The sequence below is a fragment of the Rhodopseudomonas sp. BR0M22 genome (assembly GCF_010907035.1).
Lineage (GTDB): Bacteria > Pseudomonadota > Alphaproteobacteria > Rhizobiales > Xanthobacteraceae > Rhodopseudomonas.
Window position 1 is genome coordinate 1 of the sequence record NZ_QUMK01000021.1, and the last position, 57671, is coordinate 57671.

General features: G+C 64.9%; 47 protein-coding genes and 3 tRNA genes (1 of these 50 running past the window's edge). 8 read left to right on the plus strand and 42 right to left on the minus strand.

Annotated features, from left to right (window positions below):
• Together DY468_RS08935 and dnaE are read right to left on the minus strand one after the other, a co-directional pair.
• A partial coding sequence (locus tag DY468_RS08935; protein WP_164604388.1) for a caspase family protein occupies positions 1-1901 on the minus strand: 1901 nt, incomplete at its 3' end.
• A 172-nt stretch (positions 1902-2073) separates the two neighbouring features.
• The gene (gene dnaE, locus DY468_RS08940) at positions 2074-5529 is read right to left on the minus strand and encodes a DNA polymerase III subunit alpha (RefSeq protein ID WP_164604390.1); all 3456 of its coding nucleotides are present in this window, start codon (positions 5527-5529) and stop codon (positions 2074-2076) included.
• 502 nt (positions 5530-6031) lie between these two features.
• Between dnaE and DY468_RS08945 the strand changes: the two genes are divergently transcribed.
• Together DY468_RS08945 and DY468_RS08950 are read left to right on the plus strand one after the other, a co-directional pair.
• On the plus strand, positions 6032-6274 hold the full coding sequence (locus DY468_RS08945; protein WP_164604392.1) for a DUF3551 domain-containing protein: 243 nt from the start codon (positions 6032-6034) through the stop codon (positions 6272-6274).
• Positions 6275-6400: 126 nt separating this feature from the next.
• Positions 6401-6661 carry a DUF3551 domain-containing protein gene (locus DY468_RS08950; RefSeq protein ID WP_164604394.1) on the plus strand — a complete coding sequence of 87 codons (261 nt, stop codon included), beginning with the start codon at positions 6401-6403 and terminating at the stop codon, positions 6659-6661.
• 173 nt (positions 6662-6834) lie between these two features.
• Here the strand turns inward: DY468_RS08950 and DY468_RS08955 are convergent, their stop codons facing one another.
• The 27 genes from DY468_RS08955 to DY468_RS09085 form a co-directional block, all read right to left on the minus strand.
• Positions 6835-7533: an ABC transporter ATP-binding protein gene (locus DY468_RS08955; RefSeq protein ID WP_164604396.1), complete on the minus strand. Its 699-nt coding sequence runs from the start codon at positions 7531-7533 to the stop codon at positions 6835-6837.
• Between the two features lie 11 nt (positions 7534-7544).
• Positions 7545-8825 carry a lipoprotein-releasing ABC transporter permease subunit gene (locus DY468_RS08960; RefSeq protein ID WP_164604398.1) on the minus strand — a complete coding sequence of 427 codons (1281 nt, stop codon included), beginning with the start codon at positions 8823-8825 and terminating at the stop codon, positions 7545-7547.
• 79 nt (positions 8826-8904) lie between these two features.
• Positions 8905-10221, minus strand: coding sequence for a proline--tRNA ligase (gene proS, locus DY468_RS08965; RefSeq protein ID WP_164604400.1), 1317 nt, complete (start codon positions 10219-10221; stop codon positions 8905-8907).
• 171 nt (positions 10222-10392) lie between these two features.
• Entirely contained in the window at positions 10393-12000 is a 1608-nt protein-coding gene (locus DY468_RS08970) for a copper resistance CopC/CopD family protein (protein WP_349644262.1), read from the minus strand.
• Positions 11997-12524 carry a YcnI family protein gene (locus tag DY468_RS08975; RefSeq protein ID WP_164604402.1) on the minus strand — a complete coding sequence of 176 codons (528 nt, stop codon included), beginning with the start codon at positions 12522-12524 and terminating at the stop codon, positions 11997-11999. Before DY468_RS08975 ends, DY468_RS08970 begins: the two co-directional genes overlap by 4 nt.
• Positions 12524-13063 carry a copper chaperone PCu(A)C gene (locus DY468_RS08980; RefSeq protein WP_164604404.1) on the minus strand — a complete coding sequence of 180 codons (540 nt, stop codon included), beginning with the start codon at positions 13061-13063 and terminating at the stop codon, positions 12524-12526. The genes DY468_RS08975 and DY468_RS08980 overlap by 1 nt, the downstream gene beginning before the upstream one ends.
• A 119-nt stretch (positions 13064-13182) precedes the next feature.
• Entirely contained in the window at positions 13183-13542 is a 360-nt protein-coding gene (locus DY468_RS08985) for a DUF2946 family protein (RefSeq protein ID WP_246700928.1), read from the minus strand.
• A 607-nt stretch (positions 13543-14149) separates the two neighbouring features.
• Complete coding sequence (locus DY468_RS08990) at positions 14150-14431, minus strand: DUF1467 family protein (protein ID WP_164604408.1); 282 nt, start codon at positions 14429-14431, stop codon at positions 14150-14152.
• 3 nt (positions 14432-14434) lie between these two features.
• Positions 14435-14839, minus strand: coding sequence for a methylmalonyl-CoA epimerase (gene mce, locus DY468_RS08995; protein WP_164604410.1), 405 nt, complete (start codon positions 14837-14839; stop codon positions 14435-14437).
• A gap of 41 nt (positions 14840-14880) precedes the next feature.
• Positions 14881-16551, minus strand: coding sequence for a ribonuclease J (locus tag DY468_RS09000; protein WP_164604412.1), 1671 nt, complete (start codon positions 16549-16551; stop codon positions 14881-14883).
• Complete coding sequence (locus DY468_RS09005) at positions 16551-17357, minus strand: biotin--[acetyl-CoA-carboxylase] ligase (protein WP_164604414.1); 807 nt, start codon at positions 17355-17357, stop codon at positions 16551-16553. The genes DY468_RS09000 and DY468_RS09005 overlap by 1 nt, the downstream gene beginning before the upstream one ends.
• Positions 17358-18797 carry an NADH-quinone oxidoreductase subunit NuoN gene (nuoN, locus tag DY468_RS09010; RefSeq protein WP_164604416.1) on the minus strand — a complete coding sequence of 480 codons (1440 nt, stop codon included), beginning with the start codon at positions 18795-18797 and terminating at the stop codon, positions 17358-17360.
• 19 nt (positions 18798-18816) lie between these two features.
• Positions 18817-20334, minus strand: a complete 1518-nt coding sequence (locus DY468_RS09015; protein WP_164604418.1) for an NADH-quinone oxidoreductase subunit M — start codon at positions 20332-20334, stop codon at positions 18817-18819.
• A complete protein-coding gene (nuoL, locus tag DY468_RS09020; protein WP_164604420.1) occupies positions 20335-22422 on the minus strand; it encodes an NADH-quinone oxidoreductase subunit L in 2088 nt (695 codons plus the stop codon).
• A gap of 59 nt (positions 22423-22481) precedes the next feature.
• Positions 22482-22793, minus strand: coding sequence for an NADH-quinone oxidoreductase subunit NuoK (gene nuoK / locus DY468_RS09025; protein ID WP_011158489.1), 312 nt, complete (start codon positions 22791-22793; stop codon positions 22482-22484).
• Positions 22790-23428, minus strand: a complete 639-nt coding sequence (locus tag DY468_RS09030; RefSeq protein WP_164604422.1) for an NADH-quinone oxidoreductase subunit J — start codon at positions 23426-23428, stop codon at positions 22790-22792. Before DY468_RS09030 ends, nuoK begins: the two co-directional genes overlap by 4 nt.
• A gap of 9 nt (positions 23429-23437) precedes the next feature.
• Positions 23438-23926 carry an NADH-quinone oxidoreductase subunit NuoI gene (gene nuoI / locus DY468_RS09035; RefSeq protein ID WP_164604424.1) on the minus strand — a complete coding sequence of 163 codons (489 nt, stop codon included), beginning with the start codon at positions 23924-23926 and terminating at the stop codon, positions 23438-23440.
• Between the two features lie 7 nt (positions 23927-23933).
• The gene (nuoH, locus tag DY468_RS09040) at positions 23934-24959 is read right to left on the minus strand and encodes an NADH-quinone oxidoreductase subunit NuoH (RefSeq protein ID WP_164604426.1); all 1026 of its coding nucleotides are present in this window, start codon (positions 24957-24959) and stop codon (positions 23934-23936) included.
• 9 nt (positions 24960-24968) lie between these two features.
• On the minus strand, positions 24969-27044 hold the full coding sequence (gene nuoG, locus DY468_RS09045; RefSeq protein WP_164604428.1) for an NADH-quinone oxidoreductase subunit NuoG: 2076 nt from the start codon (positions 27042-27044) through the stop codon (positions 24969-24971).
• A 5-nt stretch (positions 27045-27049) separates the two neighbouring features.
• Positions 27050-28375: an NADH-quinone oxidoreductase subunit NuoF gene (gene nuoF / locus DY468_RS09050; RefSeq protein ID WP_164604429.1), complete on the minus strand. Its 1326-nt coding sequence runs from the start codon at positions 28373-28375 to the stop codon at positions 27050-27052.
• Between the two features lie 18 nt (positions 28376-28393).
• The gene (locus DY468_RS09055; RefSeq protein WP_164604431.1) at positions 28394-28609 is read right to left on the minus strand and encodes a hypothetical protein; all 216 of its coding nucleotides are present in this window, start codon (positions 28607-28609) and stop codon (positions 28394-28396) included.
• Positions 28606-29355, minus strand: coding sequence for an NADH-quinone oxidoreductase subunit NuoE (gene nuoE, locus DY468_RS09060; protein WP_164604433.1), 750 nt, complete (start codon positions 29353-29355; stop codon positions 28606-28608). Before nuoE ends, DY468_RS09055 begins: the two co-directional genes overlap by 4 nt.
• A gap of 2 nt (positions 29356-29357) precedes the next feature.
• The gene (locus DY468_RS09065; protein ID WP_164604435.1) at positions 29358-30329 is read right to left on the minus strand and encodes an FkbM family methyltransferase; all 972 of its coding nucleotides are present in this window, start codon (positions 30327-30329) and stop codon (positions 29358-29360) included.
• Entirely contained in the window at positions 30326-31534 is a 1209-nt protein-coding gene (locus tag DY468_RS09070) for an NADH-quinone oxidoreductase subunit D (RefSeq protein WP_164604437.1), read from the minus strand. The genes DY468_RS09065 and DY468_RS09070 overlap by 4 nt, the downstream gene beginning before the upstream one ends.
• 51 nt (positions 31535-31585) lie before the next feature.
• A complete protein-coding gene (locus DY468_RS09075) occupies positions 31586-32200 on the minus strand; it encodes an NADH-quinone oxidoreductase subunit C (protein ID WP_164604439.1) in 615 nt (204 codons plus the stop codon).
• Positions 32201-32213: 13 nt separating this feature from the next.
• Complete coding sequence (locus DY468_RS09080; RefSeq protein WP_164604506.1) at positions 32214-32810, minus strand: NuoB/complex I 20 kDa subunit family protein; 597 nt, start codon at positions 32808-32810, stop codon at positions 32214-32216.
• Positions 32811-32821: 11 nt separating this feature from the next.
• The gene (locus DY468_RS09085) at positions 32822-33187 is read right to left on the minus strand and encodes an NADH-quinone oxidoreductase subunit A (RefSeq protein WP_011158501.1); all 366 of its coding nucleotides are present in this window, start codon (positions 33185-33187) and stop codon (positions 32822-32824) included.
• 319 nt (positions 33188-33506) lie between these two features.
• Between DY468_RS09085 and DY468_RS09090 the strand changes: the two genes are divergently transcribed.
• Positions 33507-33701 (plus strand): hypothetical protein, encoded by a 195-nt coding sequence (locus DY468_RS09090; RefSeq protein WP_164604441.1) that lies wholly within the window; start codon positions 33507-33509, stop codon positions 33699-33701.
• Positions 33702-34020: 319 nt separating this feature from the next.
• Here the strand turns inward: DY468_RS09090 and DY468_RS09095 are convergent.
• Positions 34021-34097 (minus strand) — tRNA-Asp (locus tag DY468_RS09095).
• A 246-nt stretch (positions 34098-34343) separates the two neighbouring features.
• On the opposite strand from DY468_RS09095, the gene DY468_RS09100 reads away from it, so the two are divergent.
• From DY468_RS09100 to DY468_RS09115, 4 genes are all read left to right on the plus strand, one after another.
• Positions 34344-34655: an HU family DNA-binding protein gene (locus DY468_RS09100; protein WP_164604443.1), complete on the plus strand. Its 312-nt coding sequence runs from the start codon at positions 34344-34346 to the stop codon at positions 34653-34655.
• A 295-nt stretch (positions 34656-34950) separates the two neighbouring features.
• A complete protein-coding gene (gene pepT / locus DY468_RS09105; RefSeq protein WP_164604445.1) occupies positions 34951-36204 on the plus strand; it encodes a peptidase T in 1254 nt (417 codons plus the stop codon).
• Between the two features lie 76 nt (positions 36205-36280).
• Positions 36281-36357 (plus strand) — tRNA-Val (locus DY468_RS09110).
• A gap of 293 nt (positions 36358-36650) precedes the next feature.
• Complete coding sequence (locus DY468_RS09115; RefSeq protein WP_164604448.1) at positions 36651-39293, plus strand: putative bifunctional diguanylate cyclase/phosphodiesterase; 2643 nt, start codon at positions 36651-36653, stop codon at positions 39291-39293.
• 65 nt (positions 39294-39358) lie between these two features.
• On the opposite strand, the gene DY468_RS24905 is transcribed toward DY468_RS09115, so the two are convergent.
• The 11 genes from DY468_RS24905 to DY468_RS09170 form a co-directional block, all read right to left on the minus strand.
• Positions 39359-42514: a type I restriction endonuclease subunit R gene (locus tag DY468_RS24905; RefSeq protein WP_164604450.1), complete on the minus strand. Its 3156-nt coding sequence runs from the start codon at positions 42512-42514 to the stop codon at positions 39359-39361.
• Positions 42511-43551, minus strand: a complete 1041-nt coding sequence (locus DY468_RS09125; RefSeq protein ID WP_164604452.1) for a virulence RhuM family protein — start codon at positions 43549-43551, stop codon at positions 42511-42513. The genes DY468_RS24905 and DY468_RS09125 overlap by 4 nt, the downstream gene beginning before the upstream one ends.
• Entirely contained in the window at positions 43548-44855 is a 1308-nt protein-coding gene (locus tag DY468_RS09130) for a restriction endonuclease subunit S (RefSeq protein ID WP_164604454.1), read from the minus strand. Before DY468_RS09130 ends, DY468_RS09125 begins: the two co-directional genes overlap by 4 nt.
• A complete protein-coding gene (locus tag DY468_RS09135; RefSeq protein WP_164604457.1) occupies positions 44845-46443 on the minus strand; it encodes a class I SAM-dependent DNA methyltransferase in 1599 nt (532 codons plus the stop codon). The genes DY468_RS09130 and DY468_RS09135 overlap by 11 nt, the downstream gene beginning before the upstream one ends.
• Positions 46444-46604: 161 nt before the next feature.
• Complete coding sequence (lon, locus tag DY468_RS09140; protein ID WP_164604459.1) at positions 46605-49040, minus strand: endopeptidase La; 2436 nt, start codon at positions 49038-49040, stop codon at positions 46605-46607.
• Between the two features lie 320 nt (positions 49041-49360).
• Positions 49361-50635, minus strand: a complete 1275-nt coding sequence (gene clpX, locus DY468_RS09145; protein ID WP_164604460.1) for an ATP-dependent Clp protease ATP-binding subunit ClpX — start codon at positions 50633-50635, stop codon at positions 49361-49363.
• A gap of 387 nt (positions 50636-51022) precedes the next feature.
• Positions 51023-51661: an ATP-dependent Clp protease proteolytic subunit gene (locus tag DY468_RS09150; RefSeq protein WP_011158510.1), complete on the minus strand. Its 639-nt coding sequence runs from the start codon at positions 51659-51661 to the stop codon at positions 51023-51025.
• Between the two features lie 341 nt (positions 51662-52002).
• Positions 52003-52971: a DNA-methyltransferase gene (locus DY468_RS09155; RefSeq protein WP_164604462.1), complete on the minus strand. Its 969-nt coding sequence runs from the start codon at positions 52969-52971 to the stop codon at positions 52003-52005.
• 176 nt (positions 52972-53147) lie between these two features.
• Entirely contained in the window at positions 53148-54506 is a 1359-nt protein-coding gene (tig, locus tag DY468_RS09160) for a trigger factor (RefSeq protein WP_164604464.1), read from the minus strand.
• A gap of 150 nt (positions 54507-54656) precedes the next feature.
• A tRNA-Leu gene (locus DY468_RS09165) sits at positions 54657-54741 on the minus strand.
• 187 nt (positions 54742-54928) lie between these two features.
• Positions 54929-55279 (minus strand): MarR family transcriptional regulator, encoded by a 351-nt coding sequence (locus DY468_RS09170; RefSeq protein ID WP_246700929.1) that lies wholly within the window; start codon positions 55277-55279, stop codon positions 54929-54931.
• Between the two features lie 125 nt (positions 55280-55404).
• On the opposite strand from DY468_RS09170, the gene DY468_RS09175 reads away from it, so the two are divergent.
• Positions 55405-56730 carry a multicopper oxidase family protein gene (locus DY468_RS09175; RefSeq protein ID WP_164604466.1) on the plus strand — a complete coding sequence of 442 codons (1326 nt, stop codon included), beginning with the start codon at positions 55405-55407 and terminating at the stop codon, positions 56728-56730.
• A 46-nt stretch (positions 56731-56776) separates the two neighbouring features.
• Here DY468_RS09175 and DY468_RS09180 read toward each other — a convergent pair whose 3' ends face one another.
• Positions 56777-57671, minus strand: partial view of an NAD(P)H-hydrate dehydratase gene (locus DY468_RS09180; RefSeq protein WP_164604468.1) — the 3' portion only. It continues 605 nt past the right edge of the window; only the last 895 of its 1500 coding nucleotides appear in the window; the start codon falls outside the window, past its right edge; the stop codon is at positions 56777-56779.

Genomic DNA, 57671 nt, shown 5'->3' on the forward strand with positions numbered 1-57671 from the left:
AGAGGTGTATAAGAGACAGGCGCCTGCGCCGCCGGAGCGGCACCGGTAGGCGCCTCCGGTCCAGGTCGGCCCTGCCCCGGACGCGACGCCACGGCAGGCCCCTCGGCCCGAGCCGGCGGAGAGCCGGGAGCAGCCCCTGGCGCAACTGCCGGTGCAGCCGCGTTCCGCGCCGGCGCGAGCGCTGCCGCAGGCTGGGCCGGTCGCGGCCCCTGGAGCTGCACGCCGGGACGCGGCGCGAATCCGCCCGGCGGCTTGGTGACGATCGACGCGCTGGGCGGAACCGCCGCCTTGCCCTGCTGAATTAGCGCGGCCCGGTGCAACGCCGCAGCCGGCAGCGCGGCGCCGATCACCGCACCGGAGGCGACAGCGGCTGCGGCGACAGCCGGTGCAGCCGTGCCGGGAGCTGCGACGGCAGGCCCGGCCTGCGGACTCACCAGCGGAGCTGTCGGATTGGCAGCTACCGGGGGCGGCTGATTGATCACCTGGTTGATCACCGTGGTGTTGTGGATATTGGCGAAGATGATGTTGTTCGGCGGCGGCTGCACATAGACCGGCGGCTGGACATAGGCCGGGATCGGCACGAACAGCGGCCGCGGCAGATAGAACAGGCCGATCGGCGGCGGAGGTGGCGGCAGCTCCACGAAATCCGGCGGCGGCGGCGGCAGCAGGTACACCGGCGGAGGCGGTGGCGGCGCAAAGTCGAATTCCGGGTCGCTGAACATGAGAACCGGACGATCGACATAAACGATCTCGTCCGGAGGCGGCGGCGGCACGTCATAGTCGATCATCGCAAAGCTCGGCGGCGGCTCCAGGGCGGCGGCGAGGATCTCCAGTCGGCGCCGCGCATCGGCCGCGTGCGGACCGCGCGGATAGCGGCGCAGATACGACCAGTAGGCGTCCGGCGTATCGACCCGGTAGGTACGACGCCAGGTGATCGCCTCGCGGCGGGCCGCGACGATCGCCCTCACCCGCTTGGCCAGCGGATCGTTCGGATAAGCGGCAAGAAAGTCCTCATAGGCCTGCAGCGTGTCGCGATCGAGCGCCGCCGCAAACGCCTCCTGCGCGCCGAAATCGCGGATCGGCTTGGCCCGCAGAGTCTGGTCGACCGCAGCCATCGGCGGCGCGTCGGGCGCACGGTCGAAGAACATGAAATTGGAATCGATGGTCCGCGTATCCCACGGCAATTGCGCGCCCTTGGTGTTTTCGTTGACGCGCAGCCGGACGCGGTCGAACAGTTGCGGCAACGTCAAGCCGCCGGTGCGGATCATCTCGGCCAGCGCCTGGGCATAGACGCCGTAAGCGCCGCGCTCGTCCGGCGCCACCGTGCCGGGCGCGGCGTTGAAGGCGATCAGCATCTTCGGATTGGGCTCGACCATGGCGAGCCCCGAGGCCACCGATCCCCCGGGCACGAACGGCTGCTGGCGCGCCAGATCGAGCACCACGACGCTGGTCTTCAGCGGCAGCGCCGCGAGCTGGCGCAGATAGTCGCCGATCCGCAGGCCTTCGGTCGGAATTTCGGTGTCGCGCGACAGCCGCGTATCGACCGGGATGAAGTAGTTCTCGCCGGCATATTGCACGCCGTAGCCCGCCAGATAGATCGCCGCGACGGTGTCGGGACCGGAGTCCTCGGCCTTCTTCAGAAAGTCGCGGAAGGTGCCGCGCAGCGTGTCGCCGTCGAGATCGCGTGCGCCGGTGACATCGAAGCCGGCGGCCTGCAGCGTCTGCGCGATCAGGCCGCCGTCATTGGCGGCAGTGGACAGTGGCCCCTTCGCATAGGCGCCGTTGCCGATCACCAGCGCGATGCGCTTTTCCTGCGCCTGCGCGCGGGCATGATCGATCGGGGCGACGAGAAGGACGGCGAGAAGGACGGAGGCGAGAGACAGAGCGGAGGTGAGACGCATGGCCGGGGACCCGATTCATGGGCGCCCTTGGGACCGACGGAGCGCCGCCGCACGCATTTCAGCGCGCCGCAATCTGAACGGCAATTGAATAAATCACGCCTCGAATAAGGCAGCACCGGTCGCGTGGATCACGCAGCCGATGCGCCGATTGGGTCCGTGGCCTGAAAAAGGCTTACAACGTCTCGACGTGCTCGACGCCGCTGACCGCTTTGATCGCGCCGGCGATCTGCGGCGAGACCTGGAAGCGCCCTGGAATCTCGAATTCGACCTCGGTCTGCGGATCGAGCCGCAGCACCAGCGCGACGTTGCCGCCGGCGGTGCGAGATTCCGACGGCTGCAGGCGCTTGGTCAGCGACTCCAGCGGTTTGGTGTCGCGCAGGAAGATGCGCAGCCCCTTCTGGGTCTTGGCCGCCGCGGCGTCGAGCAATTCGGCGTGCAGAACGCGGGCGCGAACATCCTCGCCCTGGAGTTCGGCGCCGAGCTGCAGCAGCACCGCCGCCCCGGGCTCCAGCACGTCGCGATATTGCGCCAGCCCTTCGGAGAACAGCACCGCCTCGAAATGCCCGGTCGGGTCGGACAGACCCATGATGCCCATCTTGTTGCCGGTCTTGGTACGCCGCTCCATCCGCGACACCACCGTGGCGGCGACCTTGCCGGCGGTGGCGCCCGACTTCACCGCCTTGCAGAACTCGGCCCACGATTGCACCCGCAACCGCTTCAGCGCCGTGACGTAGTCGTCGAGCGGATGGCCGGACAGGAAAAAGCCGATCGCGTCGTATTCGCGGCGCAGCCGTTCGGCCGGCAGCCAGGCGTCGATCTGCGGCAGAATGATCGACGGAGCATCCGACAGCCCGCCGAACATGTCGTTCTGACCGCTGGTCGCCGCTTCATGATTGCGCTGGCAGGCGGCGACGATGGCATCCGCAGCGGCGGACACCACCGCGCGGTTGGAGTTGAGGCAATCGAACGCGCCCGCGGCAGCGAGACACTCGACCACGCGCCGGTTGATGGCGCGCGGATTGACGCGCGCGGCGAAGTCGGCCAGCGAAGCGAACGGCTTGTCGCCCCTCGCCTCGACGATCTGCTGCACCGCCTGCAGCCCGACGCCCTTGAGGCCGCCGAGCGCGTAGTAGATCGTGTTCGGCCCGACCTCGAAGGTGGCGCCGGAATGATTGACCGACGGCGGCTCGACCTTGATGCCGAGCCGCTGCGCCTCGGCGCGGAATTCGCTCAGCTTGTCGGTGTTGTGGATTTCCAGCGTCATCGACGCGGCCAGGAATTCGACCGGATAGTGCGCCTTCATGAAGGCGGTGTGGTACGACACCAGCGCATAGGCCGCCGCGTGGCTCTTGTTGAAGCCGTAGTCGGCGAACTTGGCGAGCAGATCGAAGATGGTGTCGGCGGCGTCCTTGGCGACGCCGTTCTTGACCGCGCCTTCGACGAAAATCGCGCGCTGCTTGTCCATCTCGGCGCGGATCTTCTTACCCATCGCGCGGCGCAGCAGGTCGGCGTCGCCGAGCGAGTAGCCGGCCATCACCTGCGCGATCTGCATCACCTGTTCCTGGTAGATGATGACGCCGAACGTCTCCTTGAGGATCGGCTCCAGCATCGGATGCAGGTATTCCGGCTCCTCGTCGCCGTGTTTGCGGGCGCAATAGGTCGGGATGTTGGCCATCGGGCCCGGGCGATACAGCGCCACCAGCGCGATGATGTCTTCGAACCGGTCGGGGCGCATGTCGATCAGCGCCCGCCGCATGCCGGCGCTTTCCACCTGGAACACGCCGACCACATCGCCGCGCGCCAGCATCTGATAACTCGGCGCGTCGTCGATCGGCAGCGTGTGCAGATCGACATGGATGTCGCGCTGTTTCAGGAGCTTCACCGCGACGTCGAGCGTCGTCAGCGTCTTCAGGCCCAGGAAGTCGAACTTCACCAGGCCCGCCGGCTCGACCCACTTCATGTTGAACTGGGTCACCGGCATGTCGGATTTCGGATCGCGATACAGCGGCACGAGATCCGACAGCGGGCGGTCGCCGATCACGATGCCGGCGGCGTGGGTCGAGGCGTGGCGGGTCAGGCCTTCGAGTTTCTGGGCGATGTCGAAAGCACGCGCCACGATCGGGTCTTCGTCGCGCGCCGCCTGCAGTTTCGGCTCGCCCTCGATCGCCTGCTTCAGGGTGATCGGCGCGGCGGGATTTTGCGGCACCAGCTTGGTCAGCTTGTCGACCTGGCCGTAGGGCATCTGCAACACCCGGCCGACGTCGCGCAGCACGCCGCGCGCCTGCAGCGTACCGAAGGTGATGATCTGCGCCACCTGATCGCGACCGTAGCGCTGCTGCACGTATTCGATCACTTCGCCGCGGCGGTCCTGACAGAAGTCGATATCGAAGTCCGGCATCGAGACGCGTTCGGGATTGAGGAAGCGCTCGAATAGCAGGCCGAATTTGATCGGATCGAGATCGGTGATGGTCAGCGAATACGCCACCAGCGAGCCGGCGCCGGAGCCGCGGCCCGGACCGACCGGAATGCCGTGCGCCTTCGCCCACTTGATGAAGTCCGACACGATCAGGAAGTAGCCCGCGTATTTCATGCGGGTGATGACGTCGAGTTCGAAGGCGAGCCGCTTGTGGTAGTCCTCTTCCGTGGTGCCCTGCGACAGGCCGTGGACGCTGAGCCGCTTGGCCAGGCCCTGCTCGGCTTGGCGGCGCAGCTCGGCGGCTTCGGCGGCGGCCGCTTCGGCGGCATCGCTGACACCGGCGCCGACCGTGAACAGCGGCAGGATCGGCTTGCGCGTCAGCGGCCGGTAGGCGCAGCGCTGCGCGATCTCCACTGTCGAGGCCAGCGCCTCGGGCAGGTCCGCGAACAGCACCGCCATTTCGGCGCGGGTCTTGAAACGGTGATCGGGCGTGAGCTGAACCCGCTCGGTCTCGGCGATCAGCTTGCTGGAGGCGATGCAAAGCAGCGCGTCGTGGGCTTCGTAGTCGTCGGTCGAGGCAAAATGCGGCTCGTTGGTCGCCACCAACGGCAACCCCTTGTCGTAAGCGAGATCGATCAGCCCGGCTTCGGCACGGCGTTCGGCGTCGGTGCCGTGACGCTGCAGCTCGACATACAGCCGGTCGCCGAACGCCCGCATCAAGCGTTCGCAGCGCTGCGCGGCAAGCGCCGGATCATTCAGCACCGCCAGCGAAATCGGGCCGTCCGGTCCGCCGGTCAGCGCAATCACGCCGTCGGTCTCGCCATCGAGCCAGTCGAGCTTGATGTGCGGCGCCTGATTGACCGGCGTTTCCAGGAACGCCCGCGAGTTCAGCCGCATCAGGCTGCGATAGCCCTGCTCGCGCGCCGCCAGGAGCACGATCCGCGAAGGTTCGCTGAGCGCGCCGTGCCGGGCGTTCGGATCCTGGTCGCCGAAATCGATCCCGAGCTCGAGCCCGACGATCGGCTGGATGCCGGAGCCCGACAGCTTGTCGGAGAATTCCAGCGCCCCGAACATGTTGTCGGTGTCGGTGAGCGCCAGCGCCGGCTGATGGTCGGACTTCGCCAGCTCGGCGAGCTTGGCGATTTTCATCGAGCCCTTCAGCAGCGAATAGGCCGAGTGGACGTGCAGATGGACGAATCCGGCGTTGCTCATCGGCGCGGCGGCTCTTCAAATCGAATGGCAGATCGGGGCGAGAGGTGGGCGGAGCCGGCACCATCGCGGTTGCCGACTCGGTAAGCCGATGGTGGGCTCCCCCACCTTTCGCCGCAAGCGCCGGCGGGACGCTTATCCCCGCTATGCCGGGTCCATCGCAGCGCCACCTCGCTCGCCCGGATCAGGCCTGCGCCAGGACCTGGGCCCACACCGCGACCATGCCGATGAACAGTGCAATCGACGTCAGCGCCGCAGCTTCCTGGATGAAGATCTTCAGCATCGTCCCGCTCCCTGACTTCGTGAACATAACAAGAACATTGTTCTTCTTTCGTTCCAGAGTCAAGCGAGGGCCGTGCGACGCAACCCTGATCGTTAACGAGCCGTTACTATCCCCGGAATTCACCGCGCGGCGCGGATTGACGATGATCGCGGAATGGCGCACGGACCGAAGCGGACGCGCCCTCCGGGCAAACGAGCGGCGCGCGCGGGAGCGGAGACGACGATGCGATTTGGAGCGATCGTGCTGCTGGCCGGGCTGGCGCTGCCCGCAGCGGCAACGGCACAGCCTTACGACAACTATCCGGTCTGCCTGCGGGTCTACGGCCCGGTCCGCTACGACGAGTGCCGCTACGTCTCGATCGAGCAGTGCCAGCCATCGGCCTCGGGGATCGCCGGACAATGCGTCGTCAATCCATGGTATCAACCGCCGGCGGGGCCGAGTGCCCGCCGCGCCCAGCGGCGCTGAACCGAACGAGATGCGCCGGGGCCGCCGGCGTCATAGACTTCTGCAAGACTGGGACTTCTGCAAGACTTGCAGGCATCCCGAGTCGCCAGCAAGGCGGACTGCCGCTCACCAAGGATACCAACGACGATGCGCAAGCTGTTCCTGATCGCGATGCTCGCCGGCCTCGGCCTCACCACCACCGCGGAAGCGCGAGACTATCCCGTCTGTCTGCGGGTGTATCAGAGCTATCACGACTGGTACGACGAGTGCAGCTACGACACCATGGCGCAGTGCCGGATGTCGGCTTCAGGCCGCCACGCCGATTGCATGACCAACCCGTGGTACACCGCACCGCAGCCGGCGAAGAAGAAGCTCCGCAAGCACCGCCGCCAGCATCGGCAGAACTGAGGCCCGCTGCACGCCCCTCAGGCCAGTCATTCCGGGGCGCGCGCCAGCGCGAACCCGGAATCCCGAGATGTTCTGCGTTGATGCGCTGCACCCTGCACCGCGGGATTCCGGGTTCGCGAACTTCGTTCGCGCCCCGGAATGACGCGCCAATGACCGGCGGAAGCCGAGCCGCCCTATTCCAGTTCGACGACCACGCCGTTCTGCAGCGACACACGGCGGTCCATGCGGCCGGCCAGTTCCATGTTGTGGGTGGCGATCAGCATCGCCACCTGGGTCGCCTTCACCAGCTGCATCAGCGCGTTGAACACGTGATCGGCGGTGTGCGGATCGAGGTTGCCGGTCGGCTCGTCGGCGAACAGGACGCGCGGCGCGTTGGCCACCGCGCGGGCGATCGCCACCCGCTGCTGCTCGCCGCCCGACAGCTCCGCCGGCCGGTGGGTGATGCGGTCGCCGAGCCCGAGATAGGCCAGGATCTCCTTGGAGCGGCTGATCGTCTCTTTGCGTTTCAGGCCGCGAATCATCTGCGGCATCATCACGTTTTCCAGCGCGGAGAACTCCGGCAGCAGCCGGTGCGACTGATAGACGAAGCCGATATCGGTGCGGCGGATTTGGGTGCGCTCGGCATCGGTCAGCGCCGAGGTCGCGGCGCCTCCGACATAGACCTCGCCGTCGTCGGGATGCTCGAGCAGCCCGGCGATGTGCAGCAGCGTCGACTTGCCCGAGCCGGACGGCGCCACCAGCGCCACCGACTGGCCCGCCCACAGCGCCAGCTTGGCGCCGTCGAGAATCGTCAACGTCGCCTCGCCTTGCGAATACTGCCGCTTGATGTCGTGCAGATACACGACGGGGATGTCTTCGGCGCCCTGCTCCATCGTCTTTCGCCTTACTCGTAGCGCAGCGCGTCGACCGGATCGAGGCGCGCAGCGCGCCACGACGGGTACAGCGTGGCCAGGAACGACAGTGTCAGCGCCATGATCACCACCGCGCTGGTCTCGGCGAAGTCGATCTCGGCCGGCAGCTTCGACAGGAAATACAGTTCAGGCGAGAACAATTCGGTGTTGGTGACCCAGGACAGGAACTGCCGGATCGACTCGATGTTCAGGCAAACCAGGACGCCGACCAGGAAGCCGGTCAGCGTGCCGACCACGCCGATCGCCGCGCCGGTGATCAGGAACACCCGCATGATCGAGCCCTGAGTCGCGCCCATGGTGCGCAGGATCGCGATGTCGCTGCCTTTGTCCTTCACCAGCATGATCAGGCCGGAGATGATGTTGAGCGCCGCCACCAGCACGATCAGCGTCAGGATCAGGAACATGACGTTGCGCTCGACCTGCAGCGCGTTGAAGAAGGTGGCGTTCCGCTGCCGCCAGTCGACCAGGAACACCGGTCGCCCCGCCGCCTCGGTGACGGCCTTGCGGAAGGCGTCGATCCGGTCCGGATTGTCGGTGTAGACCTCGATCGCGGTGACGTCGTTGGCGCGGTTGAAATACGCCTGCGCTTCCTTCAGCGGCATGAACACGAAGGTCGAGTCGTATTCCGACATGCCGATCTCGAACACCGCCGCCACCTTGTACGGCTTGATCCGCGGCGTGGTGCCCATCGGCGTCACCGCACCGCGCGGCGCCACCAGCGTGATGCTGTCGCCGGCATGCAGCGAGAGCTGATCGGCGAGCCGCCGGCCGATCGCGACGCCCTGGCCGTCGTCAAAGCCTTCCAGCGTGCCTTGCTTCAGGTGATTGGCGATCGACGACAGGCGATTGAGATCCTCGGCGCGGATGCCGCGCACGAACACGCCGGAGGCATTGAACGGCGACGACGCCAGCGCCTGACCGTCGACCACCGGTGCCGCCAGCTTGATGCCTGATACACCGCTGATCCGGTCGGCCACGTCCTTCCAGTCGGTCAACGGACTTTCCAGCGGCTGCACAAGCAGATGGCCGTTGAGGCCGAGAATCTTGTCGAGCAGCTCTTTGCGGAAGCCGTTCATCACCGCCATCACGATGATCAGCGTCGCCACCCCGAGCATGATGCCCAGGAAGGAGAAGCCGGCGATCACCGAGATGAACCCCTCACGCCGGCGCGCACGCAGATAGCGCCCGGAGAGCAGCCATTCGAATGGCGCGAAAGGAGGGGTCCGAACAGGCTCGTTCATGGCGTGATCCATAGTCCGAATTTCACACGATTCGGGCTTTATCTGGCCGACGCCGCCCTCGCCGCTTAGGCCCGCGGTGGATAAGTGCCTATTACGTCAGACGTGAGACCACATCGGCCAGCGCGAGGTTTTCACGCGAGCCGTCGCTGCGCCGCTTGAGTTCGACCTTGCCTTCGGCCAGTCCGCGCGGTCCGACGTGGATCTGCCACGGAATGCCGATCAGGTCCGCGGTCGCAAACTTGGCGCCAGCGCGCTGATCGGTGTCGTCGTACAGAACGTCGACGCCCTTGGCGGACAGCTCGCGATACAGCTGCTCGCAGGCCGCGTCGGTCGCGGCATCGCCCTGCTTCAGATTGAGGATCGTCACCCGGAACGGAGCCACCGCCTCCGGCCAGATAATGCCGTTGTCGTCGTGGCAGGCCTCGATGATCGCGCCGACCAGCCGCGAGACGCCGACGCCGTAGGAGCCGCCATGGATCGGCGCATCGGTCCCGTCCGGACCGGTGACGTTGGCCTTCATCGTGTCGGAATATTTGGTGCCGAAATAGAAGATCTGGCCGACCTCGATGCCGCGGGTATTGAGGCGGTTGGCCTCCGGCACTTCGCTCTCGTAACGCGCCGGCTCGTGGACGTCCTCGGTCGCCGCATAGACCGAGGTCCACTGCTTGATGATCGGGGTCAGGTCGCCGTCGTAATCGACGTCCTCGCCCGGCACCGGCAGGTTCAGCACGTCGCGATCGATGAACACCCCGGACTCGCCGGTCTCGGCCAGCACGATGAATTCGTGGCTGAGGTCACCGCCGATCGGGCCGGTCTCGGCGCGCATCGGGATCGCCTTCAGGCCCATCCGCGCGAAGGTGCGCAGGTAAGCAACGAACATCTTGTTGTAGGACTTGCGCGCGCCGGCCTCGTCGACGTCGAACGAGTACGCGTCCTTCATCAGGAATTCGCGGCCGCGCATCACGCCGAAACGCGGACGCTGCTCGTCGCGGAATTTCCATTGAATATGATAGAGATTGAGCGGCAGGCTCTTGTAGGACTTGATGTAGGACCGGAAGATCTCGGTGATCATTTCCTCGTTGGTCGGTCCGTACAGCAACTCCCGCTTATGCCGGTCGGCGATCCGCAGCATCTCCGGACCGTAGGCATCGTAACGGCCGCTCTCGCGCCACAGGTCGGCGAGTTGCAGCGTCGGCATCAAAAGCTCGATGGCGCCGGCGCGGTTCTGCTCCTCGCGGACGATCTGTTCGATCTTCTTCAGCACGCGATGGCCGAGCGGCAGCCAAGCGTAGATGCCGGCGGCCTCCTGCCGCAGCATGCCCGCGCGCAGCATCAGCCGGTGCGAGACGATCTCGGCCTCCTTCGGGTTTTCCTTCAGGATCGGCAGGAAGAAGCGCGACAAACGCATAGGATTTGCTCGGAGAATCGGGTGGAAGTTGAACTTGTGTCAGTGAAACCGGATCGGACGCCAAAACACAAGGGCGCGGGCCGCGCAGTTCGGCAATTCGGGCCGGATTCGCCGCGCTGCGGCGCGGGCCGGACGCGGTCCTAGCACGGCGGCCCGGTGCTCGGCACCCGACTATCGAATCACGATCGGGGCTTCGAGGTTCACCTTCTCGAAATCCGAGATCAGCACGCCCAGCGTCAGCGTCCACGTCCCCGGAACGGGCGCCGTCAACCGCGCCTGCCATTGTCCGTCCGCAGCTTTCTGCGCCTCGGCGCTGAGCGGCTCGATCCCGGCGTCGGGATTGGCCAGCGTCACGGTCAGCGCCTGCGCGGCAAGCGGCGCCTCCTCGGCCGTCTGCAGCAGCACTTCGATCTCGACAGGCCCGGCTCGGGCGGGCGCCAGCGTCACCGTGGCCATCGCCCGCTCGGTATGAAGATGCACCATCTCCGAGGCTGCTGCCGACTGAGATGCGGCGCTGCGCGGCGGCGGGGTGAACCGCCACAGCCCGACCACGCCCAGGATGGCAATCACCAGCACCAGCTCGGCCACGATGCTGGCCCGCATTCTCCGCACCGCCGGAGCTTCGCCGGCCAGCAGCAGCGGCGTCAGCCGCACCCGGTTCCACAGCGCCAGAGCGAGCAGCACGCAAACCAGCGCCAGCTTGGCGATCAGCACACGGCCATAATCGCTCTGCCACAACGCATCGATCCGCCCGAGTTCGATCACCGCGAGCGCGACGCCGCTGATCAGCAACATTACGATCGCCAGCGGGATCGTGCGCGAGAACCGCCGCAGCGTCGCCGGCGCCGTGTCGCGCTTGCCGATCGCGAGCGCGAGCGGCAGCAGCGCGCCGATCCACAGCGCCAGGCTGACGCCATGCACCCACACCGCAGCGGATGCGAGCGCGCGCGGTTCAGCCGTGGCGGCATGGCCGCTGACCGCGAACGCCGTCCCCAATCCAGCTACCGCGCCGAGCGACAGCAGCCGCGCATTCCAGCCGCGCCAGCGCAGCGACAGCAGCGCCACCATCAATGCAATGCCGGACAGAGCCGCGGTGTCTCCGAACGAGCCGGCCCCGCCGGCCCGCCATACCGCCGCCTCGCCGATGCGGGAAAGCGGCAGGTCGAGCACGTCCAGCCCCTGCAGACCGACCGAGAGAGTGAGCGCAGCAAGACCGAGCAGCGCGGCGGCGGCGCAGCCAGCTCGCGCACCGCGCGACGGGTCTGCGGCGATCCAGCCGAGAAATGCCGCGCCGCCGACCGCCATCAGCAGCGTCAGCTCGAACGCAATCCGGGTCAGCCAGATCGCGGTGCGACGCATCGGATCGTCGGGCACCTCGATGGCCGGCAGCCTTTGGCCGGGCGTGCCGATCCAGAACGTCAGTGCCCCGCCGATGGGATGGCCGTCAGCGGACGACACCCGCCAGCTCAGCAGGTGGGCGCCCTCGCCCAGCGGCGCCGGCGGCTTGAAGCGCAGCGTCGTGCCGTCCTGGTCGATCGCGCTGACCGGATGGCTTTGGCCGCGCGGATCGATCAGTTGCAGCCGCAGCGCGGTGACCGGCTCGTTGAAGGTCAGCGTGAAGCTCTGCGGCGCCGCCGCCAGCACCGAATTTGTGGCGGGATCGCTGGCGACCAGGCTTGCATGCGCCGCCGCGAGCGCCGGCCACAGCATCACGGCGATCACCGTGATCCAGGCCAGCCAGCGCCCGCGGCGGCGCGTCTGTCGGCGAGTTCCCGTCACGGCGCTTTCGATTCGAGCCGCAGCGCCGGTGCCGGCTCGTGCAGCGCGTCGGACTTCTGTCCCGCGGCCGGAATCTCGATCCAGCGCGACACGCCCTTTTCGCATTCCTGCACCACCGGGAAGTACAGCGTCTTGCCGGCGGCGGCGGGCAGCTTCATCACCAGACCGAAGGTGTCGTAGAGATTGTCCGGGAGCGGCCCGCCGCGCCATGTCACCTCGTCGACGGTTTCGGTGATGGTCTTGCCGTGCAGCTTCGGCTGTTCGCCCTCGATCTTGCGCGTCTTGATGTCGACCGACCAGCCCGGCTTCATCTGCGGCTTCACCGACAGCACGCCGTCCGGAATCTTGACCCGCACCGCAAGCGTGGCGCTGCCGTCGCAGCCGTGCGGCACGCTGAACGCCGCCTGGAAGTAATTGCCGGCAACAGCTCTGTTCGGCTGCAGCGTGACGTGGGCCAGCGCCGGGGCTACCCCAAACGCGGCGGCCACAAAGGCCGCCGCTCCCAAGACGGATCGGGATCGCATCACTTCTTCATCCCGTGACCGCTGTGATCCATCGTGCCGTGATCCATCTTCATCATGCTGCCGCCGGCATCGCCCGGCGCCTTGGCGCCGACGCCTTCGACGTCGAGCGTGACCTGCACCTTGCCGGCCTTTTCGAACTGCAGCGTCATCGGCACCTTGTCGCCCTGCTTCAGCGGGCCCTTCAGGTCCATCAGCATGATGTGGTAGCTGCCCGGCATCAGCGTCACGGTCTTGCCGGGCTCGATCGCCAGGCCCTTGTCGAGCGGACGCATCTTCATCACGCCGTTGTCCATCGACATCTCGTGGATCTCGACCTTGCCGGCGATGTCGGCGCTGCCGGACACCAGACGGTCGGCGCTGCTGCCCTTGTTCTGAATCGTCAGGAAGCCGCCGGCGACTTTGGCGCCGCCCGGAGTGGCGCGGCTCCACGACTGGCTGATCACCAGATCGCCGGCCTTGACCTCGGCAGCCTGCACGGCGGCGGTGGACAGCAGAGCGGCGACGGCGACGGATGCGAAGCTGCGAATGAACATCTTCATGGGAGGATCTTTCTTTCGTTGAGGACTGAAAAGGGAACGCGCCGATGGCGTTCCCCGTGCTGCGGGGACAAGCGCCGGCGGGCGAGTGCCGATGATGAGACAGGCGGCCGAGGCCGCGATCAGGCGAAGGCAGCAATCCGGGCCGGCGGCGCGCGCGCCTGAGCATGGGCGAACGATCGAGTGTCGATTGGCGCGGCACCAGCAAGGCGCCACACCACCTTCTGTGCAAATCGCGCCGCCACGAAGTCCTGCGGCGGCAGCGCCGGCACCGGTGCTCCGCCGAGCGAGAGCGCACAGATCACGCAGCAACCGCCGCCATGGCTCAGCGGACCACTGTCCGAAGTCGGCCCAGGCTCCGCCATGGCCGCACAGAGCGGCGCCACCGCGACCGGATCGGCAATGGCGCTGGCAATGAAGCGCACTGCACTGATCGGCGCCAGAATCTGCACCAGCACCACTGCGGCAACCAACGGAATCATCCGCCCGAAACGTCGGCTCAGCGAGGCTCGTGCTTTGGGTGTATGAATTATCATGCAGGTTGATTGCGGTCTGCGAGGGAGTGCAGCATCGCACAGGTCGACAACCGCGCCAAACGAAACTGCCAAGCGCGCGCAACAGGCCTCTTATCGTTCATTTCGCGCTTTGCCTTAAATTTGAACATTCGTTGCCGAGAATGATGACAAGCCGCTTAGAATAGGCTACCAATAACAGCACAGGCTGAGCTTTGCGGCGAAAGTCTGAGTGGTCCAAGTCTCGGGAGGAACCCTGACGTTCACCAACGAACGTCGCCCCGGCCAAAGATACGAACAACTATTCGGGGTAATTACAGGGTCGACAAGTTTTTGAGCAGGGCGCCGCGCCCTGCTTTTTCTTTTTCGGCGCCATTTCGGCACTATTTTTCATTGTACGAATCGCCAAGCGCGCGGGGCGCACGGGGCAGCTTGCATCCGATGGCGTTGGCAGACTTGAGTCGTTTGAATACGAACTGATCGGATCGGTCGAACGTATCGAAACCGACCTCTCGCGAATCGCGCGCGCATCCGATGGGCTCGGCGATGATGCGCCGCGTTGCGTGCTGCTCAGCCGCTACAGCGGCACATGCATCAGCCTGGCGAGACGATCGATGCTGAGCCAGCCGGCGTGATACGCGTACAGCGCGACGGCGAAGATCACGGCCGAAATCACCGTGGTCAACAGCGCCTTGCGCGCCAGAAGCGTCGCCACCGGGGCGCCCGGATCGGTGCCGGGTGTCGCCCCCTCACCTCCGCTCTCGGCGTGATTGCGCACGCCGAACGGCAGCGTCACGAACAGCACGGTCCACCACAGCACGAAGTAGATCGCGAGCAGTCCGGTGATCGTGGCGACCATGGCTCAGGCTTGTTCGATCTCGACCAGTGCGCCGGAGAAATCCTTCGGGTGGAAGAACAGCACCGGCTTGCCGTGCGCACCGATCTTCGGATTGCCGTCGCCGAGCACCCGGGCGCCTTCCTTGGTCAGGCGGTCGCGCGCTTCGATGATGTCCGGCACTTCGTAGCAGACGTGGTGGATGCCGCCGTCGGCATTGCGCTCGAGAAACTTGGCGATCGGCGAGGATTCGCCGAGCGGCTGGATGAACTCGATCTTGGTGTTCGGCAGAGTCACGAACACGGTGATGACGCCGTGCTCCGGCAGCGGCACCGCCTCCGAGATCGCAGCGTCGAAACCGCCGCCATAGACCTTGGCGGCCTGCACCGCATCCTTCACCGCGATCGCTACGTGATTGAGCCGCCCGAGCATGTCACCCTCTTTTGCTTGTTGGTTTCTTGGTGGTGTTTATCTCAAACCGTCAGGACGTGCACCGTGCACAAAGGTTTCTTGCCCCACTCCGCCTGAACGATCGAGCGGACAGTGCGTCGCACCGATTCGGCGACCGCGTCCGGATCGCGCCGCCGCGCCCGCGGCAGGCCCTCGACGGTGGAGACGATCGCATCGAACACGATGTCTTCCAGCGGCTCGCCGGCAGTGTTCTTTTCCGGCATCCCGACCAGTTCGACTTCCGGATCGTCCGCAAGCTCACCGGCTTCGCTCAGCGCCAGCGCCACGAAGGCACAGCCGGCGAACGCCATCTTGCGGCGCTCGACCACGGCACGCGATGAGTCCTGCTCCAGAATGGTGCCGTCCTTGAAGAGCCGGCCCGACGGCAACTGATCGATCACCGCCGGATTGCCCGGTCCGAGCCGCACCAAATCTCCATTGCGGACGGTCATCACCTTCGGCACACCCATCTGCCGCGCCAGCTTGGCGTGTTCGTTCAGATGCAGCGCTTCGCCGTGCACTGGGATCAGCAACTGCGGCCGCACCCACGAGATCATCTCGCGCAGCTCGTCGCGCCGTGGATGGCCGGAGACGTGGACGAGATGATCGCGATCGGTGATCACCTCGATGCCTTGATTGACCAGCCCGTTGATAATGCCGCCGACCGCCTTCTCGTTGCCCGGAATGGTCCGCGACGAGAAGATCACGCAGTCGCCCTTGTTCAGCGTGATTTCGGGGTGATCGTCGCGCGCGATCCGCGCCAAAGCGGCGCGCGGCTCACCCTGGCTGCCGGTGCACAGCGCCAGCACCTTGTCGGGCGGAAAGTGCCCGTAATATTCAGGTCCGCGAAAGCTCTGTACGCCGTCGAGATGGCCGGTTTCACGCGCCACCTGCGCGACGCGGTCCATCGCGCGGCCGACGAGCACCACTTCGCGCCCTGCAGCCTTTGCCGCATCGGCGACGGCGCGGATGCGGCCGACATTGGACGCGAAGGTCGTCACAGCGACACGGCCCTTCGCCGACTTGATCAGGCCGGCGAGCGAGGCCGCGACTTCAGTCTCGGACGGCGAGCGGCCGTCGCGTACCGCGTTGGTGGAATCGCCGATCAGCGCCAGCACGCCCTCGTCGCCGAGCTGGCGCAGCCGCGCTTCGTCGGTGGGCGGACCGACCACGGGAGTCGGATCGATCTTCCAGTCGCCGGTGTGCAGCACGGTGCCGACCGAGGTGCGGATCGCCAGCGCGTGGCTCTCCGGAATCGAATGCGCGACCGGGATGAACTCGACGCTGAACGGCCCCAGATCGATCGTGCCGCCCGATGGGACTTCGGTAATCGGAATCTTCAGGGTGGTGCGTTCGGCCGCGAGTTTGGCGGCGAACAGCGAGGCGCTGAACTTGGTGGCGTAGATCGGGCATCCGAGCTTCGGCCACAGATCGATGATCGCGCCGAAATGGTCCTCGTGGGCGTGAGTCAGCACCAGTCCGACGAGGTTCTTCTTCTCTTTTTCGAGAAATCGAACGTCCGGCATGATCAGATCGATGCCGGGCAGATGCTCCTCGTCGCCGAACGACACGCCGAGATCGACAGCCAGCCAGCTGCGCTGAGCGCGGTTACCGAGGCCGTAGATCGACAGATTCATGCCGATCTCGCCGACGCCGCCGAGCGGCGCAAAAGTCAATTCGTCCGGACGCGCCATCACGCCGCTCCCCTTGATGCGACGCCTTTGAAATACACGTCACCGGCCGAGACCGGCACCCTTCTTCCGTCGGTGGTGTGCACGATCAGACAGCCGGCCTCGTCGATGCTGTCGAAGATGCCCTCGAGCGCGCTGTCGCCAGAGCGGATCGACACCGGCTCGCCGAGGCCGGCGGCGCGCTCCAGCCAGCGCCGGCGGATCTCGGCAAAGCCGCGGCCATCGTCCCAGACGCCGCGCAGTTCGGTCCAGGCGTCGGACAGCGCCGCGAACAGATCCTCGGCGCCGACCGAAATACCGAGATCGTGCAGCGAAACCGCCGGATACGGTGTATCGGTCGGTGCCGCGATGACGTTGGTGCCGATGCCGACCACCACGGCGAGGCGATCACCGACATTCTCGGCTTCGAGCAGAATGCCGGCGAGCTTCTTACCCGAGGCCAGAACGTCGTTCGGCCACTTCAGCCGGAAACAGAAATCCGTGCCCGAACGCGCCCGCGCCTCCAGGCTGACCTGTTGCAGCGCGGCTTCGAGCGCCAATCCCGCGGCGAAGCCGAGCGTCGCCGCGGTGCCGGGCGGCACCCGCATCACTTCGAGGATGCTGCTGGCGAGGTTACCGCGCGGCGCCGCCCAGGCGCGCTGGCGCCGGCCACGGCCGGCAGTCTGCTCGGTGGTGACGAACCAGATCGGCCCCGCCTCTCCGGCGCGTGCCTGCGTCAGCGCCTCGGCGTTCGTCGAGCCTACTGAATCGAAAGCGGCGAGCCGATAGCCCGCCGCTGTCGCCTTTGATCCGAGGTGTAGCGCCGTCATTCAGAACAGCGACTTGGCGGCTGCCGTCGCCGCGTTCACCAGCGGCGCCGGGTAGATGAAGAACAGCAGGTTGAACAGGCCTGCAACCATCAGCACGCTGCGCAGCTCCGGCCGCACCGGATCGATACCGGGTGCCGGCTCGTCGAAATACATCGTCTTGATGATCGCCAGATAATAGTAGGCGCCCACCACGCTGCAGACCACGCCGATCACCGCCAGCACGAACAGCCCGGCCTTGATCGCCGCCATGAACACGTAGAACTTGGCGAAGAAGCCCGCCAGCGGCGGAATGCCGGCGAGCGAGAACAGCAGCATCGCGAAGAAGAACGCGAGCGGCGGGTTGGTGCGCGACAGACCGGCGAAATCGGAGATGCTCTCGACGTGCTGACCGTTGCGGCGCATCGACAGGATCACCGCGAACGCGCCCAGCGTCATCGCCACATAGATCGAGATGTAGACGATCACGCCCTGCGCGCCTTCGACGGTGCCGGCCGACAGGCCGACCAGCGCGAAGCCGATATGGCCGATCGCCGAATACGCCATCAGGCGCTTGATGTTCTTCTGGCCGATCGCGGCGAACGAGCCGAGCGCCATCGAGGCGATCGCCACGAAGATCACGATCTGCTGCCACTGCGGCACGATGCCCGGGAACGCGGTCAGCGTGACGCGGGTGAAGATCGCCAAACCCGCCACCTTCGGCGCCGAGGCGAAGAACGCCGTAACCGGGGTCGGTGCACCTTCATAGACGTCCGGCGTCCACATGTGGAACGGCACCGCCGAGACCTTGAAGCAAAGACCGGCGAGCAGGAAAACGAGGCCGAACACCAATCCGATGTTGCCGTCCTTGGCCGCGGCGGCAATGCCCGAGAACTGCACCGTGCCGGTGAAGCCGTAGATCAACGAGGCGCCGTACAGCAGCATGCCGGAGGACAGCGCACCGAGCACGAAATACTTCATGCCGGCTTCATTGGACTTGGCGTCCTTGCGGTTGCTGGCTGCCACGACATAGAGCGCAAGGCTCATCAGTTCGAGGCCGAGATACAGCATGATCAGGTCGCCGGCCGAGATCAGCAGCAGCATGCCGGCCGACGACAGCAGCACCAGGATGGCGTATTCGAACATCCGCCGCGACGGATCGGTCAGGACTTCGAGGGACAGAAGCAGCGTCACCGCCGAGCCGATCAACGCCAGCACTTTGAGGAACCGGGCAAAGTCGTCGACCACGAAGCTGCCGCCGAACGTGACCAGCTTGCCGGCCGGCAGCGCGAACAGCTCCAGCGCGCCGGTGGCGAGCAGCAGAAGGATCGCCAGCACCGTGATGGTGCCGGTGGCCTTCGGCCCGCGATACGCGCCGAGCATCAGGAGCAGCATCGCGCCGATCACCAGCACGAGTTCCGGCAGGATCGGCAGCAGCGGGTAACCGGCTGTTTCAAAGTTCATCGGGATTGGTCCTTGCCGGTCACGGCAGCGCCGCTGCCTTCACGGCAGTCACGGCGGCAGCGTAGTTGTTGACGAGTTGCTGGACGGAGGCGGCCGACATGTCGAGCACCGGCTTCGGATAGAAGCCGAACAGCACGGTGAGCACCACCAGCGGTGCCAGCATCAGCCCTTCCCGCCAGGTCAGGTCCTTGATGGTGGCGAGCGACGGCTTGGTCAGCGCACCGAACACCACCTTGCGATACAGCCACAGCGCGTAGCAGGCCGACAGGATCACGCCGGTGGTCGCCAGAGTCGCGGTCGGCACATTGACCTTGAAGGTGCCAAGCAGGGTCAGGAACTCGCCGATAAAGCCCGAGGTGCCCGGCAGGCCGACATTGGCCATGGTGAAGATCAGGAACACCAGCGCGTACAGCGGCATCCGATTGACCAGACCGCCATAGGCGGCGATCTCGCGAGTGTGCATGCGGTCGTAGACCACGCCGACGCAGAGGAACAGCGCGCCCGAGACGATGCCGTGGCTGATCATCTGGAACACCGCGCCGGAGACGCCCTGCGTGGTACCGGCGAAGATGCCCATGGTGACGAAGCCCATGTGCGCGACCGAGGAGTAAGCGATCAGCTTCTTGATGTCCTCCTGCATCAGCGCGACCAGCGAGGTGTAGATGATCGCGATCACCGACAGGGTGTAGATCAGCGGCGCGAAATACGCCGAGGCATCGGGGAACATCGGCAGCGAGAACCGCAGGAAGCCGTAGCCGCCCATCTTCAGCAGGATCGCGGCGAGCACGACCGAGCCCGCGGTCGGCGCCTCGACGTGGGCGTCAGGCAGCCAGGTGTGCACCGGCCACATCGGCATCTTCACCGCGAACGAGGCGAAGAACGCCAGCCACGCCCAGGTCTGCAGCCCGCGCGGAACCGAGGTTTGCAACAGGGTCGGAATGTCGGTGGTGCCGGCGTTCCAGTACAGCGCCATGATCGCCAGCAGCATCAGCACCGAGCCGAGCAGCGTGTACAGGAAGAACTTGAACGACGCGTACACCCGGCGCGGACCGCCCCAGATGCCGATGATCAGGAACATCGGGATCAGGCCGCCTTCGAAGAACAGATAGAACAGCACCAGATCGAGCGCCGAGAAGGTGCCGATCATCAGCGTTTCCAGCACCAGGAACGCGATCATGTATTCGCGCACCCGCATCGTCACCGAGCGCCAGCTCGCGATGATGCAGAACGGCATGATCGCGGTGGTCAGGATCACCAGCGGCAGCGAAATGCCGTCCAGACCCATGTGATAGGTGATGGTGTTGCCGAGCCAGGGCGCCTTTTCGACGAACTGGAAGCCCGGATTGGCGGAGTCGAAGTGCCAGACCAGCAGCAGCGACACCGCGAAGGTGATCAGCGTGGTCCACAGCGCGATCCAGCGCGCATTGCGGCGCGCCGCCTCGTCTTCGCCGCGGGCGAGATACACCAGCGCCGCGCCGAGCACCGGCAGGAAGGTGACGACCGAAAGCACCGGCCAGGTCATGATCGAAGCCGACATTTACCGGCCCCCCAAGCCGAGCATGAACCAGGTGATCAGACCGGCCACGCCGATCAGCATCGCAAATGCGTAGTGGTAGAGATAGCCGGTCTGCATCCGGACCACGCCGCGGGTGACGTCGAGCACCCGGGCGGAGATGCCGTCGGGCCCGAGCCCGTCGATCAGCATGCCGTCGCCCTTCTTCCAGAGCTGCCGTCCGATCCACTTCGCCGGCCGGACGAAGATCACTTCGTACAGCTCGTCGAAGTACCACTTGTTGAGCAGGAACTGGTACAGCAGCCGGTGCTGGCCGGCGAGTTCCACCGGAATGTCCGGACGGCGGATGTAGAACACCCACGCCACCAGGAAGCCGACCACCATCATCACCGTCGGCAGGAACGCGATCCAGGCCGGGATGTGGTGCATCTCCTCGATGATGTGCGGATGCATCTTCAGCGACGAGCGGAAGAACTCCTCGATGCCGTGACCGGCGAACAGCTCCTTGAACGGATAGCCGGCCGCCAGCGCGCCGAAGGCGAGCACGAACAGCGGGATCGTCATCACCAGCGGGCTCTCGTGTGCGGCCTCGTAGTGCTTACGATCGTGCGGCTCGCCGTGGAACGTCTTGAACACCAGACGCCACGAGTAGAACGAGGTCAGCAGCGCCGCCACCACGGTCATCAGGAAGCCGTAGAACGCCAGCGGGTTCTTCGACACGAACGCGGCCTCGATGATCGCGTCCTTGGAGAAGTAGCCGGCGGTCAGCGGGAATCCGGTCAGCGCCAGGGTGCCGATCAGCATTACGCCGTAGGTGAACGGGATCCGGTCCTTCAGACCGCCCATGTGGCGGATGTCCTGCTCGTGGTGCATCGCGTGGATCACCGAGCCGGCGCCCAAGAACAGCAGCGCCTTGAAGAAGGCGTGCGTGAACAGGTGGAACATGCCGACCGAATAGGCCCCTGCCCCCATCGCCACGAACATGTAGCCGAGCTGCGAGCAGGTCGAATACGCCACGATGCGCTTGATGTCGTTCTGCACGAGACCGATCGTCGCCGCGAAGAACGCGGTGGTGGCGCCGAAGAACATCACCACGGCCTGGGCGTCCGGCGCGAGCTCGAACAGCGGCGACATCCGCGCCACCATGAACACGCCGGCGGTGACCATCGTGGCGGCGTGGATCAGCGCCGACACCGGGGTCGGGCCCTCCATCGCGTCCGGCAGCCAGGTGTGCAGCAGGAACTGCGCCGACTTGCCCATCGCGCCCATGAACAGCATCAGGCAGGCCAGCGTCAGGGCGTCGGCGTGCCAGCCGAAGAAGTTGATGGTCTTGCCGGTCAGCCCGGGCGCGGCGGCGAAGATGGTGTCGAAATCGGTCGAACCGACCAGCACGAACACCGTGAAGATGCCGAGCAGGAACCCGAAGTCGCCGACGCGGTTGACCACGAAAGCCTTGATCGCGGCGGCGTTGGCCGAAGGCTTCTGATACCAGAAGCCGATCAGCAGATAGCTCGCCAGACCGACGCCTTCCCAGCCGAAGAACAGTTGCAGCAGGTTGTCGGCGGTCACCAGCATCAGCATGGCGAAGGTGAACAGCGACAGATAGCCGAAGAACCGCGGGCGATGCGGGTCTTCGTGCATGTAGCCGATCGAATACAGATGGACGAGCGACGACACCGTCGTCACCACCACCAGCATCACGGCGGTGAGCGTGTCGACCCGCAGTGTCCAGGCGACCTGCAGATCGCCGGAATTGATCCACGGCAACAACGCCACGCGTGAATCGTGGTGCATGAAGCCGACTTCCACCAGCGTCACCCAGGCCAGCGCGCAGGAAATCAGCAGCAGCGTGGTGGTGACGATCTCGGCCAGCCGCGAGCCGGCTGCGGCCGGTTCGGTCGGGCCGTGGGCGTGATCGTCGTGTGCATGGTCGTCGTGCGCATGGTCGTCGTGCCCGTGCGCCGCGTGCGCATGGGCATCGTGGCCATGACCGTGATCGTCGTGATGCTCGACGGTGTCGCCGCTCGGGTTGCGGGCATGGGCGCCCACCAGCGCAATGACGGCGGCGATCAGCGCGCCGACGAGCGGCAGAAATACGATAGCCTGGATCATGCGCGCGCCTTCAGCCTCCGGACGATGCCGTCAATCCGCGATCGATTGCCGATCATGCCCTAGCCCTTCATCAAGTTGATATCTTGCACCGCGATCGTGCCGCGGTTGCGGAAGAACACCACCAGCACCGCCAGGCCGATTGCAGCCTCGGCGGCGGCGACGGTCAGAACCAGCAGCGCGAACACCTGGCCGACGATGTCGTTCAGGTAGATCGAGAAGGCCACCAGGTTGATGTTGACGGCGAGCAGCATCAGCTCGATCGACATCAGGATGATGATGACGTTCTTGCGGTTCAGGAAGATGCCCAGCGTGCCGAGCGTGAACAGCACTGCGGCGACCGACAGAAAATGGCCGAGCCCGATCTCGTTCATCGCACCCACTCCGCAGCATCGTTGTCGGACAGTCCCTGCCCCGGTTTGACGTGGCGCATCGCCATCGCCGTCTCCTTGGAGCGGGCGTTCTGAGCGGAGATGTCCTGCCGCTTGACCTTCTTCTTGTGGCGAAGCGTCAGCACGATCGCGCCGACCATGGCGACCAGCAGGATCATGCCCGAGACCTGGAAGTAGTGGATGTAGCGGGTGTAGAGCACCAGCCCCAGAGCTTCGGTATTGGACACGCCGGCCGGGATCGGCGCCGTCACCGTCTTGGTCACGGTCGGGCTGATCATCCAGCCCCCCGCCAGCAGCAGCAGCTCGGCCAGGAAGATGAAGCCGATCAACAGGCCGAACGGCAGATATTCGAGGAAGCCTTCGCGAAGCTGGCTGTAGTCGACGTCCAGCATCATGATCACGAACAGGAACAGCACCGCGACGGCGCCGACATAGACCACGATCAGAATCATCGCGAGGAATTCGGCGCCCATCAGCACGAACATGCCGGCGGCGTTGACGAACACCAGGATCAGAAACAGCGCGGAGTGCACCGGGTTGCGGGCGACCACGACCATCACTGCGGCGGCTATCGCCACCCCGGCGTAGAGATAGAAGAACAGAACGGGCATCGACATGGCGTCAGCTCACCGGTACGGCGCGTCGAGGGAGATGGCTTTGGCGATTTCGCGTTCCCAGCGATCGCCATTGGCCAGCAGGCGGGCCTTGTCGTAGTACAACTCTTCGCGGGTCTCGGTGGCGAACTCGAAGTTCGGCCCCTCGACGATCGCGTCGACCGGGCATGCCTCCTGGCAGAACCCGCAATAGATGCACTTCACCATGTCGATGTCGTAGCGCACGGTGCGGCGGGTGCCGTCGTTGCGCCGCGGACCGGCCTCGATGGTGATCGCCTGCGCCGGGCAGATCGCCTCGCACAGCTTACAGGCGATGCAGCGCTCTTCGCCGTTGGGATAGCGGCGCAGCGCGTGCTCGCCGCGGAACCGCGGCGAGATCGGATTCTTCTCGAAAGGATAATTGATCGTCCGCTTCGGTCTGAAGAAGTAGCGCATGGCGAGAAAGAACGCCGATACGAATTCGGTCAGAAGCAGCGAACGGGCGGTAGCGGTGACGTTCATCGAAGCCTCATTTCGGTGCCAGGCCGGCGAACTGCAGAACGGCCGCCACGATCACCACCATCGCCAGCGACAGCGGCAGGAACACCTTCCAGCCCAACCGCATCAACTGGTCGTAGCGGTAACGCGGCACGATCGCCTTCGCCATGGCGAACAGGAAGAACATGAACAGCAGCTTCAGCGAGAACCAGACGATGCCGGGCACCCAGGTGAAGGGCGCGTAAGGCACCGGCGGCAGCCATCCGCCGAGAAACAGGATCGTGCCCATCGCGCACATCGTGACGATGGCCACGTATTCGCCGAGCATGAACAGCAGATACGGGGTCGACGAGTATTCGACCATGAAACCGGCGACCAATTCCGATTCCGCTTCGACGAGATCGAACGGCGGGCGGTTGGTCTCGGCCAGCGCCGACACGTAGAACACCACGAACATCGGGAACAGCGGCAGCCAGTACCAGCCGAGCATGCCCCATTTGCCGTCCTGCGCCTCGACGATCGCCGTCAGGTTCAGCGAGCCGACGCACAGCAGAACGCAGATCACCACGAAACCGATCGAGACCTCGTAGGACACCATCTGCGCGGCCGAGCGCAGCGCGGCCAGGAACGGATACTTCGAGTTCGACGACCAGCCGGCCATGATGATGCCGTAGACCGACAGTGACGACACTGCGAGGATGTACAGCACGCCGACATTGATGTCGGCGATCACCCAGCCCGCGTTGACCGGGATCACCGCCCAGGCCGCCAGCGCCAGAACGCAGGTCACCAGCGGTGCGAGCAGGAACAGGCCCTTATTGGCTCCGTCCGGAACCGTCGGCTCCTTGAGCACGAACTTCAAAAGGTCGGCGAACGACTGCAGCAGGCCCCATGGCCCGACAACGTTCGGGCCGCGCCGGATCTGCACCGCCGCCCAGATCTTACGATCGGCGAGCAGGATGTAGGCGATCGCGATCAGGAGGATGACCAACAGCAGCACGCTCTGCCCGAGCACAACGAGCAGCGGCCACAGGTTGGTCGCGAAGAATTCAGCCATGGGTCCCGCCTACTCCGCCGCCGTCAGCAATTGCCCCGACGCCAGGCGGGAACATTCCGCCATCACCGCGGACGCCCGCGCGATCGGGTTGGTCATGTAGAAATCGGCGATCACCGGCTTGAACGGCGTCTTTTCGACGCTGCCGCCGGCGCCCGCCAGCTTGCGCACATCGGCCGGATCGCCGGCCTCGATCTGGTCGACCCGCATCAGATGCGGCACCTCGGCGAACAGCGCCTTGCGCAGCGCCGCCAGCGAGTCGTAGGGCAGCTTGGCGCCGAGCGCTTCCGACAGCGCTCGCAGGATCGCCCAGTCCTCGCGCGCATCGCCCGGCGGGAATGATGCCCGCCCAGCGATCTGCACCCGGCCTTCGGTGTTGACGTAGATGCCCGACTTCTCGGTGTAGGCTCCGCCCGGCAGGATCACGTCGGCGCGGTGCGCGCCGCGGTCACCGTGGGTGCCGATGTAGACCACGAACGCCCCGTCCGGCACCTTGATTTCATCAGCGCCGAGCGAGAACAGCACGTCGACGCCGCCGGCGGTCGTCATCTCCGCCGCCCCCAGGCCGCCCTTGCCCGGCACGAAGCCGATGTCCAGCGCACCGACGCTGGAAGCCGCCGGATGCAGCACCGCAAAGCCGTTCCAACCGTCGTCGAGCGCTCCGACATCGGCGGCGAGCTTGGCCGCCAGCGACAGGATCGCCGGGCCGTCGCGCCGCGCGGTCGCCGCGGCCCCGACCAGAATGATCGGCTTCTTGGCGTTCTTCAGCGTCTCGGCGAAAGCATGCTTGCCGGCAATCAGATCGTTCAGCGTGTCGGTGCCGGCGCCGAGATAATCGTAGCCGTAAGTCAGATCGGCTCTATCCCCGATTACGCCGATCGGCATGCCGCTGGCGCGCCAGCGCTTGCGGATGCGGGCGTTGAGGATCGCCGCCTCCTTGCGCGGATCGGAGCCGATGATCAGCACCGCGTCGGCCTGTTCAATGCCGACGATGCCGGGGTTGAAGATGTAGCTGGCGCGTCCGGCCTTCGGATCGAAGGCAGCAACGTTCTGCGCCGCGATGTTGTCCGAGCCGAGCTTGGCGAGAAGCTGCTTCAGCGCGAACATCTCTTCGACCGCGGCCAGATCGCCGGCGATGGCGCCGATCTTCTTGGCCGAGGTGCCGTCGAGCTTGGCCTTGATCGCGGCGAATGCCTGCGGCCAGCTCGCCGGCTTCAGCTTGCCGCCCTCGCGAACGTAGGGCCGGTCGAGCCGCTGGGTGCGCAGGCCGTCGACGACGTGGCGGGTCTTGTCGGAGATCCACTCCTCGTTGATCGCCTCGTTGACGCGCGGCAGGATCCGCATCACTTCGCGGCCGCGGGTGTCGACCCGGATCGCCGAGCCGACGCCGTCCATCACGTCGATCGACTGGGTCTTGCCCAGCTCCCAAGGGCGCGCCGCGAAGGCATAGGGCTTCGACGTCAGCGCACCGACCGGGCAGATATCGACCAGATTGCCCTGCAGCTCGGAAGTCAGCGCCTTTTCGAGATAGGTAGTGATCTCCATGTCCTCGCCGCGGCCGATCGCGCCCATCTCCGGCACACCGCAGATCTCCGCCGCGAAGCGCACGCAGCGGGTGCACTGGATGCAGCGGGTCATCGAGGTCTTGACCAGCACGCCGAGATACTTGTCCTCGACCGCGCGCTTATTCTCGGCGAACCGGCTCTGATCGACGCCGTAGCCCATCGCCTGGTCCTGCAGATCGCATTCGCCACCCTGATCGCAGATCGGGCAGTCGAGCGGATGGTTGATCAGCAGGAACTCCATCACGCCTTCGCGGGCCTTCTTGACCATCGGCGACTTGGTCGAGATTTCCGGCGGCTCGCCGTTCGGGCCCGGACGGCAATCGCGCACGCCCCAGGCGCAGCTCGCCACGGGCTTCGGCGTGCCCTTCAGCTCGACCAGACACATCCGGCAGTTGCCGGCGATCGACAGCCGCTCGTGGTAACAGAACCGCGGAATCTCGGCGCCGGCGGACTCACAGGCCTGCAGCAGCGTGTACTCCGGCGGAACTTCGACTTCCTTGCCGTCGACGATGATCTTGATCATGGCAGTCACTCCGCCGCTTGCATGTGCGCCGGATCGAGCACGCCCTGATCGTCGAGCGTGGCCTTGCGCGAGAAATCGTCGATACGGCGCTCGATCTCGGGGCGGAAGGCGCGGATCAGGCCCTGGATCGGCCAGGCCGCGGCATCGCCGAGCGCACAGATGGTGTGGCCTTCGACCTGCTTGGTCACTTCCAGCAGCATGTCGATCTCGCGCTTGTGGGCGCGGCCGTGCACCATCCGGTCGAGCACGCGCCACATCCAGCCGGTGCCTTCGCGGCACGGCGTGCACTGGCCGCAGCTTTCGTGCTTGAAGAAGTAGCTGATGCGCGCGATGGCGGCGACGACGTCGGTCGATTTGTCCATCACGATCACGCCGGCGGTGCCGAAGCTCGACTTCACCGCACGGGTGCCGTCGAAGTCCATGATCAGCTCCTGGCAGTCCGCCGCCGGGATCAGCGGGCACGATGCGCCGCCGGGAATGATCGCGAGCAGATTGTCCCAGCCGCCACGGATGCCGCCGGCATGCTTTTCGATCAGTTCACGGAACGGGATGCCCATCGCGTCCTCGACGACGCAGGGCGCGTTGACGTGACCGGAGATGCCGTACAGCTTGGTGCCGACGTTGTTGGCACGGCCGATCGAAGAGAACCACGCAGCGCCGCGGCGCAGGATGTCGGGCGCGACCGCGATCGACTCGACGTTGTTCACGGTGGTCGGGCAGCCGAACAGACCGACATTCGCCGGGAACGGCGGCTTCAGCCGCGGCTGCCCCTTCTTGCCCTCGAGGCTTTCGAGCAGCGCAGTCTCTTCACCGCAGATGTAGGCGCCGGCACCGTGAGCGACGTAGAGGTCGAACGGATAGCCGTGGACATTGTCCTTGCCGATCAGCTTGGCCTCGTAAGCCTGATCGATCGCCGCCTGCAGCCGCTCGCGCTCGCGGATGAACTCGCCGCGGACATAGATGTAACCGGTGTGGGCGCCCATCGCGCAGCCGGCGAGCAGACAACCTTCGACCAGCGTGTGCGGGTCGTGGCGCATGATCTCGCGGTCTTTGCAGGTGCCGGGCTCGGACTCGTCGGCATTGACCACCAGATAGCTCGGGCGGCCGTCGGCGTTGTCCTTCGGCATGAACGACCATTTCAGGCCGGTCGGAAACCCGGCGCCGCCACGGCCGCGCAGGCCCGACGCCTTCATCTCGTTGATGATCCAGTCGCGGCCCTTGTCGATGATCGCCTTGGTGCCTTCCCACGCGCCGCGACGGCGCGCGCCCTTCAGCGTCCAGTCGTCGAGACCGTACAGGTTCCGGAAGATGCGGTCCTTGTCGTCCAGCATGGCTTGCGGCGTTCCCTGTCAGCGTTTCGATTGCATGTGAGCGAGCCCGGCCGCGCAACCCCCGAAGGTCAGCGCCCAGATCAGGCTCGATTGGAGTGTCGCACCGAGCGCGTAGCGCTGCAGCAGAAATATGAACGCTGCGGCGGCAAGCCCGTGCAACAGGATGTAAACTGGGGTCGGCATGGCTTTCGCGCTTTCCGCGACGGCGCCCCCCGCTGGGGCGATCATCGTCATGGCGTGTTCTTACCGCTAGAGTCCGCGGCGGGCGGCTTCGGCGCCGGGCGCTCCTGCACATTGGCCGCCGCCCCGCTCCGCTTGGCTTCCTCGTCGGTCAGCGACGGCCCGTTGGCGTTGACCGGCGAAACGTTAATCCCGCCGCTCAACAGCGTCGTCGGACCGGTAATCGGCGCAGCGTGCTGGCGGCCGTTCTGCGGACCCGGCTGCGGCGGATTGCCGGCAGCGAAGCCGTCGAGCACCTTGTTCAAGGTCTCCGGCGTCAGATCCTCGTAAACATCTTTCCAGATCTGGACCATCGGCGCATTCACGCAGGCACCGGCGCACTCGACCTCCTCCCAGGAGAAGTCGCCGTCGGCCGACAGATGGAACGGATCGTGATGGATCCGGTTCTTGCAAACTTCGATCAGCTCGCCGGCGCCGCGCAGCCGACACGGCGTGGTGCCGCAGACCTGGACGTGGGCTTTCTTGCCGACCGGGTTGAGCTGAAACATCGTGTAGAAGGTCGCCACTTCCAGCGCCCGGATATGCGGCATCTGCAGCATGTCGGCGACGGTGCGGATCGCCGCTTCCGGCAGCCAGCCGCCGCATTGTTCCTGGGCGCGCCACATGATGGCGATCACCGCCGAGAACTGTCGGCCCGGCGGATACTTGGTGATTTCCTTCTGCGCCCAAGCGAGATTGTCCGCGGTGAACGCGAAGCTCTCGGGTTGCAGCTCTTTGGGTGCCAGACGACGAACGGACATGCTCAGTTTCTCGCCGAGCGCTTCGCAACGCTCGCATTCAGGTGTTGGATACGGGCGTGCCAGAACGCGCTCGCGGTTCCGATCACGTTGTAGCCGACATTCGACGCGACCTTGATCCGGTCGAGAATGCCGAGGTCGACCACGGCCTCGTATTGATTGCTTTGCGGGTCGTACACGACCAGCTTCAGCGGCGTATTTTCGAGGATGTAGCGCGAAACCGTGTGACCGCGGTCGCTACCGTGCTCTTCGCACAGGATCGCGGTGTCTTCGGCGAGAAGTCGCTGTCCGCCGCGGATCGCGTCGATCTCGACCCCCTCGACGTCGAGCTTGACGATGTACTTGCCGCCGGCCGGCAGATGGCCGTCATCGATCAGGTCGTCGAGCCGGATCACCGCCACGTCCTCACCGTCCGCATCGGCACGACCGACGATGCTGAACGCTTCGTGCTTGGAGCCGGACAGCCTGGCGGTGCCCCGCGCGGCACCGACCGCGCATTTCATCACCGAAAACCGATCGCCGTTGATCTTGGCATTGTGCGCCAGGCGCGCGAAGTTCTGGCTCGACGGCTCGATCGCCAGTGTGCGGTGCGCACCGAACGGCGCGCTCGACACCAGGATCGACCAGTACCCGTAATTGGCGCCGCAATCGATCAGCGTGTAGTCGACGTCGGACGCATCGCGGAACAGCAGGTCCAGCTCGATCTCGTAATCGTAGTCGCGCTGCAGCAACTTGCTCCAATAGCCGTCGCCATAAGGGAACACGAAGGTCGCATCGGGATTGAGCTTGATCGCGATATCGCGCTCCGGGAGCGCCTTCCGCATCAGGTTGGCCGCGGCGTTGTAACCGCGATACGAAAAGGTCGACGACACCCGGGCGCCCATCACCAGCGCACACGCCGCCGCACGCTCCAGGGCGCCTGCGCCCTCGAGCGCGCCGGTCGCGCGATCGAACTGGATGGGCTCGGGGACGTTCACCGATCGACCTCTCCGAACACGATGTCGAGCGAGCCGAGGATCGCCGAGACGTCGGCCAGCAGATGGCCGCGGCTGAGGAAATCCATCGCCTGCAGATGGGCGAAACCCGGCGCCCGGATCTTGCACTTGTACGGCTTGTTGGTGCCGTCCGACACCAGATACACGCCGAACTCACCCTTCGGCGCCTCGACCGAGGCATAGACTTCGCCGGCCGGAACGTGGAAGCCTTCGGTGTACAGCTTGAAGTGATGGATCAGCGCTTCCATCGAGCGCTTCATCTCACCGCGGCGCGGCGGGAAGATCTTGTGATCGTCGACCACCACCGGCCCCTGCCCGGCCGGCTCGCGCAGCTTGGCGATGCACTGCTTCATGATCCGAGCCGACTGCCGCATCTCTTCCATACGGATGTGGTAGCGATCGTAGCAGTCGCCGTTCTTGCCGATCGGCACGTCGAAATCCATCTCGGCGTAGCACTCGTAGGGCTGCGCCTTGCGCAAGTCCCAGGCCGCGCCGGAGCCGCGCACCATCACGCCCGAGAAGCCCCAAGCCCAGGCCTGTTCGAGCGTCACCACGCCGATATCGACGTTGCGCTGCTTGAAGATGCGATTGTCGCTGAGCAGCCGGTCGAGATCGTCGATCACCGGGGGGAAAGCGTCGCACCAGGCGTCGATATCGTCGATCAGCTTCGGCGGCAGATCCTGATGCACGCCACCGACGCGGAAGTATGCCGCGTGCATCCGGCTGCCGGAGGCGCGCTCGTAGAACATCATCAGCTTTTCGCGCTCGTCGAAACCCCACAGCGGCGGCGTCAAAGCGCCGACGTCCATCGCCTGGGTGGTGACGTTGAGCATATGCGACAGAATGCGGCCGATCTCGGCGTACAGGACGCGGATCAATTGCGCGCGGCGCGGCACGGTGATGCCGAGCAGCTTTTCGACTGCCAGACAGAACGCGTGCTCCTGATTCATCGGCGAGACGTAGTCGAGCCGATCGAAATACGGAATCGCCTGCAGATAGGTCTTCTGCTCGATCAGCTTCTCGGTGCCGCGATGAAGCAGACCGATGTGCGGATCGACCCGCTCGACCACTTCGCCGTCGAGCTCCAGCACCAGCCGAAGCACGCCGTGCGCCGCCGGATGCTGCGGACCGAAATTGATCGTGAAGTTGCGGACGCTGGGCGCGTCAGTGGCGGCGACGTCAGCCATGGAGCGGGCTCCGCATCAAAGCGAGTAGCGAACAACGAGCAGCGAACGTCATCACGACTTCACTCCCGCCTTCTCGTCTCCGGGAAGGACCGGATAGTCAGCGCCTTCCCAGGGAGATAGGAAGTCGAACTTGCGGAATTCCTGATTGAGCCGGACCGGCTCGTAGATCACCCGCTTCTGGTCGTCGTCGTAGCGGACCTCGACGAAACCGGTGAGCGGAAAATCCTTGCGCAGCGGATGCCCTTCGAAGCCGTAATCGGTCAGCAGCCGGCGCATGTCGGGATGGCCGGTGATGATGATGCCGTACAGGTCGTAAGCCTCGCGCTCGAACCAGTCGGCGCCGGGAAACACGTCGATGATCGACGGCACCAGCGTCGTCTCGCCGACCTCCGCCTTCACCCGGATCCGCTCGTTCAGCTTCGGCGACAGCAGATGATAGACGATCTCGAACCGCTGCGCGCGGCCGGGATAGTCGACCGCGGTCATGTCGATGAAGCCGATGAAACGGAAGCGCGGGTCGTCGCGCAGCGTCCGCATCGTCTCCACGATCTTGCCGGCATCGACCGTCAGCGTGAGCTGGCCGAACGCAACCGAATGACCGGTCGCGACGCCCGGCAACGCGCCGACGATCGTCTGACCCAGGGTGTCGAGCCCGTTGTCGTCCATGAAACAGCCTTCTTCAGCGTTCGATAGTGCCGGTTCGCCGGATTTTCTTCTGCAGCAGCATCATGCCGTACAGCAGCGCTTCGGCGGTGGGCGGACAGCCGGGCACGTAGATGTCGATCGGAACGATGCGGTCGCAGCCGCGCACCACGGAATACGAATAGTGATAGTAGCCCCCGCCGTTGGCGCAGGATCCCATCGAGATCACGTAGCGCGGCTCGGGCATCTGGTCGTAAACCTTGCGGAGCGCCGGAGCCATCTTGTTGGTCAGCGTGCCGGCGACGATCATCACGTCCGACTGCCGCGGCGAAGCGCGCGGCGCGAAGCCGAAACGCTCGGCGTCGTAGCGCGGCATCGAAAGCTGAATCATTTCGACTGCGCAGCAGGCCAACCCGAAGGTCATCCACATCAGCGAGCCGGTGCGCGCCCAGGTGATCAGATCATCGGTCGCGGCAACGAAGAAGCCCTTGTCGGACAATTCGCGGCTGACATTGAGAAAGAACGGATCGTCGGCCCCAATCGGCTTGCCGGTGCGGGGGTCGATGATGCCGGTAGCCGGCCGAGAGATCAGCGGCTGCGCGCCGATCGGATGTTGCGACGGTGTCGGCTGCATCGTCTCAGGCCTCAATCCCATTCCAGCGCGCCCTTCTTCCACTCGTAGGCGAAGCCGACCGTCAGGACGCCGAGAAACACCATCATCGACCAGAAGCCGGTCGCGCCGAGCTTGCCGAAGGCCACGGCCCACGGAAACAGAAACGCGACTTCGAGATCGAAGATGATGAACAGAATGGCGACAAGATAAAATCGGACGTCGAATTTCATGCGGGCATCGCTGAAAGCGTTGAATCCGCATTCATAAGCCGAGAGCTTTTCCGGGTCCGGCTGCTGATACGCCACCGCGAACGGAGCGACCAGAAGGACGAAGCTCAAGCCGGCGGCAACGATGATAAAAACGACGATTGGCAGATAGTTAGACAGAATGCCGCTCATCACCCGCTCCCTAACCCCGCGGCCCGTTGTGCTGCCGCAGACTCGTTCGCATTTGAATTGTTCTACCGCTTAGCGCAGTGCAACAGGGGGCGCAAGCCAAGCTGTGGCAACTCCGAGGCATATGCACGCTTCTACGTCTTTAGCAGCACGAATTCGTGACTCATCATTCAGCACAGTGCGCGAGTCACATCAACCAAACGGAAACCATACGGCCATCGCACGAAACCCTTTTCGGAACCGGCGAAACGATCCTGAAACACACGTAAGGCTATCGTCGGCTCGTCAACGCGGCAACAACAACAGCCGCGGGGAGGCAGCGATGAACCACTCTTTGCATTCAGCGGATCGTGCGACCCACCTGAAGATCGTGGTGGTGGCCCTCGTTGCCGGTATCAGCGTCGCCGTGATCGGAATTACGGCCAGAACCACCGCTCCCGACAGCCAGACCGCTCAGGTGATCAAGGCCACCAAGCAGATCACCCTCACCGACTCGGGTCGGTCGACGGTGAGATAACCGCGGCTCGCTCTCGACGCATCAGCAGTCACACATGGTTGAGAAGGCGGCAGCCAAGCTGCCTCCTTCTGTGACGACACCCCTGTTCTGTGACGACACGATGTCCCGAGGGCGCCTGGCCGAGAAGCGCACACCTGCGCCCCCTTCTCCCTCAAGCTCACCAGCCCCAACGAACGAAAGCGCCAACGCAGGTCGCGCGGCCGCATCGTCGACAGCACCAACGCGGAACGAACAGCGCAATTAGGCCTGAGACGGATCCAGTTCGGTCGAGCTTATTTCGGGGTAACGCGCAGGATCGCCAAACGCCCCTTGGGCGAAATGGCGCGAGAGACGGGGCTCGAACCCGCGACCTCCGGCGTGACAGGCCGGCGCTCTAACCAACTGAGCTACTCCCGCGTGGTTTGCATCAACCGCGCAGGCGGTCGATTAAAGGGAGCGCACTCCCAAGTCAAGCGGCTTGAGGCAGAGATTCCCATTCTCGTGCACAGCTTTGCATTTATCCTTTAATGTCGGCATTTTTCAGCGCGCCAATGCAAATAATGCGCTGTTTACGGGGCAAACGGCGTAGGCAGCGCCCACCCGAATCATCTAAGCCCTGCTACGTCTTAGTTTCTAAGCCGCCACACACAGCAGGAGGGCTATATGGCGAAGAAAGCAGTTGCCAAAACCGCAACGCCGGCAACGGTGACCCTGAAGCATCTCGCAGCCGCGCTCGCCGAAGAGCACGAGCTGTCCAAGAAGCAGACCGAGGCTATCCTCGGCGACATGGTGACCCGCATCACCAAGCACCTGAAGAAGGGCGAGCGCATCCGCATCGTCGGCCTCGGCATCCTCCAGGTCCGCAAGCGCGCCGCCCGCATGGGCCGCAACCCGGCCACTGGCGAGCAGATCCAGATCAAGGCCAGCAAGAAGGTGGCGTTCCGCGCCGCCAAGGAGCTCAAGGAAGCGATCTGATCCTGCTTCCGGGGTCATTGGTTCGCGCGTTTCCGGTTTTTCGGACGCGTGGACAAAGCTCGTCCCGCGCGGCGCTGGGGCCGGTTTCCAAGTCGATTGGAACCAGCTCCAGTTCAGATTGAAGAACGGCAGGCTTGGGCATCCGCCCCGCCTGCCGTTTCTTTTTTGTCCCCCCAGCCGTGGCCCGGCTGCGGGTCGCGCGGCAAGCCAGGACGGGATATCAACAGCAAAGCTCGCGACCGAACGCGCTTGAACGCCATGCCGCGGTGTTTGCGAGCCTGCAGGGAGTTCGGACGTGACCGCAATCGACTTCGACTTCACCGTGCTGGAGCGCTTCCTCCGCTACGTCACGATCGACACCCAGTCGGACCCGGCCTCCGACACCTGCCCCTCGACCGAGAAGCAGAAGAATCTCGGCACGCTGCTGGCGCAGGAGCTGCGCGAACTGGGGCTCGTCGACGCTCATCTCGACCACCACGGCTATGTCTACGCGACGATTCCCGCGACCACCGCCAAGCCGAATGTCCCGGTGATCTGCTTCTGCGCCCATATGGACACTTCACCCGATTGTTCAGGTGCGGGCGTCAAACCGCAGGTCTGGAAGGACTATCAGGGCGGCGACATCATCCTGCCGGGTGATTCCTCACAGGTGATTCGGCGCGCCGAGCACCCGGCGCTGTCGGAGCAGATCGGCCACGACATCGTCACCAGCGACGGCACCACCCTGCTCGGCGCCGACAACAAGGCCGGCATCGCCGAGATCATGGATGCGGCGCGATTCCTCCTGGCGCACCCGGAGATCGAGCACGGCACGCTCAAGATCCTGTTCACCCCGGACGAGGAAATCGGCCGCGGCGTCGACAAGGTCGATTTGAAAAAGCTCGGCGCTGATTTTGCCTACACGATGGACGGCGAAAGCGCCGGGCACATCGAGGACGAAACTTTCTCGGCCGACAGTGCGGTGATCACGATCGAGGGCGTCAGCGCCCATCCGGGATTCGCCAAGGGCAAGATCGAGCACGCCATCAAAATCGCCGCAGCGATCGTCGAACGGCTGCCCAAGACCGGCTGTTCGCCGGAGACCACCGAAGGCCGCGAGGGCTTTCTTCACCCGATCGGAATCAGCGGCGCGCTGGAAAAGACCACCCTCGGCTTCATCGTTCGAGACTTCACCGAAGCGGGGCTGAAGGACAAGGAGACGCTGCTGCAGAGCATCGTCGAAGAGGTGATGCTGGATTACCCGCGCTCGCGCGCCAAGATCGAGATCCAGCCGCAATACCGCAACATGAAGCAGGTGCTCGACCGCCATCCCGAACTGGTCGAGAACGCCCGCGAGGCGATCCGACGCGCCGGCCTGACGCCGGTCACCGCCGCGATCAGGGGCGGCACCGACGGCGCCCGGCTGTCGTTCATGGGGCTGCCCTGCCCCAACGTGTTCGCCGGCGAGCACGCCTTCCACTCCCGGCTGGAATGGGTCAGCCGCCAGGACATGGAAGCCGCAGTCCGCACCATCGTGCATCTGGCAACGATCTTCGAGCAGCAGGCTTAGAACAGGCGGTCGCTTGCGCATTCCTGCTTCGACCGGCTAAATGCGCTCTTGCGAAAGCGCTTCATGCTTGGCGTCCGGGCGGCTAGCTCAGCTGGTTAGAGCATCTCGTTTACACCGAGAGGGTCGGGAGTTCGAATCTCTCGCCGCCCACCATTTGACCGCAGATCGCCAATTCGCGAACGATTCCTCGCACCCGTATCGGCCGCACATTCGTGCGTGCTGGTGAACAATTTCCGAGCGAGATTGCCTCCACTGATTGCAATTTCTCCGAAAACAAAACCGATGATTGCGTTTGCGGGCAAAACCGAACGCCAACGTACCAAAACCAACGCCGAATCGGCCTGACCGTAGCTGTCGCCCACAACGGCTGCTCGTATCTGTACTAACCAGATGTCCATCTCCGGCCGGTAAAAAGCTCGCATTGACGATGCCTGCCGGGGTGATCAATGCGACGAATTGGATGGGACGCAGGAGCGGAAGGCCTGCTGCACGGACCGCGAAACGTCTCGGTGCGCGGCATCGTCGTCAGCGGCGTTCTGCTCGGCGCCGCGATCGCAATGGTCACCGGCTGGATGGTCATGGACAGCCGCGAGCGTGTGCTGCGCAATACCGAGCGCGAACTCCGCAACACCGCGCTGTTGCTCTCGCGCCAATTCGACCGCTCCTTCGAGGCTCTCAACATCGACCAGAGCGAGACAGCCGCATCGCTTGAAAACACTTTCCCGCTGGCCAAATCGCGGACCAGCCACACGCTGTTGTCGCTGAAGGCAGCGGAGCTCGGCGAGTTCGACCTGTTCGGCTCCGACGGCGCGTTGATCAATACGTCGCGGAGCTGGCCGGTGCCGCCGGTTCAGATCGGCACCGACCACAATTTTCAGCGCTGGATCTCCGACGATGAGCGCGACGAGAAGCAGGTCGAATTCGTGCGCGATCCGGTGCTCGGTGGCTGGACGCTGGCGCTGGTCAAGCGGCTTCGTGGTCCGACCAAACAGACCTCGGGGATTCTGACACGCACCATCCCCACAGCCTGGCACGAGACTCTGGCGTCGTCGCTGGCGCTCGGCAGCGACGCGACGATCGCGGTGTTCACCAGCGGAGGTGCCCTGGTGACGCGGTGGCCCCGCTTCGCCTCGTCGATCGGCGAGAACTACCTGAATTCCGATCTCAAGCCGCTGTTCAGCCGAGTCAGCACTTCGCGGCGAATCATCAGCCCGTTCGACGGCAGCGAACGAATCGCGGCGGCGCGGGCGCTGAGCAAGCAGCCGATCGTCGTCGTGGTGTCGCGATCGGTGGATGGCGCGCTGGCGGCGTGGTGGCACGAATTGCGGACGATCCTGTCGATCGCGCTGGCGACCGGACTTGCCGTCGCGGTGGTGCTGTTCCAGCTCGGCCGCAACATCATCCGGCATCAGACCGATCTGCGCCAACGCTACAGCATCGCGGTCGACAACATGACCCAGGGGCTGTCGTTGTTCGACGCCGAGGGCCGGCTGCTGCTGCACAACCGGCGCTACCTCGAAATCTATCGGCTTCCCGCGGACGCCGTGAAGCCGGGTCTCACCGGCGCTGACCTGATCGCGCTGATGGTGCAGGCCGGGCATGATCCGCAGCTCATCAGCCGCTATTCGTACCTTGCCAATAACCACCGCGACACGGGGCGCAAATTCGAGGTCGAGCTCGCGGACGGCCGAACCATCCTCGTGATCAATGAGCCGATCCAGGGCGGCGGCTGGGTCACCACCCACGAAGAGGTCACCGAGCGCAAACGCGCCGACTCCCGTATCCACCACCTCGCCCATTTCGACGAACTGACCGGACTGCCGAACCGGTCGTCGTTCCGCGATCATCTCGGCGAGGCGCTCGACGTGCTCGAGCCGGGCGATCGGCTGGCATTGATCTACATCGACATCGACGAGTTCAAGATCGTCAACGACACGCTCGGCCATCCGGTCGGCGATCAGCTTCTGAGGTCGATCGCCGAGCGGCTGCAGGGCTGCGTCGGAGCGAACGACTACGTCGCCCGGCTCGGCGGCGACGAGTTCGCCGTGGTGACGACCGACGCCGGCGCGGTCCGCGAATTGGTCTCCAAGCTGCAGCGCACGTTGCGCGACAGCTTCGACTGCGCCGACGACGAGGTCTCGCTCGATGCCAGCATCGGCATCGCACTGGCGCCGGAGCACGGCGCCGAACTCGACGAACTGATCGCCAAGGCCGACCTTGCGCTGTACGCCGCGAAGTCCGAAGGGCGCCACACCTATCGGTTCTTCATCCCCGATATGGACGTCAAGGCCAAGGCTCGCCACGAACTGGCGACCGAGCTGAAGCGCGCCGTCGCCGAGCGAGACTTCCAACTGCACTTCCAACCGCTGGTCGATCTGAATTCCGGCACGGTCGCCGGCTGCGAGGCACTGCTGCGGTGGAAGCATCCGGTGCGCGGCTTCGTCTCGCCGGCCGAGTTCATTCCGCTCGCCGAGGACATCGGACTGATCGAAGAGCTGGGCGAATGGGTGCTGGATCAGGCCTGCGCCATTGCGGTCGGCTGGCCCGCGACCATGACGGTCGCCGTGAACGTATCGCCGATCCAATTCCGCCGCTCGACCTTCCCGCTCAAGGTCGCCGCCACGCTGGCGCGGACCGGGCTGTCGGCCGACAGGTTGGAGCTGGAGATCACCGAAGCCCTGCTGCTACAGGACACCGAGTCGACGCTGGCTGTCCTCAACCAGCTCCGCGCCCTCGGCGTCAAGATCGCGCTCGACGATTTCGGCACCGGTTATTCGTCGCTGAGCTATCTGCACCGCTTCCCGATCGACAAGATCAAGATCGACAAGAGCTTCGTCGACACCCTGACCGAGGAAGCGGGATCGGCGATGATCATCCGTGCGATCGCGAAGATCGCCGCCGCCGGCCACAAGACGACCTTGGCCGAAGGCGTCGAGACCGCAGAACAACGCGAGCTGCTGCGCAAGCTCGGCTGCCAGCAGATGCAGGGCTACCTGTTCAGCCCCGCCATCCCCTCCGACGCGCTGACCCGCCTGATCGCCGGCACCGAAACGCAAACGGGAATCCGAAGAGCGCCGGCAACTGCGTAGATCGAGGCACATCTGATCAGCAGGCACTTTCGGGCCACTCTACCCAAATGCTCGCATCGGCGAGATTAAGCGAATTCCCAATCCTCGCTGAGCCTCGCGGCCTGCTCCAGCACCGTCTGCGTGGCCTGCTCCTGCTTGTCCGGCGGATAGCCGTATTTGCGCAGGATACGCTTCACCAGCACCCGCAAATTGGCGCGAACGTTCTCGCGGACAGTCCAGTCGATCGTCACATTGGCGCGGACGGTGGCGACCAGTTCGCGGGCGATCGTCCGCAGGGCGCTGTCGCCCATCACTTTGACGGCGCTATCGTTGGTCTCCAGCGCATCATAGAACGCTACTTCGTCGTCGGTGAGGCCGAGAGCTTCGCCACGCAATGCGGCCTGGCGCATGTGTTTGGCGAGCTGAATCAGTTCCTCGATAACCTTGGCGGTCTCGATCGCCCGATTTTGGTATCGCCGCAGCGCCTGCTCCAGCATTTCGGAGAACGTCCGCGCCTGCACCAGATTGCGGCGTGAGCGGGTTTTGATCTCGCCTTTCAGCAGCTTCTGCAGCAGCTCGACCGCGAGATTCCGCTGCGGCATGGCCCGCACGTCGGCCAGGAACTCGTCGGACAGAATCGAGATGTCCGGCTTCTTCAGGCCGGCGGCGGCGAAGATGTCGACGACCTTGTCCGACACCATCGCCCGCGACACGATCTGGCGGATGGCGTGGTCGATGTCCTCGCTGCTCTTACGCTCGCCGGTCTCGTTCTTGGAGAGCACGGCGCGCACCGCCTGGAAGAAGCCGACGTCGTCGCGGATCTGGATCGCTTCGGCGTGGGGCACCGCGAGCGCAAACGCCTTCGACAATTCGTCCACCGCTTGAATCAACCGGGCCTTGCCGTTGTCCTGAGCGAGGATGTGCTCCTGCGCGGCCGGAAGCAGCGTGATCCGTTGGGCCGGACTGCCGCTCAGCCAATACGACCAGTCTAAACCGTGGAACAGGCCGCGGCAGACCTCGTATTTCTCCAGCATCACCGCGACCGCTTCGTCCTGGTCCAGCGCCGTGCGGCCGGTGCCGCCGGCTTCGGTGTAGGTGACCAGCGCCTGCCGCAATTCCTCGGCGAGACCGAGATAGTCGACCACCAGACCGCCCGGCTTGTCCTTGAACACCCGGTTGACCCGCGCGATCGCCTGCATCAGGCCGTGGCCGCGCATCGGCTTGTCGAGATACATCGTCGACAGGCTCGGCGCGTCGAAGCCGGTGAGCCACATGTCGCGGACGATCACCAGCTTGAACGGGTCCTTGGCGTCGCGAAACCGCTCGGCCAGATCCTCGCGCCGCTTCTTGCTGCGGATGTGCGGCTGCCAGTCGATCTGATCGGACGCCGATCCAGTCATCACGATCTTCATCGCGCCGGTCGCGTCGTCATCGCTGTGCCAATCCGGCCGCAGCCGAACGATGGCATCGTACAGCGCCACGGCGATGCGGCGACTCATCACCACCACCATCGCCTTGCCGTCCATCGACGACAGCCGCGCCTCGAAATGCTCGACCAGATCGCGAGAGACCAGCGCGACCCGGTTCTCCGAACCGACCACCGCTTCGAGCTGCGCCCAGCGGCTCTTGAGCCTCTCCTTGCGCTCGACTTCCTCGCCTTCGGTCGCCTCCTCGAAATCCGGATCGATCCGCGGGCGCTCGGAGGCTTTCAGTTCGAGCTTGGCGAGCCGGCTTTCGTAATAGATCGGCACCGTGGCGCCGTCGATCACTGCGCGCTGGATGTCGTAGACGCTGATGTAGTCGCCGAACACCGCGCGGGTGTTGGCGTCGGTCTGCTCGATCGGCGTGCCGGTGAAGCCGATGAACGAGGCGTGCGGCAGCGCATCGCGCATGTGGCGGGCGAAGCCGTCGACGAAATCGTACTGGCTGCGGTGGGCTTCGTCGGCGATCACTACAATGTTGCGACGCTCCGACAGCACCGGGTGACGGTCGCCCTTCTCTTCCGGAAAGAATTTTTGGATGGTGGTGAACACCACGCCGCCAACGTCGACCTTAAGCTTCGCGCGCAGATCGGCGCGATCCTCGGCTTGCACCGGCAACTGGCGCAACAGCTCGCGGCAGCGTGCGAAGGTGCCGAACAACTGCTCGTCGAGATCGTTGCGGTCGGTCAGCACCACGATGGTCGGATTTTCCATCTCCGGCGCGAGGATCACGCGGCCGGCATAGAACGCCATCGTCAGGCTCTTGCCGGAGCCTTGGGTGTGCCACACCACGCCGACGCGGCGGTCGCCCTCGGCGCCGCCCGGCATCGGCCCGGCGTGATAGTGGCCGTTCTCTTCGGCAAAGCCCTGCGCCTTGTGCCAGCTCTGCGCCGGGATCGCGGCCCGCAGCGTCTCCTCCAGCGCGACGTTGACGGCATGAAACTGGTGATAGCCGGCGATCTTCTTCACCAGCTTGCCGTCCTCGAACGTCTCGAACACGATGAAGTAGCGCAAGAGGTCGAGAAACCGCCGCTTGTCGAACACGCCTTCCAGCAGCACCTGCAATTCGGCGAGCCCGGTCGGCTGATCGCGGCCGGTGATGGTGCGCCACGGCTTGAACCATTCCCGCCCGGCGCCGAGCGAACCGATCCGCGCCTGCGCGCCATCGGAGGCGACCAGCACGGCATTGGCGGCGAACAGCGCCGGGATCTGCGCCTGATAGGTCTGCAATTGGCGATACGCCGCCCAGATGTCGGCGTCTGCGTCGGCGGCGTTCTTCAGCTCGATCACCCCCAGTGCCAGGCCGTTGACGAACACCACCACGTCCGGCCGGCGCTGATGCTGTCCTTCGGCGACCGTGAACTGATTGACCGCGAGCCAATCGTTCTGCGCCGGCTGGTCGAAATCGATCACCCGCGCCTGCGCCCCACCGATCGAACCGTCGGGCCGACGAAACTCGACCGTGACGCCGTCGACCAGCAGGCGATGGACGGCGCGGTTGCGCTCGATCAGCGTCGGAGCATCGAGCCGCATCAATTTGCGATGCGCCTCCTCCAGTGCCTCGGCCGGCAGCTCAGGATTGAGCCGCGCCAGCGCCGCCCGCAGCCGCCCCTGCAGCACCACGTCGCGGCAGCCGGAGCCGTCACGCTCGGCCGCCGGCTCACCGGCGCCGATCTCCGGCCCATGCAGCACGGCATAGCCGAGGCCACCGAACCATTCGAGCGCTGCCTCCTCGACGACGGATTCGGTGAAGCTACTCACGGCTCGGGCTTCCTCGGGGTCAGCAGCTTCGCCTCAGCTTCGAGCCTGGCCAAATCCTCGGCCTCCTCCTGCTCCGCTTCGGCCGCCTCGACGGCGCGGCGGTTGGCGTCGAAAGTGTCAAAGCGGGCGTGGGCGATCTCGCTCATCTGCTCGTGCGACATCCGTCCCTTGCCCTGCAAGACGTCGCGTTCGTTGAAGGCCAGGAAGCGGTCGGTCTGGACGATCCAGTCGGCCATCCGGGTCTCCTGCCGGCGCGAGGCGCGGTCCTCGGCGAAGTCGAGGAACATCGTGGTGAGCCGATTGAGGGATTCGATCTCCTCGGCGTCGAGGTAATTCTTGGAGATCGTAACGTCGGCCTTGCGCACCCGGTCGCCGCCAAAGCTGGTCAGCGCCATGTTCGGCTTGGCGGGATCGGCGCGGGCAACGATCAGCTCGGCGGCGGTCTGGCCGGTGACCGCGAACACCAACTTGTTCTGGATGGTGGCGAAGAACGCCTTGGCGGTCTCGGCGGTGCCGTCGTAGTCGACGCTGGTGGCTTTGAACAGGTCGCGTAGTTTTTGATAGAACCGCTTCTCCGAGGCGCGGATGTCGCGGATGCGGCGCAGCAGTTCGTCGAAATAGTCGAGGCCGCCGGGCTCCTTGAGCCGGACATCGTCGAGCACGAATCCCTTGACCAGATAGTCGCGCAGCACGGTCGTCGCCCAGCGCCGGAACTGGCTGCCGCGCGGGCTGCGAACCCGGTAGCCGACCGCCAGAATGGCGTCGAGATTGTAGGCTTTCACAGAGCGCCGGACCGATCGGGTGCCCTCCTGCTGAACTTGTAAGAAATCCTTACAAGTTGCCGCCTCGTCCAGTTCGCCGTCGCCGAAGATGGTGCCGAGGTGCTGGGTGACGTTTTGCGGCGTGGTGTCGAACAGCGCCGCGATCTCGGCCTGGGTCAACCACACTGTGCCGTCGACCACCCGCAACTGCACCACATTCCGCCCGTCCTCGGTGCGGTACAGGATCAACTCGCCGCGGGACGGGATGTCGGTCATGCCACCGCCTCGACGATCTTCTCCGCGGCTTTGACGCGCAGTTCGCCGGAGATCAGTTTGGGCAGGAGTGTGTCGCGGAGGGCGATCAGCGAACGAGACTGTCGGGCCGCCGAGGTAATCTTTGCGAAGATGGGGCGTACTAGGCGTCCAAATTGCTCTGCGATCGCGTCGTCGGGAACGGCGATCAAGTAGTGTGACAGCGATTCGGCAGGCACCCGTTGCCGTCCACTTGAGCCGGTCATGCTCTGGATTGCAAAATCTCGAAACGATTCACTTCGAGCTAAGCAGTAGCCGAATTCCTCGGGCAGCGGCGGCATCGGCCGCATGACTATGTACTCGGTCGACCCCCAGCCAACCTGATCATCCTCCAGGAAATCCACGAATGCGGTCTTTCCGTTCTCAAGGCAGGGTGTAATTCGCGCGACAAGGGTGTCGCCATTTACGAACCTCATCCCCGATCCGAAGGGCCGGTCGATGACGTCGCCCGCACAATGACCTCGTGTCGGCATATTGGCCATATCGAGATAGGGCGCAACGTCGCCCTTACGAAGGGATCGCGATGGATTCACTTCGATGGCCTGAGGAAGCGGTTTGATCTGCCAGCCCAGCGGTGAAAGACCAAGCTCAGCTTCAATCAGCGTATCTGGAAACAAGCCGGATAGCTCAGTCGGTGTTCCGGAAATTCGACCCTCCGCCTTCGCCCGCACCGGATCGAAATCCACGAACCACGATTTGAACAGCGCCCGCGCCATCGCCTCCAGCGTCTCGTTCATCCGCCGGTTCAGCTCGATCTTGTCGTCAAGCGTGCCGAGGATTTCGGCGATCGAATGTTGCTCGGTTAGCGCCAGCATAGGGATAGGCAAATCGCGCAACGTTCCAAGGTTTATCTTCTGCGTCACGCTCCCTTGAAGCCTTGAAGTCAACCAATGAACTGCGGCCGGTGACTTCAAACAATAGTCGACAAAACGATGATTGACTGCGTCGTTAAGTGCAACAACCGCGACGTCCCGCGAAACGTTGGCGCCGATCAAACTCGGAGGCACAATGGCTGTATGACCCGGCTCTGCAATCAGATTGATAAGGATCTCGCCGCCCTTGAGAATTGTACGTCGAAATTGTTGACTAACCTCTTCCGATACTCGTTTCTCATGATCAAAAACGATCTGGCCGTTTCGGATGTCTCCGCCCCTAATGACCGGCACTCCGTCAGGTACGAAGCCGCCAACTTTGACAATCCCATAAGTAATTCCCCTGTCCGGATCACAGAGATCGCCCAGAGGACTGAAGTCAAGATCACCCCCCATACCCGAGCTCCCTCAGGTTGGCGGCGATCGCGGCGTCCAGCTTCGCGCCCTCCTCCTGCTGCGCGCGCAACGTCTTCGCCAGCCGAGCCATCTTGTCGGCGAACGGCTCGTCGTCCTCTTCGGCCGCCGCAGCGCCGACGTAGCGGCCAGGCGTCAGCGCGTAGCCGTGCTGCTTGATATCATCGAGCTTGGCCGCCTTGCAGAAGCCGGGCACGTCTTCGTAAGCGCCGGCGTCCCTGTCGCCGCGCCAGGCGTGGTAGGTGCCAGCGATCTTGGCGATGTCAGCGTCGGTCAGCGCGCGATGGACGCGATCGGTCAGCGTACCGAGCTTGCGCGCGTCGATGAACAGCGTCTCGCCGCGGCGGTCGCGGAAGCGGCCGTAGGACTTGGTGCGCGCCAGAAACCACAGGCAGACCGGGATCTGCGTCGAGTAGAACAATTGGCCCGGCAGCGCCACCATGCAGTCGACCAGATCGGCCTCGACGATCGCCTTGCGGATCTCGCCCTCGCCGGACTGGTTCGACGACATCGAGCCGTTGGCGAGCACGAAGCCGGCCTGCCCGGTCGGGCCGAGGTGATGGATGAAATGCTGCACCCAGGCGAAGTTGGCGTTGCCGGCCGGCGGCGTGCCGTACACCCAGCGTTGGTCGTCCTTCAAGAGATCGCCGCGCCAGTCGGAATCGTTGAACGGCGGATTGGCCAGCACGTAGTCGGCCTTCAGGTCGGGATGACCGTCATTGTGGAAGGTGTCGCCGTGGGCGATCCGGGCGTCGATGCCGCGGATCGCCAGATTCATCTTGGCGAGCCGCCAGGTGGTGTAGTTCGACTCCTGGCCCCAGATCGAGATGTCGTTCTTGGCCTTGCCGCCATTGCCGTTGCCGCTCGCATGAGCGTGGATGAAATTCTCGCTCTGCACGAACATGCCGCCGGAGCCGCAGCACGGATCGTAGACCCGGCCCTTGTAAGGCGCGAGCATCTCGACCAGCACCCGGACGACGTGGGACGGCGTGTAGAATTGGCCGCCGCTCTTGCCCTCGGCGCTGGCGAAGCGCGACAAGAAATACTCGTAGACCCGGCCGAGCGTGTCCTTGGCGCGGTCCGCCGGCGCGCCGAGCGCGATGTCGCTGACGAGATTGATGATCTGGCCGAGCCGCTGCTTGTCCAGACCAGGCCTGGCGTAATCCTTGGGCAGCACGCCCTTGAGCGAGACGTTGTCGCGCTCGATCGCCTCCATGGCGTCGTCGACCAGCTTGCCGATGGTCGGCTGCGGCGCCATCGCCTTCAGGTAGCCCCAGCGCGCCTCCGGCGGCACCCAGAAGATATTTGCCGCGCGATACTCGTCCGGGTCCTCCGGATCGGCGCCCTGCGTGCGCTCGGCTTCCAGTTCGGCATGCTTGGCCTCGAACGCGTCGGAGATGTATTTCAGGAAGATCAGCCCGAGCACGACATGCTTGTACTCGGCCGCATCCATGTTGTTGCGCAGCGCGTCGGCTGCGGCCCACAGCTTGGCCTCGAAGGCTCCATTTTCGTTGCTGGAATTGGTCTGGCTGGTTTCCGCCTTCTTACGCTTCCCCGGACTTCTCGACATTTTCTCGTTCGACTCGCGTGTAACGTGTGCGCCCTGTTTACGACATTGCGGCGCTATTCTGCAGTCCCCTTTTGATGAACACCAATCGCATCGACAGGCGGCCGCAAAACGCAAACGGCGCCCTTTCGGGCGCCGCTGAGTTCGTTGGGTGTCGCTCGCCGCTAGTGGGCGGTCAGGCCGCCGCCGGCTTCGTCGGAGGCTTCCGCGCTGTCCGGGGTGCCGGGCATCTTGGTGTCCTCTTCCCAGACGATCGGCACCGGCGCGCGGGTCAGCGCGTTGGCGATCACCTCGTCCATCCGGGCGACCGGGATGATGTTGAGACCGCCCTTGATCGCGTCAGAGATCTCGGTGAGATCCTTGGCGTTGTCCTCGGGGATCAGCACCGTCTTGATGCCGCCGCGAGCCGCGGCGAGCAGCTTCTCCTTGAGGCCGCCGATCGGCAGCACCCGGCCGCGCAGCGTGATTTCGCCGGTCATGGCGATGTCACGGCGGATCGGGATGCCGGTCAGGACCGAGACGATGGTGGTGGCCATCGCCACGCCGGCCGACGGGCCGTCCTTCGGGGTCGCCCCCTCCGGCACGTGAACGTGGATGTCACGCTTCTCGAAGAACGGCGGCTCGATGCCGAATGTGATCGCCCGGCTGCGGACGTAGGACGCCGCCGCCTGGATCGATTCCTTCATGACGTCGCGCAGGTTGCCGGTGACCGTCATCCGGCCCTTGCCCGGCATCATCACGCTTTCGATCGTCAGCAGCTCACCGCCGACGTCGGTCCACGCCAGACCCGTCACCACACCGACCTGATCGTCCTTCTCGATCTCGCCGAACCGGAATTTCGGCACGCCGAGATATTCTTCGATCTGCTTCTCGTCGATGTGCACCGACTTCTTCTTCGACAGCATCAGCTCCTTCACCACCTTGCGGGCGAGTGTGGAGATTTCGCGCTCGAGATTACGCACGCCCGCTTCGCGGGTGTAGCGGCGGATCACGAGCAGCAATGCCGCGTCGTCGATCGACCATTCCTTGGAGTCGAGGCCGTGCTTGGTCAGCGCCTGCGGAATCAGGTGCTTGCGCGCGATCTCGACCTTCTCGGTCTCGGTGTAGCCGGCGATCCGGATGATCTCCATGCGGTCCATCAGCGGCCCCGGAATGTTCAGGGTGTTCGCCGTGGTGATGAACATCACGTTGGACAGATCGTAGTCCACCTCGAGATAGTGGTCGTTGAAGGTGCCGTTCTGCTCGGGGTCGAGCACCTCGAGCAGCGCCGAGGACGGATCGCCGCGGAAGTCGGCGCCCATCTTGTCGATCTCGTCCAGCAGGAACAGCGGATTCGAGGTCTTCGCCTTCCGCATCGACTGGATGATCTTGCCGGGCATCGAGCCGATGTAGGTGCGGCGGTGACCGCGGATCTCGGCCTCGTCACGCACGCCGCCGAGCGACACGCGCACGAACTCGCGTCCGGTCGCCTTGGCGATCGACTTGCCGAGCGAGGTCTTGCCGACGCCGGGCGGACCGACGAGGCACAGGATCGGGCCGCTCAGCTTGTTGGCGCGCGACTGCACCGCCAGATACTCGACGATCCGCTCCTTGACCTTCTCCAGCCCGTAGTGATCGGAGTCGAGCACGGCCTGCGCCGCCTCGAGATCCTTCTTCACCTTGGACTTCTTGTTCCACGGGATCGACAGCAGCCAGTCGAGATAGTTGCGCACGACGGTCGCTTCCGCGGACATCGGCGACATCTGGCGCAGCTTCTTCAGCTCGTGCTGCGCCTTGTCGCGCGCTTCCTTGGTCAGCTTGGTCTTGGCGATCTTCTCTTCGAGTTCGGCGAGTTCGTCCCGGCCGTCTTCGTCGCCGAGCTCCTTCTGGATCGCCTTCATCTGCTCGTTGAGATAGTACTCGCGCTGGGTCTTCTCCATCTGCCGCTTGACGCGGCTGCGGATGCGCTTTTCGACCTGCAGGACGGAGATCTCGCTCTCCATCAGGCCGAGCACCTTCTCCAGACGCTGCGTCACCGACAGCGTCTCCAGGATGCCCTGGCGATCGGCGATCTTGACGGCGAGATGCGAGGCGACGGTGTCGGCGAGCTTGGCGAAGTCGGTGATCGACTGCACCACGCCGACGACTTCGGCCGAGATCTTCTTGTTGAGCTTCACGTAGCTCTCGAAGTCGGACACCACCGAGCGCGACAGCGCCTCGGCTTCCACCGAATTGGCGTCGCTGTCTTCGAGCGCGGCGGCGGTGGCCTCGTAGTAATCGGCGCGGTCGGTGTACTTGTCGACCTTGGCGCGCGCGAGGCCTTCGACCAGCACCTTGACGGTGCCGTCGGGCAATTTCAGGAGCTGCAGAACGCTGGCGAGCGTGCCGATCTCATAGATCGCATCGGGCGCCGGATCATCATCGGACGCGTTTTTCTGCGTCGCCAGCATGATCAGCGCGTCGTTCTTCATCACCTCTTCGAGGGCGCGGATCGACTTCTCGCGGCCGACGAACAACGGCACGATCATGTGCGGGAACACGACGATGTCGCGCAGCGGAAGAACCGGATAGGAGTGGCTTTCGCCGTAGGTGATCGATGGCCTGGGTTTGGTGGCGGTCATGGCCCCGTTCCTTTCGTTTTGCCCCCTCGCCCTCGGCCCGCCATCGGCGCTGCCGTCACGAGGTGCGGAGGTGTCCGGTCTTCTCCGGCCAATCGCGGCCTCGGTCTCCGGAATGATTGCGGCGAATCCTGAAAACGCTTGTCATCGCCGAACGATTAGGTGGCTATCCGATAGTGGGGTGTCAAGTCGTGGAAAACGCAACGATTTGTCGGCTTTCGCACAGGATGTTGATGCACGGAGGCGGGCCGCGACACGTGTGCGGCGGCCCGTCCTGATCGTTGCCAGCGGCGGCCCTCAGGCCACTGCTTCGGCGCGGCGCATCAAGCGCTGGCGCTGCTCTCGGCCGCACGGTCGGTGCGGTCAGCGTAGATGTAGAGCGGCCGTGCGGTGCCCTCGACCACTTCGCGCGAGATCACCACTTCCTCGACGCCTTCGAGGCCGGGCAGATCGAACATGGTCTCGAGCAGGATGCTCTCCAGGATCGATCGCAGGCCGCGTGCGCCGGTCTTGCGCTCGATCGCCTTGCGGGCAACCGCGCCGAGCGCCTCGTCGGCGAAGGTGAGCTCGACGTTCTCCATTTCGAACAGGCGCTGGTACTGCTTGACCAGCGCGTTCTTCGGATCGGTCAGGATCTTCTTCAGCGAGTTCTCGTCGAGGTCTTCCAGCGTGGCGACCACCGGCAGACGGCCGACGAATTCCGGGATCAGACCGTACTTGAGCAGATCCTCGGGCTCGACGTGGCGGAAGATTTCACCGGTGCGGCGATCTTCCGGCGCCAGCACCTGCGCGGCGAAGCCGATCGAAGTGGTCCGGCCGCGCGACGAGATGATCTTCTCGAGGCCAGCGAACGCACCACCGCAGATGAACAGGATGTTGGTGGTGTCGACCTGCAGGAATTCCTGCTGCGGATGCTTCCGCCCGCCCTGCGGCGGCACGGAGGCGACGGTGCCTTCCATGATCTTGAGCAGCGCCTGCTGGACGCCCTCGCCCGAAACATCGCGGGTGATCGAAGGATTGTCCGACTTGCGGCTGATCTTGTCGATTTCGTCGATGTACACGATGCCGCGCTGCGCCCGCTCGACATTGTAGTCGGCCGCCTGCAGCAGCTTCAGGATGATGTTCTCGACGTCCTCGCCGACATAGCCGGCTTCGGTCAGCGTCGTCGCATCCGCCATCGTAAACGGCACGTCGAGAATCCGCGCCAGCGTCTGCGCCAGCAGCGTCTTGCCCGAACCGGTCGGACCGATCAGCAGGATGTTCGACTTCGCCAGCTCGACGTCGTTGTGCTTGGTCTGGTGGTTCAGCCGCTTGTAGTGATTGTGCACGGCGACCGACAGCACCTTCTTGGCATGGCCCTGACCGATCACGTAGTCGTCGAGGACCTTGCAGATTTCCTTCGGCGTCGGGATGCCGTCGCGCGACTTCACCAGCGAGGATTTGTTCTCCTCGCGAATGATGTCCATGCAGAGTTCGACACACTCATCGCAGATGAAGACCGTGGGGCCAGCGATCAGCTTGCGGACCTCGTGTTGGCTCTTTCCGCAGAACGAGCAGTACAGGGTGTTCTTGGAGTCGCTCGTGCCGACCTTACTCATTTCTATCTCCGTCCGCCGTTCGGTCTCTTCCGGTCATCGCCAGGCCCGAGGCGAGCCGGGTTGACGAGGTTCAAGGTAGCAAAATCCGTACCAGAAAAGACCCCCGCATCAGTCTGGTCGCGAACCGCGACCGAGTTCGAATCCCCCAAGCACTTCGTCGATCAGGCTCAGCCAACCAGACTGGCACCCGTCTATCAAGAATTCGCTAATCGGCCGAACGCCGGCCGACGTGACAATAGCGTGATTTGCTGCGTGTGCGCGACCCTTGGTCGCTGAAATCAACGCAGCGTTGCGCCATTGTCACGGGGAATTCCGGCACGAAAGCGGAACATTGGGGCTTTCCTGTGAGAAGCCCGAGGTCGGTATCCCGACCTCGGAGAACTCGGCTCAGGCCGCCTTCGGGGCCGGCGCGGGATCTTCGGGGCGCTTCTCGATCACCTTGTCGACGATTCCGAATTCCCTCGCCATCTCGGCGGTGAGGAACTTGTCGCGCTCCAGCGCATCCTCGATCGCCTTGTAGGTCTGGCCGGTGTGGTGAACGTAGATCTCGTTGAGCCGCTTCTTCAGGTTCAGGATCTCCTGAGCGTGCAGCATGATGTCGGTCGCCTGGCCCTGGAAGCCGCCGGACGGCTGATGCACCATGATGCGGGCGTTCGGCAGCGAGAACCGCATGTCCTTGTGGCCGGCGGCGAGCAGCAGCGAGCCCATCGAGGCGGCCTGACCGGTGCACAGGGTGGAGACCGGCGGACGGATGAACTGCATGGTGTCGTAGATCGCCAGGCCCGACGTCACCACCCCGCCCGGCGAGTTGATGTACATCGAGATTTCCTTCTTCGGATTTTCCGCCTCGAGGAACAGAAGCTGGGCGACGATCAGCGTCGACATGCCGTCTTCGACCGGGCCGGTCACGAAGATGATCCGCTCTTTCAGGAGGCGCGAGAAGATGTCGTAGGCTCGTTCGCCGCGGTTGGTCTGCTCGACCACCATCGGCACGAGGTTCATGTAGGTTTCCACCGGATCGCGCATAAATCACCTGAGGGTTGTCGTGGGCGACAGCTCGCGGGAGCGACAAAAACGGCTCCGCCGCGGGCGTTCGCCCCGTGATGCAGGACGTGAAGCGAGGTCACAGATATGAGCCGATTGCGCGGCGACAAGGGTGAGCCCCGTTTCCACCCGTGAGTTGATACCGATTCGGCCAGTGCCGGCAAAACCGACGATCGGCTTTCCGCCCGATCGGGGCGGCTTTCGCGCCGGATCGTTAACGGCTTCCGCACAGATAGGACGCACCGCGCCGTACCCTCCTCCGCGGCACGTCAAGACGCGCCCATAGGGCCGTCCCCCACGACGAGGCGTTGGAAACAAAATGATCAGACCGGCGTCCGTAGTCGCTCGTTGGCAATTTGCGCGTATTGCGGATCGATCTCGAACCCGACGAAGCGGCGGTCGAGCTGCTTGGCCGCCAGCAGGGTGGTGCCGCTGCCGGCAAACGGGTCGAGCACGATCTGGCCCGGCTGGGTGGTGAGTTCGATCAGAGCCGACATCAGTTGCAGCGGCTTCTGGGTCGGGTGCAGGCCGCCCTCGCCCGCAGCAAATCCGCTTCTGATGATGTTGTCGGGCCGCTCGAAATGCCGGACGAACGCCTCTTCGTTGTAGGCCCCGACGCCGTGTTCGAGCACGTTGTCGGCGATCGTGATGCGGTACGGCTTGAAACACCAGATGATCGGCTCGAATGACGGCCGCAGATTGCCGACGCGCCAGCCGTCCCACAGCGCCGCCGACTGCACGTCGCCCCGACGCTCGAACACGATGCTGAGCCGCTGCGCCCGATGCGGCGCGCGGTCACGCACCCACGCCAGCATGTCGCGGTAGTTGAAGCCGGCATCCTCCAGCGCGGCGATGCCACGGTGCATCAGGCGGCGGCCGGCGAACACGATCGCGGCTCCTCCCGGCTTCAGTACGCGCAGCCATTCGCCGGCCCACGAGCTGCACCACTCGTAGTATTCCCGAGGGATCGCACGGTCGGCGTCGGACCAGCCGTTGATCGGCTTGCCGCGCTTCTTGAAGATGGCACCGGCCTTCTCCTGAGCCGGGCTGTTGCCGAGGTAGGCGGAGTTGGTGTTGGAGTGCAGCACGTCCCAGTCGTCGACACCGATGCCGTAGGGAATATCGCTCAGGATCAGGTGCACCGAATTGCTCGGCAGCTTCTTCAGCGCCGCCAGACAGTCCGCATTGTGAAGGACGTCCAATTCCAGGTCTGCAGTCCCGGTACCGTCCTCGGACCTGAGAATGTCGCTGCGCCGCTTCAACGGTGAGAAGTGTGGGACGGGCTCGGCCATGAATGGACCCTGCGGCTCGGTGGTCTCTGCCGGCGATTCGTCGATACCGCCGGCCACATCTTCGCGCGCTCCACGCTCTGCGTCGACCGATGGCATCGACGCCGCTACCGCCGATGCGAAACGGCCGCCGCGACGAGTGTCGCGACGGCCGCTGGATCGAACAGGAAGACGACGGATCAGGCCGCGGTCTTGTCGTCCTCGTCCTTGTAGAGCTCCTCGCGGGTAACCGGCTTCTCGGTCACGTTGGCGAGCTCCAGGATGAAGTCGACCACCTTGTCTTCGTAGATCGGGGCGCGGAGCTGCGCGACCGCTTCCGGATTGGAGCGGTAGAAGTCCCAGACTTCCTTCTCGCGGCCCGGCATCTGACGGGCGCGCTCGATCACCGCACGGCTGACTTCGTCGTCGGTGACCTGGATCTTGTTCTTCTCGCCGATCTCCGACAGCACCAGGCCGAGACGAACGCGGCGGTCGGCAATCTTGCGATACTCTTCCTTGGCGGCGTCCTCGGTGGTGTTCTCGTCCGCAAAGGTCTTGCCGGTCGACTGCATCTCGGCGTTGATCGAGCGCCACATCACTTCGAACTCCTGCTCGATCAGCGACGGCGGAGCATCGAACTTGTGGGCTTCGTCGAGGCGGTCGAGCAGCTGGCGCTTGACCTTCAGACGCGCCGCGCCGGCGTATTCGGCGGCGAGCCGGGACTTGGCGGCTTCCTTCAGCTTGTCGAGCGATTCCAGGCCGAGGGTCTTGGCGAACTCGTCGTCGATGGTGACGTCCTGCGGCGCCTCGAGCTTGGTCGCGGTGGTCTCGAACTCGGCCGGCTTACCGGCCAGCGTCTCGCTGGCGTAGTTGGCCGGGAACGACACCTTGATGGTGCGGGTCTCGCCCACGGCGATGCCGACGAGCTGGTCCTCGAAGCCCGGAATAAAGCTGGCCGAGCCGATCACCACCGGGATGTCCTCGCCGGTGCCGCCGTCGAACGCGACGCCGTCGATGGTGCCCTTGAACGACACGGTGACGCGGTCGCCGGTCTCGGCCTTGGCGCCCTCGGCCTTGTCGGCGTAGGCGCGGTTGGATTCGGCGATCCGCTTGATCGCTTCATCGACGTCCGATTCGCCGACCTCGACCACCGGCTTCTCGACCGAGAAGCTCTTGAAGTCGGCCAGTTCGATCGCCGGCACGACTTCGATCGCGACGGTGTAGTTGAGATCGGACTTGCCCTCGAGGATCTCCTCGATCTCCTTCTGGTCCTGCGGCATGGTGATCTTCGGCTCGGTCGCGAGCCGGAAGCCGCGCTCGGTGAAGATGCCGTCATTGGTGTCGCGGACCAGCTTGTCGATGGTCTCGGCGGCGACCGAACGGCCGTAGACGCGCTTCAGATGGGCGGTCGGCACCTTGCCCGGACGAAAGCCGTTGAGGCGCACTTTGTCCTTCAGATCGGCGAGCTTCTCGTCGATCTTGGCGTCGATGTCCGCAGCCGGGACATTGACCTGGAATTCGCGCTTCAATCCGTCGGCAACGGTTTCCTTGACCTGCATGGCGTCAATCTTCTTCTCTTGGCTCCGGCCGAAGGACCGGAAATGGTCGAACTGTGCGATGTGGCCTCGCGGCCTGCATCAACGGGGTGGCGGACATCCGTCCTGGCGGACGGCCCTCCGAAAAACTCGTCATGAGCAAAAGCACTTGCGTGGTGCGGGCGGAGGGACTCGAACCCCCACAACTTTCGTCACTGGAACCTAAATCCAGCGCGTCTACCAATTCCGCCACGCCCGCGAAGAGCATCATGTCCGGCCGCGATGCCGCGGGCGGCGGCTTATAACATGACATATAGGGCCCGCATCAAGAGAAACCCGCAGCTTTTGCAAGCCCAAGCCAGCAGCCGTAGCACGCCCGCAGCCGTCAGCATGGAACTCAGCACTGAGAAGCCGCTGACGTCGCCCGCCGGGCATAGACCGGCGAGCTAGCCGCCCGCGATCATCAGTGACCGGACGCGCTCGTAGAGTTTGTTGCCGCGGTCGACCAGATACTGGCCTCGCGAGCGGAAATCCCCGGGGACGGGCCGAATCTCGATGATCGACAGGCCGGGCCGGTCCTGGTGGCCGCGCTCCGACATCAAGGCGCAGATCCGCGAGATGGTGCCATCCTTCAGACCGGTGCGATCGGCGAGCTCGCGCTGGGTGATCCCGGGGGTCCCGCCGATCTGCAGCAGCACGAGGATCTGATTGGCGGTGATGTCGGGATTAATCTCGCGAAACGCATCGAGAATAAGGGCAAGTCGTTCGATCCAGCCCGCGTCTTCGGTCTTCGTCATGATGGAGAAGGCAACCTCGTCGGTCGGTAATGTGAAACCAGCTCATACGAACCGAATCTCATCGCCTCCAAGCATCAGATTGTCGCAGACTGGACAGCGCGCATCGAACATGGTCCGCATCGCGGATGACCGTTCAGCCGCCTGCCCTGTCCCGCCGCGCCGTGCTCGCCGGCTTCGGCACTATGATCACCGCGCCGGTCCTACATATCGGCGACGCTGCCGCAGCGCCGCCGCACAAAGCGCTGACGATCCGCGCCGCGCCCGGCAGCGTCGTGCTGAAACCTGGAGCAGCGCCGCTGGCGCGGCCGTCGCTGACGCTCGAGGCGCCGGCTTTGACCCGCGGCGACGAGGTCGCGGTGCAGTTCGACAACCAGCTCGACCAGCCCGCGCTGTTGACGCTGCGTGGCCTCGACGGTGCCGCGAGCGCCGAACCGCTGGTCAAGACCAAGCCGGTGCCGCCCGGCGGCAGCGATCGGTTTCTGTTGTCGCTGCGCTCGGCCGGCACGCTTCTCGCTGACCTCCGCCTGACCGCAGACGGCGGCTCCGCGCCGATGCCGGCGCTGCCGCTGATCGTCAGCGAAGCCGAGCCGCCGCAGGCCGACGGCGATCAGGTGGTGCTGATCGAGGATTTCCGGCTCGGCGACGACGGCAAGCTCCGCCCCTCGGGCGTCGATGTCGGCGCCACGCCGTGGCTGTACACGGTCAACGGCAAGCCCTCGGCGGAGTTTACGCTACGCGCCAATGGCCGATTTAGATTCCGCTTCATCAATGCCTGCCAACGCAATGTGATCGCGCTCAGAATCGAGGATCACAACGTTTGGGTGATGGCCCTGGACAGCCAGCCGGCCGAGCCGTTTCTGGCGCGCGGCGGAGCGCTTGTGATCGCCGCCGGCGGCCGGGTCGACGTGCTGATCGACGCCGCAAAGCCGCCCGGCTCGAGCGCCGCGATCACGCTGCACGACGGCGGCAAGCCGGTCCCGCTGGCGCGGCTGGTCTATGCCGGCGATCCGCCGCTGCGCCCCGCGCCGCTACCGCAGCCTGCGCCGTTCCCAGCCAACGGCCTGCCTGCGCAACTCCCGCTCGGCGGCGCGCTGCGCACCGAGCTGCTGCTCGGCGCCCTGGTCAATGCCCAGCTCGACTGGTTCGCGCCCGACAAGTTCAATCCCGCCGCCGGCCCGGCGTTTCAGGTCAAGCGCGGCCGCACCGTGGTGCTGGCGCTGACCAACCACGCCACCTCCCCGATGGTGTTTCACCTGCACGGCCACCATTTCCGGCTGCTCGACCGGCTCGACGACGGCTGGAAGCCGTTCTGGCTCGACACCCTGGCAATCGACGCCGGCCAGACCCAGCGGATCGCGTTTGCGGCCGAATATCCGGGGCTGTGGCTGATCGAGGCCTATGCGGCCAAATGGTCGGAGCCGCGGCTTCTCCGCAGCTATCTCGTGACTTGAACCAACGGTTCCAGCCCTCTGCGAAACCTGGACTCTTTTCAAAGCCTCAGTACGCGATCCCGAGCGCATCGTAGAGCCGCCGGTGCACCCCCGGCAGCGTCTCGGTCAGATCCTCCGCGATCAGGCCGGGGCCAGCTTCGCACGCCGCTTCGCCATGCATCCAGACGCCGATGCAGGCCGCCTCGAACGCCGGGACGCGCTGCGCCAGCAGGCCGGTGATAATCCCGGTCAGCACGTCGCCCGAACCGGCGGTCGCCAGCCAGGGCGGCGCATTGCAGGCGATCGCAGCACGTCCGTCCGGTGCAGCCACCACCGTATCGGCCCCTTTGAGCAGCACCACCGCCCCTGAGCGCTGCGCCGCGACGCGCACCCGCTCAAGTTTAGAGCGAAGTGGATTTTTGTTGCTCATATCACTGAAGAGCCGAGGGAATTCGCCTTCGTGAGGGGTGAGGACAACCTGTGGATTACTTGTGGATTTGATCGCCTCGAACAGCTCCTCGGGACGGCCGGCGAAGCTGGTCAGCGCGTCGGCATCCAGCACCAGTCCGGTGCCGGCCATCAGCGCCGCCAGCACCTTGCCCTGGGTCGCCTCGCCGATCCCGGCCCCCGGCCCGATCCCGACCGCATTGAAGCGCCGGTCGGCCAGCATCGTCCCGAGCTCGCCCGCCGTGTCGATCGGCCGCACCATCACGGCGGTCAGCGCCGCAGCATTGACCGCCAGCGCTTCGCGGGGCGACGCCACCGTCACGAGGCCGGCGCCGGCGCGCAGCGCCCCGCGCGCGGCCAGCCGCGCCGCGCCGGTCTGCGACAGCTCGCCCGACACCACCACGGCATGGCCGCGACCGTATTTGTGGCCGTCGGCGCGCGGCACCGGGAAATCGTGCAGCCACAGGTCGGGATCGTTCTCGAACGCCTGCGGCCGGATTTCGCCGAGCACGTCG

Coding starts and splice junctions, on each gene's coding strand:
- DY468_RS09115 (WP_164604448.1), top strand. CDS start 36,651: ATGCGACGAATTGGATGGGACGCAGGAGCGGAAGGCCTGCTGCACGGA.
- DY468_RS09080 (WP_164604506.1), bottom strand. CDS start 32,810: ATGCAGCCGACACCGTCGCAACATCCGATCGGCGCGCAGCCGCTGATC.
- nuoN (WP_164604416.1), bottom strand. CDS start 18,797: ATGAACTTTGAAACAGCCGGTTACCCGCTGCTGCCGATCCTGCCGGAA.
- DY468_RS09135 (WP_164604457.1), bottom strand. CDS start 46,443: ATGTCGAGAAGTCCGGGGAAGCGTAAGAAGGCGGAAACCAGCCAGACC.
- DY468_RS08985 (WP_246700928.1), bottom strand. CDS start 13,542: ATGATTCCGTTGGTTGCCGCAGTGGTGCTGGTGCAGATTCTGGCGCCG.
- nuoI (WP_164604424.1), bottom strand. CDS start 23,926: ATGAACGTCACCGCTACCGCCCGTTCGCTGCTTCTGACCGAATTCGTA.
- lon (WP_164604459.1), bottom strand. CDS start 49,040: ATGACCGCCACCAAACCCAGGCCATCGATCACCTACGGCGAAAGCCAC.
- nuoH (WP_164604426.1), bottom strand. CDS start 24,959: ATGGCTGAATTCTTCGCGACCAACCTGTGGCCGCTGCTCGTTGTGCTC.
- DY468_RS09090 (WP_164604441.1), top strand. CDS start 33,507: ATGAACCACTCTTTGCATTCAGCGGATCGTGCGACCCACCTGAAGATC.
- mce (WP_164604410.1), bottom strand. CDS start 14,839: ATGCTCGGGCGGCTCAATCACGTAGCGATCGCGGTGAAGGATGCGGTG.
- DY468_RS09075 (WP_164604439.1), bottom strand. CDS start 32,200: ATGGACGACAACGGGCTCGACACCCTGGGTCAGACGATCGTCGGCGCG.
- tig (WP_164604464.1), bottom strand. CDS start 54,506: ATGCAGGTCAAGGAAACCGTTGCCGACGGATTGAAGCGCGAATTCCAG.
- DY468_RS09005 (WP_164604414.1), bottom strand. CDS start 17,357: ATGACGGCGCTACACCTCGGATCAAAGGCGACAGCGGCGGGCTATCGG.
- proS (WP_164604400.1), bottom strand. CDS start 10,221: ATGCGTTTGTCGCGCTTCTTCCTGCCGATCCTGAAGGAAAACCCGAAG.
- DY468_RS09070 (WP_164604437.1), bottom strand. CDS start 31,534: ATGGCTGACGTCGCCGCCACTGACGCGCCCAGCGTCCGCAACTTCACG.
- DY468_RS08990 (WP_164604408.1), bottom strand. CDS start 14,431: ATGGTCGCCACGATCACCGGACTGCTCGCGATCTACTTCGTGCTGTGG.
- DY468_RS08950 (WP_164604394.1), top strand. CDS start 6,401: ATGCGCAAGCTGTTCCTGATCGCGATGCTCGCCGGCCTCGGCCTCACC.
- DY468_RS08945 (WP_164604392.1), top strand. CDS start 6,032: ATGCGATTTGGAGCGATCGTGCTGCTGGCCGGGCTGGCGCTGCCCGCA.
- DY468_RS09170 (WP_246700929.1), bottom strand. CDS start 55,279: ATGACGAAGACCGAAGACGCGGGCTGGATCGAACGACTTGCCCTTATT.
- nuoK (WP_011158489.1), bottom strand. CDS start 22,793: ATGAACGAGATCGGGCTCGGCCATTTTCTGTCGGTCGCCGCAGTGCTG.
- DY468_RS08955 (WP_164604396.1), bottom strand. CDS start 7,533: ATGGAGCAGGGCGCCGAAGACATCCCCGTCGTGTATCTGCACGACATC.
- nuoE (WP_164604433.1), bottom strand. CDS start 29,355: ATGTCCGTTCGTCGTCTGGCACCCAAAGAGCTGCAACCCGAGAGCTTC.
- DY468_RS08960 (WP_164604398.1), bottom strand. CDS start 8,825: ATGGATCACGCCATGAACGAGCCTGTTCGGACCCCTCCTTTCGCGCCA.
- dnaE (WP_164604390.1), bottom strand. CDS start 5,529: ATGAGCAACGCCGGATTCGTCCATCTGCACGTCCACTCGGCCTATTCG.
- DY468_RS09085 (WP_011158501.1), bottom strand. CDS start 33,187: ATGAGCGGCATTCTGTCTAACTATCTGCCAATCGTCGTTTTTATCATC.
- nuoG (WP_164604428.1), bottom strand. CDS start 27,044: ATGATCAAGATCATCGTCGACGGCAAGGAAGTCGAAGTTCCGCCGGAG.
- DY468_RS09015 (WP_164604418.1), bottom strand. CDS start 20,334: ATGTCGGCTTCGATCATGACCTGGCCGGTGCTTTCGGTCGTCACCTTC.
- DY468_RS08980 (WP_164604404.1), bottom strand. CDS start 13,063: ATGAAGATGTTCATTCGCAGCTTCGCATCCGTCGCCGTCGCCGCTCTG.
- DY468_RS09125 (WP_164604452.1), bottom strand. CDS start 43,551: ATGACCGACATCCCGTCCCGCGGCGAGTTGATCCTGTACCGCACCGAG.
- nuoL (WP_164604420.1), bottom strand. CDS start 22,422: ATGATCCAGGCTATCGTATTTCTGCCGCTCGTCGGCGCGCTGATCGCC.
- DY468_RS09175 (WP_164604466.1), top strand. CDS start 55,405: ATGACCGTTCAGCCGCCTGCCCTGTCCCGCCGCGCCGTGCTCGCCGGC.
- DY468_RS09055 (WP_164604431.1), bottom strand. CDS start 28,609: ATGACGATGATCGCCCCAGCGGGGGGCGCCGTCGCGGAAAGCGCGAAA.
- DY468_RS09155 (WP_164604462.1), bottom strand. CDS start 52,971: ATGGCCGAGCCCGTCCCACACTTCTCACCGTTGAAGCGGCGCAGCGAC.
- DY468_RS09100 (WP_164604443.1), top strand. CDS start 34,344: ATGGCGAAGAAAGCAGTTGCCAAAACCGCAACGCCGGCAACGGTGACC.
- DY468_RS09000 (WP_164604412.1), bottom strand. CDS start 16,551: ATGGCGCGTCCGGACGAATTGACTTTTGCGCCGCTCGGCGGCGTCGGC.
- DY468_RS09130 (WP_164604454.1), bottom strand. CDS start 44,855: ATGGGGGGTGATCTTGACTTCAGTCCTCTGGGCGATCTCTGTGATCCG.
- clpX (WP_164604460.1), bottom strand. CDS start 50,635: ATGAGTAAGGTCGGCACGAGCGACTCCAAGAACACCCTGTACTGCTCG.
- nuoF (WP_164604429.1), bottom strand. CDS start 28,375: ATGCTGGACGACAAGGACCGCATCTTCCGGAACCTGTACGGTCTCGAC.
- DY468_RS08975 (WP_164604402.1), bottom strand. CDS start 12,524: ATGCGATCCCGATCCGTCTTGGGAGCGGCGGCCTTTGTGGCCGCCGCG.
- DY468_RS09030 (WP_164604422.1), bottom strand. CDS start 23,428: ATGTCGATGCCCGTTCTGTTCTTCTATCTCTACGCCGGGGTGGCGATA.
- DY468_RS09150 (WP_011158510.1), bottom strand. CDS start 51,661: ATGCGCGATCCGGTGGAAACCTACATGAACCTCGTGCCGATGGTGGTC.